Annotated in this window: 52 protein-coding genes and 4 pseudogenes (1 of these 56 only partly in view); 21 read left to right on the top strand and 35 right to left on the bottom strand. The window is 61.1% G+C overall.

The genetic code is table 11. From position 1 onward, the window contains the following. The 6 genes from GO014_RS15480 to GO014_RS15455 all read right to left on the bottom strand — a co-directional run. Nucleotides 1-39, bottom strand: partial view of an AbrB/MazE/SpoVT family DNA-binding domain-containing protein gene (locus GO014_RS15480; protein WP_116589354.1) — the 5' end (the start) only. The gene continues 177 nt to the left of window position 1, outside the view; the window shows 39 of its 216 coding nt (coding positions 1-39); its start codon is at nt 37-39; the stop codon falls past the left edge of the window. Between the two features lie 38 nt (nt 40-77). Beyond that, the gene (locus GO014_RS15475; RefSeq protein WP_157291200.1) at nt 78-1,136 is read right to left on the bottom strand and encodes an Mrp/NBP35 family ATP-binding protein; all 1,059 of its coding nucleotides are present in this window, start codon (nt 1,134-1,136) and stop codon (nt 78-80) included. A gap of 74 nt (nt 1,137-1,210) precedes the next feature. After that, on the bottom strand, nt 1,211-1,864 hold the full coding sequence (gene fsa / locus GO014_RS15470) for a fructose-6-phosphate aldolase (RefSeq protein ID WP_116589356.1): 654 nt from the start codon (nt 1,862-1,864) through the stop codon (nt 1,211-1,213). Nucleotides 1,865-1,945: 81 nt separating this feature from the next. Continuing rightward, complete coding sequence (locus GO014_RS15465) at nt 1,946-3,130, bottom strand: amino acid aminotransferase (protein WP_157291199.1); 1,185 nt, start codon at nt 3,128-3,130, stop codon at nt 1,946-1,948. 68 nt (nt 3,131-3,198) lie between these two features. Continuing rightward, complete coding sequence (locus tag GO014_RS15460; RefSeq protein ID WP_157291198.1) at nt 3,199-4,122, bottom strand: electron transfer flavoprotein subunit alpha/FixB family protein; 924 nt, start codon at nt 4,120-4,122, stop codon at nt 3,199-3,201. Next, nucleotides 4,122-4,880, bottom strand: coding sequence for an electron transfer flavoprotein subunit beta/FixA family protein (locus GO014_RS15455; protein ID WP_157291197.1), 759 nt, complete (start codon nt 4,878-4,880; stop codon nt 4,122-4,124). Before GO014_RS15455 ends, GO014_RS15460 begins: the two co-directional genes overlap by 1 nt. A gap of 211 nt (nt 4,881-5,091) precedes the next feature. On the opposite strand from GO014_RS15455, the gene GO014_RS15450 reads away from it, so the two are divergent. From GO014_RS15450 to GO014_RS15440, 3 genes are all read left to right on the top strand, one after another. Beyond that, on the top strand, nt 5,092-6,258 hold the full coding sequence (locus tag GO014_RS15450; RefSeq protein WP_157291196.1) for a M20 aminoacylase family protein: 1,167 nt from the start codon (nt 5,092-5,094) through the stop codon (nt 6,256-6,258). 68 nt (nt 6,259-6,326) lie between these two features. Beyond that, a complete protein-coding gene (locus GO014_RS15445) occupies nt 6,327-7,397 on the top strand; it encodes an AbrB family transcriptional regulator (protein WP_157291195.1) in 1,071 nt (356 codons plus the stop codon). Nucleotides 7,398-7,431: 34 nt separating this feature from the next. Then, entirely contained in the window at nt 7,432-7,731 is a 300-nt protein-coding gene (locus GO014_RS15440; protein WP_157291194.1) for a hypothetical protein, read from the top strand. A gap of 35 nt (nt 7,732-7,766) precedes the next feature. On the opposite strand, the gene GO014_RS15435 is transcribed toward GO014_RS15440, so the two are convergent. Then, a complete protein-coding gene (locus GO014_RS15435; protein WP_157291193.1) occupies nt 7,767-9,401 on the bottom strand; it encodes an alpha-glucosidase in 1,635 nt (544 codons plus the stop codon). A 251-nt stretch (nt 9,402-9,652) separates the two neighbouring features. Here GO014_RS15435 and GO014_RS15430 point away from each other — a divergent pair, with 251 nt between their 5' ends. Further along, nucleotides 9,653-9,892: a cupin domain-containing protein gene (locus tag GO014_RS15430; protein WP_425482089.1), complete on the top strand. Its 240-nt coding sequence runs from the start codon at nt 9,653-9,655 to the stop codon at nt 9,890-9,892. A gap of 55 nt (nt 9,893-9,947) precedes the next feature. Here the strand turns inward: GO014_RS15430 and GO014_RS15425 are convergent, their stop codons facing one another. Beyond that, complete coding sequence (locus tag GO014_RS15425) at nt 9,948-10,877, bottom strand: 2-hydroxyacid dehydrogenase (protein ID WP_157291192.1); 930 nt, start codon at nt 10,875-10,877, stop codon at nt 9,948-9,950. A gap of 219 nt (nt 10,878-11,096) precedes the next feature. On the opposite strand from GO014_RS15425, the pseudogene GO014_RS15420 reads away from it, so the two are divergent. The 3 genes and pseudogenes from GO014_RS15420 (at nt 11,097) to GO014_RS15410 (ending at nt 14,275) form a co-directional block, all read left to right on the top strand. Continuing rightward, nucleotides 11,097-12,518, top strand: a pseudogene (locus GO014_RS15420) (circularly permuted type 2 ATP-grasp protein). Nucleotides 12,519-12,520: 2 nt separating this feature from the next. After that, nucleotides 12,521-13,465 carry an alpha-E domain-containing protein gene (locus GO014_RS15415; RefSeq protein WP_157291191.1) on the top strand — a complete coding sequence of 315 codons (945 nt, stop codon included), beginning with the start codon at nt 12,521-12,523 and terminating at the stop codon, nt 13,463-13,465. 3 nt (nt 13,466-13,468) lie between these two features. Continuing rightward, nucleotides 13,469-14,275, top strand: a complete 807-nt coding sequence (locus tag GO014_RS15410; protein ID WP_157291190.1) for a transglutaminase domain-containing protein — start codon at nt 13,469-13,471, stop codon at nt 14,273-14,275. 24 nt (nt 14,276-14,299) lie between these two features. On the opposite strand, the gene GO014_RS15405 is transcribed toward GO014_RS15410, so the two are convergent. Then, complete coding sequence (locus GO014_RS15405) at nt 14,300-15,235, bottom strand: AEC family transporter (RefSeq protein WP_157291189.1); 936 nt, start codon at nt 15,233-15,235, stop codon at nt 14,300-14,302. A gap of 161 nt (nt 15,236-15,396) precedes the next feature. Between GO014_RS15405 and glpD the strand changes: the two genes are divergently transcribed. Together glpD and glpK are read left to right on the top strand one after the other, a co-directional pair. Further along, the gene (glpD, locus tag GO014_RS15400) at nt 15,397-16,887 is read left to right on the top strand and encodes a glycerol-3-phosphate dehydrogenase (protein ID WP_157291188.1); all 1,491 of its coding nucleotides are present in this window, start codon (nt 15,397-15,399) and stop codon (nt 16,885-16,887) included. Nucleotides 16,888-16,971: 84 nt separating this feature from the next. Further along, the gene (gene glpK, locus GO014_RS15395; protein WP_157291187.1) at nt 16,972-18,462 is read left to right on the top strand and encodes a glycerol kinase GlpK; all 1,491 of its coding nucleotides are present in this window, start codon (nt 16,972-16,974) and stop codon (nt 18,460-18,462) included. Between the two features lie 2 nt (nt 18,463-18,464). Here the strand turns inward: glpK and GO014_RS15390 are convergent, their stop codons facing one another. Next, complete coding sequence (locus GO014_RS15390; protein WP_157291186.1) at nt 18,465-19,295, bottom strand: DUF1499 domain-containing protein; 831 nt, start codon at nt 19,293-19,295, stop codon at nt 18,465-18,467. A 77-nt stretch (nt 19,296-19,372) separates the two neighbouring features. Continuing rightward, complete coding sequence (gene pdxH / locus GO014_RS15385; protein ID WP_157291185.1) at nt 19,373-20,002, bottom strand: pyridoxamine 5'-phosphate oxidase; 630 nt, start codon at nt 20,000-20,002, stop codon at nt 19,373-19,375. Between the two features lie 112 nt (nt 20,003-20,114). Between pdxH and GO014_RS15380 the strand changes: the two genes are divergently transcribed. After that, entirely contained in the window at nt 20,115-21,074 is a 960-nt protein-coding gene (locus GO014_RS15380; RefSeq protein WP_157291184.1) for a DnaJ C-terminal domain-containing protein, read from the top strand. On the opposite strand, the gene GO014_RS15375 is transcribed toward GO014_RS15380, so the two are convergent. Next, a complete protein-coding gene (locus tag GO014_RS15375) occupies nt 21,071-22,009 on the bottom strand; it encodes an L-threonylcarbamoyladenylate synthase (RefSeq protein WP_157291183.1) in 939 nt (312 codons plus the stop codon). The genes GO014_RS15380 and GO014_RS15375 overlap by 4 nt on opposite strands. A 62-nt stretch (nt 22,010-22,071) precedes the next feature. Here GO014_RS15375 and GO014_RS15370 point away from each other — a divergent pair, with 62 nt between their 5' ends. The 4 genes from GO014_RS15370 to GO014_RS15355 all read left to right on the top strand — a co-directional run bounded on the left by GO014_RS15370 (nt 22,072) and on the right by GO014_RS15355 (nt 24,699). After that, nucleotides 22,072-22,998: a histone deacetylase family protein gene (locus GO014_RS15370; RefSeq protein WP_343030987.1), complete on the top strand. Its 927-nt coding sequence runs from the start codon at nt 22,072-22,074 to the stop codon at nt 22,996-22,998. 30 nt (nt 22,999-23,028) lie between these two features. After that, complete coding sequence (locus GO014_RS15365; protein ID WP_116589375.1) at nt 23,029-23,280, top strand: exodeoxyribonuclease VII small subunit; 252 nt, start codon at nt 23,029-23,031, stop codon at nt 23,278-23,280. An 88-nt stretch (nt 23,281-23,368) separates the two neighbouring features. Then, a complete protein-coding gene (locus tag GO014_RS15360; RefSeq protein WP_157291181.1) occupies nt 23,369-23,968 on the top strand; it encodes an SCO family protein in 600 nt (199 codons plus the stop codon). Nucleotides 23,969-24,009: 41 nt separating this feature from the next. Beyond that, on the top strand, nt 24,010-24,699 hold the full coding sequence (locus GO014_RS15355) for a TlyA family RNA methyltransferase (RefSeq protein ID WP_157291259.1): 690 nt from the start codon (nt 24,010-24,012) through the stop codon (nt 24,697-24,699). A gap of 145 nt (nt 24,700-24,844) precedes the next feature. Here the strand turns inward: GO014_RS15355 and GO014_RS15350 are convergent, their stop codons facing one another. The 3 genes from GO014_RS15350 to uxaC form a co-directional block, all read right to left on the bottom strand. Continuing rightward, on the bottom strand, nt 24,845-25,351 hold the full coding sequence (locus tag GO014_RS15350; RefSeq protein ID WP_157291180.1) for a CAP domain-containing protein: 507 nt from the start codon (nt 25,349-25,351) through the stop codon (nt 24,845-24,847). Between the two features lie 4 nt (nt 25,352-25,355). Beyond that, nucleotides 25,356-26,165: an aminoglycoside phosphotransferase family protein gene (locus GO014_RS15345; RefSeq protein WP_157291179.1), complete on the bottom strand. Its 810-nt coding sequence runs from the start codon at nt 26,163-26,165 to the stop codon at nt 25,356-25,358. 322 nt (nt 26,166-26,487) lie between these two features. Continuing rightward, nucleotides 26,488-27,906 (bottom strand): glucuronate isomerase, encoded by a 1,419-nt coding sequence (uxaC, locus tag GO014_RS15340; protein ID WP_157291178.1) that lies wholly within the window; start codon nt 27,904-27,906, stop codon nt 26,488-26,490. A 223-nt stretch (nt 27,907-28,129) separates the two neighbouring features. On the opposite strand from uxaC, the gene GO014_RS15335 reads away from it, so the two are divergent. Further along, nucleotides 28,130-28,285, top strand: coding sequence for a hypothetical protein (locus GO014_RS15335; protein WP_157291177.1), 156 nt, complete (start codon nt 28,130-28,132; stop codon nt 28,283-28,285). On the opposite strand, the gene GO014_RS15330 is transcribed toward GO014_RS15335, so the two are convergent. From GO014_RS15330 to GO014_RS15310, 5 genes and pseudogenes are all read right to left on the bottom strand, one after another. Next, a complete protein-coding gene (locus GO014_RS15330; RefSeq protein WP_157291176.1) occupies nt 28,282-28,746 on the bottom strand; it encodes an EAL domain-containing protein in 465 nt (154 codons plus the stop codon). The two genes, GO014_RS15335 and GO014_RS15330, sit on opposite strands and share 4 nt — an antisense overlap. Then, a pseudogene (locus GO014_RS15325) lies at nt 28,736-29,257 on the bottom strand (ATP-binding protein); the annotation flags it as partial. The gene GO014_RS15330 and the pseudogene GO014_RS15325, both read right to left, overlap by 11 nt. After that, nucleotides 29,247-30,776: an IS21 family transposase gene (istA, locus tag GO014_RS15320; protein WP_157291175.1), complete on the bottom strand. Its 1,530-nt coding sequence runs from the start codon at nt 30,774-30,776 to the stop codon at nt 29,247-29,249. The gene istA and the pseudogene GO014_RS15325, both read right to left, overlap by 11 nt. Before the next feature lie 219 nt (nt 30,777-30,995). Continuing rightward, nucleotides 30,996-31,172 (bottom strand): hypothetical protein, encoded by a 177-nt coding sequence (locus GO014_RS15315; protein ID WP_157291174.1) that lies wholly within the window; start codon nt 31,170-31,172, stop codon nt 30,996-30,998. A gap of 122 nt (nt 31,173-31,294) precedes the next feature. Further along, nucleotides 31,295-32,077, bottom strand: coding sequence for a FadR/GntR family transcriptional regulator (locus GO014_RS15310; protein WP_157291173.1), 783 nt, complete (start codon nt 32,075-32,077; stop codon nt 31,295-31,297). A 114-nt stretch (nt 32,078-32,191) separates the two neighbouring features. Between GO014_RS15310 and GO014_RS15305 the strand changes: the two genes are divergently transcribed. The 4 genes from GO014_RS15305 to dgoD are packed head-to-tail and all read left to right on the top strand — an operon-like array spanning nt 32,192 to nt 36,231. After that, nucleotides 32,192-33,208, top strand: coding sequence for a TRAP transporter substrate-binding protein (locus GO014_RS15305; protein ID WP_207785204.1), 1,017 nt, complete (start codon nt 32,192-32,194; stop codon nt 33,206-33,208). Nucleotides 33,209-33,260: 52 nt separating this feature from the next. Beyond that, complete coding sequence (locus tag GO014_RS15300; RefSeq protein ID WP_157291172.1) at nt 33,261-33,770, top strand: TRAP transporter small permease; 510 nt, start codon at nt 33,261-33,263, stop codon at nt 33,768-33,770. Beyond that, complete coding sequence (locus GO014_RS15295; RefSeq protein WP_157291171.1) at nt 33,767-35,041, top strand: TRAP transporter large permease; 1,275 nt, start codon at nt 33,767-33,769, stop codon at nt 35,039-35,041. Before GO014_RS15300 ends, GO014_RS15295 begins: the two co-directional genes overlap by 4 nt. A gap of 11 nt (nt 35,042-35,052) precedes the next feature. After that, a complete protein-coding gene (dgoD, locus tag GO014_RS15290; protein ID WP_343030985.1) occupies nt 35,053-36,231 on the top strand; it encodes a galactonate dehydratase in 1,179 nt (392 codons plus the stop codon). A gap of 86 nt (nt 36,232-36,317) precedes the next feature. On the opposite strand, the gene GO014_RS15285 is transcribed toward dgoD, so the two are convergent. The 6 genes from GO014_RS15285 to GO014_RS15260 form a co-directional block, all read right to left on the bottom strand. After that, nucleotides 36,318-37,385, bottom strand: coding sequence for an ABC transporter ATP-binding protein (locus tag GO014_RS15285; RefSeq protein ID WP_157291170.1), 1,068 nt, complete (start codon nt 37,383-37,385; stop codon nt 36,318-36,320). Nucleotides 37,386-37,401: 16 nt separating this feature from the next. Further along, a complete protein-coding gene (locus GO014_RS15280) occupies nt 37,402-38,226 on the bottom strand; it encodes a carbohydrate ABC transporter permease (protein WP_157291169.1) in 825 nt (274 codons plus the stop codon). Next, nucleotides 38,223-39,074: a carbohydrate ABC transporter permease gene (locus GO014_RS15275; protein ID WP_104891719.1), complete on the bottom strand. Its 852-nt coding sequence runs from the start codon at nt 39,072-39,074 to the stop codon at nt 38,223-38,225. The genes GO014_RS15280 and GO014_RS15275 overlap by 4 nt, the downstream gene beginning before the upstream one ends. Before the next feature lie 123 nt (nt 39,075-39,197). Further along, complete coding sequence (locus GO014_RS15270) at nt 39,198-40,502, bottom strand: ABC transporter substrate-binding protein (protein ID WP_210252466.1); 1,305 nt, start codon at nt 40,500-40,502, stop codon at nt 39,198-39,200. A 109-nt stretch (nt 40,503-40,611) separates the two neighbouring features. Next, nucleotides 40,612-41,769 carry a serine hydrolase domain-containing protein gene (locus tag GO014_RS15265; protein ID WP_157291168.1) on the bottom strand — a complete coding sequence of 386 codons (1,158 nt, stop codon included), beginning with the start codon at nt 41,767-41,769 and terminating at the stop codon, nt 40,612-40,614. Further along, complete coding sequence (locus tag GO014_RS15260; RefSeq protein WP_179952986.1) at nt 41,766-42,722, bottom strand: glycoside hydrolase family protein; 957 nt, start codon at nt 42,720-42,722, stop codon at nt 41,766-41,768. The genes GO014_RS15265 and GO014_RS15260 overlap by 4 nt, the downstream gene beginning before the upstream one ends. 160 nt (nt 42,723-42,882) lie before the next feature. Between GO014_RS15260 and GO014_RS15255 the strand changes: the two genes are divergently transcribed. Beyond that, on the top strand, nt 42,883-43,908 hold the full coding sequence (locus GO014_RS15255) for a LacI family DNA-binding transcriptional regulator (RefSeq protein ID WP_157291167.1): 1,026 nt from the start codon (nt 42,883-42,885) through the stop codon (nt 43,906-43,908). Nucleotides 43,909-44,269: 361 nt separating this feature from the next. Then, nucleotides 44,270-44,428 (top strand): annotated as a pseudogene (locus GO014_RS19255) (glyoxalase superfamily protein); the annotation flags it as partial. Between the two features lie 945 nt (nt 44,429-45,373). On the opposite strand, the pseudogene GO014_RS15245 reads toward GO014_RS19255, so the two are convergent. The 9 genes and pseudogenes from GO014_RS15245 to GO014_RS15205 form a co-directional block, all read right to left on the bottom strand. Beyond that, a pseudogene (locus GO014_RS15245) lies at nt 45,374-45,850 on the bottom strand (aldo/keto reductase); the annotation flags it as partial. Between the two features lie 67 nt (nt 45,851-45,917). Beyond that, complete coding sequence (locus GO014_RS15240) at nt 45,918-46,940, bottom strand: zinc-binding alcohol dehydrogenase family protein (RefSeq protein ID WP_157291165.1); 1,023 nt, start codon at nt 46,938-46,940, stop codon at nt 45,918-45,920. Then, nucleotides 46,940-49,192, bottom strand: coding sequence for a glycoside hydrolase family 95 protein (locus tag GO014_RS19250; RefSeq protein WP_246204670.1), 2,253 nt, complete (start codon nt 49,190-49,192; stop codon nt 46,940-46,942). Before GO014_RS19250 ends, GO014_RS15240 begins: the two co-directional genes overlap by 1 nt. A gap of 10 nt (nt 49,193-49,202) precedes the next feature. Further along, complete coding sequence (locus tag GO014_RS15230) at nt 49,203-50,201, bottom strand: ABC transporter ATP-binding protein (protein WP_157291163.1); 999 nt, start codon at nt 50,199-50,201, stop codon at nt 49,203-49,205. A gap of 15 nt (nt 50,202-50,216) precedes the next feature. Continuing rightward, nucleotides 50,217-51,239 carry a substrate-binding domain-containing protein gene (locus tag GO014_RS15225; protein ID WP_179952985.1) on the bottom strand — a complete coding sequence of 341 codons (1,023 nt, stop codon included), beginning with the start codon at nt 51,237-51,239 and terminating at the stop codon, nt 50,217-50,219. Nucleotides 51,240-51,300: 61 nt separating this feature from the next. Next, entirely contained in the window at nt 51,301-53,319 is a 2,019-nt protein-coding gene (locus GO014_RS15220) for an alpha-amylase family protein (protein ID WP_157291161.1), read from the bottom strand. 2 nt (nt 53,320-53,321) lie between these two features. Then, nucleotides 53,322-54,143, bottom strand: a complete 822-nt coding sequence (locus GO014_RS15215; protein WP_157291160.1) for a carbohydrate ABC transporter permease — start codon at nt 54,141-54,143, stop codon at nt 53,322-53,324. Then, on the bottom strand, nt 54,140-55,105 hold the full coding sequence (locus tag GO014_RS15210) for a carbohydrate ABC transporter permease (protein WP_246204663.1): 966 nt from the start codon (nt 55,103-55,105) through the stop codon (nt 54,140-54,142). Before GO014_RS15210 ends, GO014_RS15215 begins: the two co-directional genes overlap by 4 nt. Then, the gene (locus GO014_RS15205) at nt 55,105-56,397 is read right to left on the bottom strand and encodes an ABC transporter substrate-binding protein (RefSeq protein ID WP_157291159.1); all 1,293 of its coding nucleotides are present in this window, start codon (nt 56,395-56,397) and stop codon (nt 55,105-55,107) included. The genes GO014_RS15210 and GO014_RS15205 overlap by 1 nt, the downstream gene beginning before the upstream one ends. Nucleotides 56,398-56,835 lie beyond the last annotated feature (438 nt).

Here is a 56,835-nt window from a genome sequence, read left to right as displayed (position 1 = left end):
GGTGGTCTGGGCCTTGCTGGTCAGTTTGCTGGTGATCATTGAGGACCTCCTGCGCACAGTGTAAGGAATTTCCTTGCCTACGCCAAGGTGGTGACCAGACGTCGGGCAATCGAGCGGTAGGCATTGGCCTCCGGGCCGTCGGGCGCGGTCACCAGAGGAGGAGTGCCGGCGTCGGAGCCCTCCCGGATCGACATGACCAGGGGGACAGGGCCAAGGAAGGGGATTTCCAGACGCTCGGCGGCCTTTTCGGCGCCGCCGGTGCCAAAAATGTCGTAGCGATTGCCGGTGTCCGGGGCGATGAAATAGCTCATGTTTTCAACCAGACCGAGCACCGGCACGGACATGCGGCGCAGCATGTCGATGGCCTTTTGCGCGTCGATCAGCGCCAAGTCCTGTGGGGTCGAGACGATGACCACGCCATCAACGATGGTCTGCTGGAACAGCGCAATATGGATGTCACCTGTGCCGGGGGGGAGATCGATGATGAGACAGTCGAGCCTGCCCCAATCGGTCTCGCGCAGGAGCTGGCGCAAGCCCGAGGTGGCCATGGGGCCGCGCCAGACCACGGCCTGACCGGGCACCAGCATAGAGCCAATGGACATGACCTTGAGCCCAAAGACATCGTGCGGAGTGAAGATGCCGTCGTCACGTATTGCCGGCTTGCCCTCAATGCCAAGCAGCTTGGGGATGGACGGTCCATAAAGATCGGCGTCGAGCACGCCGACTTTCAGGCCCTCGGCGGCGAGCGAGAGCGCGATATTGACTGCTGTCGTCGACTTGCCCACGCCACCCTTGCCGGAGCCGACAGCGATGATGCGCTTGACGCCATCGACACGCGTCTTGCCCTGCGGCTGGGCCGCACCGTGTCCGAACTTGGGCGCGTTGGATTTCTCGGCGGTCAGTGACACCATCACCTTGCGGGGGCCGCCCAGCGCCTGAGCGCGCTTTTGGGCCTCCTCCCGTGCCGGCCCGAAGGCAGCTTCCATGCCCGGGGCCACGGCGATTGCAAAGGCAATGGCGCCGGGCGTGACAATGATGTCGGACACGCCGCCATAGCTGGCAAGATCACCGCCGCCGGGGATTTCAACGTCGGCAAGTGCAGTCTTGATCTGGGCGGCGAGATCAGCGTCGGCCATGCGGAGTTCCCAAAAGAAAAGACCCCACCCCGAACTTGTCGAAGGGCGGGGTCTGAATGCGGAGCGAAAGCCCTTTACAGGATCGACTGGCCAGTGGCCTTCCAATCCTTGAGGAAGCCTTCGATGCCCTTGTCGGTCAGCGGGTGCAGAGCCAGCTTCTTGATGACGTCCGGCGGGATGGTGGCGACGTCAGCACCGGCAAGAGCCGCCTGGGTGACATGGTTGGCCGAACGGATCGAGGCAGCCAGAATCTGGGTCTCGAACTGGTAGTTGTCGTAGATGGTGCGGATGCTTTCGATCAGCTCCATGCCGTCGATATTGATGTCGTCGAGGCGGCCGATAAAGGGAGAGATATAGGTTGCGCCAGCCTTGGCAGCCAGCAGCGCCTGATTGGCAGCAAAGCAGAGCGTGACGTTGGTCTTGGTGCCCTTTTCCTTGAAGTACTTGGTAGCCTTGAGGCCATCCAAAGTCAGGGGCAGCTTGATGACAACGTTGGACGCGATCTTGGCCAGGGTTTCGCCCTCGGCAACCATGCCGTCATACTCGAGCGACGCGACTTCGGCCGAAACCGGGCCGGGGACGATGTCGCAAATCTCGGCAATCACTTCCTTGAAGTCGCGGCCAGATTTGGCAATCAGCGACGGGTTGGTGGTCACGCCGTCGAGCAGCCCGGTATCGTGAAGCTCCTTGATGGCGGCGGTATCTGCAGTGTCGACGAAGAACTTCATCGTTCCCTCCTAAAAACTCGAATTCTGTCTGGCGCTTAGACCAGATTTAGACATGGCCGCGGGTTGCCGCAAGCCACTGGATCAGCGAATGGCGGCCAAAACGGCTTCGGCCAGATCGCCAACGCGATCTTCCGGGATGCCGGCAACATTGATGCGACTATCCGAAGTCATATACACCCCATTTTCGGCCTTAAGATGATCAACCGCCTCGACCGGGAGGCCGAGCAGCGAAAACATGCCGCGGTGATCGGCGACGAAGTCAAAATCGCTTGAGTTCGAGCGCTCGCGAATGGCCGCGGCCAGCTTTTCGCGCAACACGATCATGCGATTGCGCATCTCGGCCAGCTCGGCCTCCCATTCAGCACGCAGGTCTGCGTCCTCGAGAATGGTGCGGATGATCTCGGCACCATGATCGGGCGGCTGTGAATAGGCGCCGCGAATGATGTTGAGGAGCTGGGAGTTGGTCACGTCGGCCTGCTCGCCATCGCGGGCGACGAGAATGGCGGCGCCAATGCGCTCACGATATAGACCGAAATTCTTCGAGCCGGAAAAGGCGATCAGCGCTTCGGGAACCGAGGCAAGTATCTTGCGGGTGCCATAGGCGTCGGGCTCGATACCATCGCCGAAGCCGAGATAGGCCAGATCGATGAAGGGCAGCGCGCCGGTGCGGGCGAGACTTGCGGCCACCTGGTCCCACTGTTCGTTGTTGAGATTGGCGCCGGTGGGGTTGTGGCAGCACCCATGCAGCAGAACGACATCGTCCGGACCAAGCTTGTCGAGCGCGGCCAGCATCTCGTCGAACTTCACCGCGCGGGTGGCGGGATCGAAATAAGGGTAGGTGGCTACCTTGAGGCCCGAGCCGATGGCGATGGGGTTGTGGTTGGCCCAGGTGGGATCGGAAACATGGACCGTGGCGCCGGGACGGGCGCGATTGACCAGTTGCATCAACACCCAGAGTGAACCGGTACCGCCGGGAGCCTGGGCGACGCGAACGCGGGCCCGATCCACGCTATCGGCCAACACAAGATCGAGCACGGCAGCGCCGAACCCCTTGTTGCCGGCGATGCCGAGATAGGATTTGGTCTTCTCATTCGAAAGCATAAGCTGTTCGGCCTTGCGGACCGAGGACATGACCGGCGTCACGCCTTTTTCGTCCTTATAGACGCCGACGCCGAGGTCGATCTTGGTGGGGCGGGAGTCGGCAGCGTATTCGCCCATGAGCGCCAGAATCTTGTCGCCAGGGGCCTTGGAGAGGGTTTCGAACATTTTTTCCGAAGATCCGGTGAGAAGGCGCGGCCTTTATAGGCCGCATGGGATAATTTGCAAATTAAGCGCTAGCGTTTGACGCCGGATTTCTCCAGCTCCGCTGTCAGTTGCGGCAGGATTTCGAAGAGATCGCCGATCAGGGCCACATCGGCGATCTTGACGAGGGGTGCCTCGGGATCGGTGTTGATGGCGATGATCTTCTTGGCGCCCTGAATGCCGGCGAGATGCTGCAGCGCCCCTGAAATGCCGACAGCGATATAGAGATCCGGCGCGATGATCTTGCCGGTCTGGCCAACCTGCCAGTCATTGGGGGCGTAGCCCGCATCGACGGCGGCGCGCGTGGCGCCGATAGCCGCACCCAGAGTCTTGCCGAGGGCTTCGACCAGCTTGAAACCTTCCGCAGACCCAACCGAGACGCCGCCACCGACCACGATCTGCGCGGTGGCGAGATCCGGGATATCGCTTTGGGTGCGATGGGCGGCGATGAAGCGGGCAGCAGCGGCGATATCGGTATCGAGCGTTTCAACCGGCGCCGCGTTGCCCGACGCCGCCGGGCGGAAGGCCGAGGCCCGGAAGGTCAGCACATGCGTCTGCTGTGGGTCGGTGACGGTTTCGAGCGCGTTGCCGGCATAGATGGGGCGGACAAAGCGATTGGCGCCCTCTATGGCGACGATGTCGGTGACCGGCTGGATATCGAGCTTCGCAGCAAGGCGCGGCATGACATCCTTGCCGGTGGTCGAAGCCGCGGCGGCGATGATGGTGTAGCCGTCGGCCAGTCCGGCGAGCAGATTGGCAAGGCCGTCGGCCAGCGGGGCCTCCTTGGCGTGGATGACCTTGGCGACGCCAGCGATTGCCGCGGCCTGGTCGGCAGCGGCGCGGGGACCGGGGACCAGCAGATCGACCGGACCGAGCTGGGCCGCAGCGGCCACGGTCCGCGCGGTGGAGGCCGAGAGGGCGCCATCGTCGAGCTCGGCGAGAAGCAGAACACCCATCAGATCGCCTCCATCTCGTTGACATCGGTGGCGATGATGGCGGCCAGTTCGGCCACCGAGTTCACCGTGACGCCAGCGGCCCGCTCGGGTGGGGGCGAGACCATTTCGACCGTGAGGCGCGGACTGAGATCGACGCCGAATTCAGCTGCAGGGCGAACGGCCAGCGGCTTGGACCGGGCCTTCATCACCATGGGCAGGGCGGCGTTCCGCGGCGTGTTGAGGCGCAGATCGGCAGTCACGATGGCGGGGAGCGGCAAGCCAATCGTTTCGCGGCCCGAATCCACTTCGCGGGTGACTTCGAGGGCATGGCCGTCGAGTTTGATTTCGGAGGCGAAGGTGGCCTGAGGCAGGGCGGTCAGGGCGGCCAGCATCTGGCCGACATGATTGCTGTCATCATCCACGGCCTGCTTGCCGAGCAGAACCAGATCGGGCTGCTCCTCCTCCACCACCTTGGCCAGGAGCTTGGCAATGACAAGGGTTTCGAGCGGCTGGTCGGTTTCGACCAGAATGCCGCGATGTGCGCCCATGGCCAGAGCCGTCAGGATGACGTCATTGGCGGGCTTGGGACCAATGGAAACAATGACGATCTCGTCTGCCGCCCCTGCCTCTGCCAGTTGCACGGCGGCTTCCACGGCGTGCTTGCAGAACGGGTTCATGGACATGCGAACGCCATTGGTCTCGACACCCGATCCATCGGGCCGGACCCGGATGCGGACATTGTGATCGACCACGCGTTTGACCGCGACGAGAATTTTCATAGCCAACCTTTTCTGGGCTATCCCCGGGAGTTGGCGGCTTTCTGACAAAAAGGCCCGAAAGGAGCAAGGCGCGGCGGGGGAATATCGGTTCGGTCTGGCGCGAAATGTTGGAAAGAGTGCCCACGCTCCCCGGCGCGACATGGTGTGGAGTTGACTGCCGAGGCCCGGACAGAGACATTGCGGCCTTCCTTCCCGAGTCCCGGATTGTTGCATGCCCGTTCTCAACCGCGTTGCCGAATTCCAGCCTGAAATTGCCGCCTGGCGGCATGATTTCCATGCCCATCCCGAACTGCTGTTCGATGTGCACCGGACGGCGGGCATCGTGGCGGACAAGCTCAAGGCATTCGGCTGTGACGAGGTGGTGACCGGCATCGGCGGCACGGGCGTTGTGGCCGTGATCAATGGCCGCGGCACGGGCGAGCGCATGATCGGGCTGCGCGCCGATATGGACGCACTGCCGATGACGGAAAAGACCGGCCTGCCGCATGCCTCGACCCATCAGGGCCGCATGCATGCCTGCGGTCATGACGGGCACACGGCCATGTTGCTGGGCGCGGCTAAGTATCTGACCGAAACACGCAATTTCGATGGGCGCGTGGCGCTGATCTTCCAGCCGGCCGAAGAGGGCGGTGGAGGCGGCAAGGTGATGCTGGATGACGGCCTGCTGGACAGGTTCGACATCGCCGAAGTCTATGGCATGCACAATTGGCCGGGCATGCCGGTGGGCACCTTCGGCATTCGCACGGGCGGCATCATGGCGGCCACCGACCGCTTCTATATCGACATTGTCGGCAAAGGCGGGCATGCGGCGCGGCCCCATGCCACCATCGACCCGATCATTGTCGCAGCCCAGATGGTGACGGCGCTGCAGACCATTGTGTCGCGCAATCTTGACCCCCTGCAGAGCGCCGTGCTCAGCGTCACCATGGTCGAGGCTGGCGAGGCCGACAATGTGATCTCGCGCACGGCCAAGATCACCGGCACGGTGCGGACGCTCGATGGCGGGGTGCAGGACTTCATCGAAGCGCGGCTGGCCGAGTTCGTCCCGCAATTTGCCCGCAGCTTTGGGGCCGAGGCCAGCGTGCGCTATGCGCGCGGCTATCCGGTGACGGTCAATGCGCCCGAACAGACCCAATTTGCCGCCTCCGTGGCGCGCGAGATCGTTGGAAGCGCGCAAGTCGACGCCGATGCAGAACCCTCCATGGGCGGGGAGGACTTCTCATTCATGCTCAACGAGCGTCCGGGCGCCTATATTTTCCTGGGCAATGGAGATTCGACCGAGTTGCATACCGACACCTATGACTTCAACGATGAAGCCATTCCGGTGGGCGTGAGCTATTGGGTTCGGCTGGTGGAAAAGGCGCTGCCCCTGGGGTGAGCGCGCCGGCTTGACCGGAAAGATCAAGCTTTTGCGCAAACGAGGGATCGTCTAAGGCTGGCAGCACCATGCCAGCCTTTTCCGTTTCTTCCCGCACCATCTTTTGTGTCCTCCTGACCCTCGCCGTTTCCGCAGCAGGCGGCGGTATCGCCATGCTGCTCGGCCTGCCCGCCGGATGGCTGATGGGCGGGGCGCTGGCGGTGACTATTGCGGCGATGGCAGGACTGCCCATGATCCTGCCCGACGGATTGCGCAATGTTGTCTTCGTGCTGATTGGCATGTCGATGGGGGCCAGTGTTGCCCCGGACAGTCTGCAATTGCTGGGCAGTTGGCCGATCTCGCTGGCGGCCCTGGCGATCGAACTGGTGATTATTGTCGCTATGACCGGCTGGATGCTGACCAAGGTGTTCAAGCTCGACCCCGGCACCGCCTATCTCAGTTCGTTTCCCGGCCATCTGTCCTTCGTCATGGGCATTGCCGCCACGGGGATCGGCAATGCCCGGCAGATCGTGATCATTCAGGTGATCCGCATTCTGATGCTGACCATTGCCGTACCGATTGGCGCAGTGTTCCTGCCAATCGACCATTTCGCGACTGAAATGGCCTCGGAATTTCTCAGCCCGCTGCAGCTGGTCCTGCTGGCTGCAGTCTGCATAGCGGCGGGGCTCGTCTTCATGCGGCTCAAGGTACCAGCCGGCATGGTGCTGGGCGCCATGGCGGCGGCCACCGCGGCCAAGCTGGGCGGGCTTTATACCGAGGCAATGCCGACCCTGCTGGTGGTTGCGACCTTTGTGCTGACAGGGGCGCTGATCGGGTCGCGTTTCGTGGGGATCACGCGCACGGAGTTCATGGCGGCGGCCAAGGGCGGGCTGATCGCAACCGCGATGACAGTCAGCATCGTCACCGTCATGGCGCTGGGTGTCGCGCAACTGGTGGACATGCCGTTCGGACAGATCTGGCTGGGATTATCGCCTGGCGCGCTTGAAGGCATGGGCGCGCTGGGGATCGCCTTGGGCTATGACACCGCCTTCATTGCCGCCCACCATGTGATCCGGCTGCTGCTGCTCAGTTTTGCCATTCCGGCGGTTGCAATAATGGTGCGGCGCATGGTGCCGCAGGCACAAGACGGCCACAATTGAGCGGCATGAAATGTGAGCAAAGGAGATTGCAGCGATGATCCGAATTGTTGCGGCAGTCCTTCTTGTCCTCGCCTTTTGCGGCTCGGCCCAGGCATCCACTGCGCAATGCCTGGCCAACCGGCCGGGCGTGAGCATTTCCTTCGGGGTGACCCTGGGAGACAAGTTCAGCGAAAGCGACCAGAACGAATTCAACCTGATGCGGCTGCGCCGCATGGGGGTGGATGCCACCCGCGCCGAAATGTGGGGCGGTTGCATCCGTGCATTCGTGCGCACGCCCAGCGGGGAGGAAATGCAGTTCTTCCACCCCCAGTCCTTCGAGCGCGTGTATATGTAGGCCCTGGCTGCCCCGATCGAAGCGGTTTACAACTCCTAGCTGGCTTTGTAGTTCACCCGGCCCTCCCCTACGGGTGCGGGCAGAATAGCGAAGCCATTGGGACCGAGTTGCAGCGACGCACCATCGAGCGTTGCGTTGTGACTGACAGGCTCCAAGGCCAATTCAACTTTTGACAGCTTTACCGTGCGCGGATCAGCCGAGAGGTTGAAGACGCAGATCAGATCCTTGCTATCGCCCGAGCGACGATAGGCGAGCACCGGCTCGTCGCATTTGAAAAAGGCGATGTTCCCGGTAATCAGCGCCGGGTACGTTTTGCGCCAGGCCAGCAGCTTCCGATAGGCATTGAGAGTGGAGTCCGGGTGGGCTTCCTGCACATCCACGCTCAGCGCGGATTGTGCTTGCTTGACGGGAAGCCAAGGCTTGCCGGTCGTAAAGCCGGCATGGGGCAGGTCATGTTGCCAGGGCATAGGCGTACGGCAGCCATCGCGTCCCTTGTCCTCGGGCCAGAAGCGAATCCCGCGCGGGTCGGTCAGTTCTTCATAGAGGATATCGGCTTCGGGCAGGCCCAGCTCCTCGCCCTGATAGAGGCCAACCGAGCCCTTGAGCGTCAGCACCAGCGCCGCAGCCTGCCGGGACAGATCGGCCGGTGACGCGCTATGTGGCCTCCAGCGCGTCATGTGACGGATGACGTCGTGATTGGAAAAGCTCCAGCAGGGCCATCCGGTTTCCCCATCAGCGAAAAAGCCTTCGACCTTGGAGCGGAAATGTTTGGCGGTAAATTTGGGGCCGAGGAAATCGAAGGAATAGCACTGGTGCAGCATCTTGGTGCCGGATGTGTATAGCTTCATCAGCTCCACGCCCCGTTCATCATCGCCCACTTCGCCCACGGTGGTGGTGCCGGGATACTGGTCGAGCAGCTTGCGGAGCTTTTTGAGCCAGGCCACATTCTCCGGCTGGCTCTTGGAGAATTTGTGGCTCTGCATGTCATAGGGGTTGGTCGCCGGCTTGCCCTTGAGGGATTTCAGCGGCGGATTGGAGCGCAGTCTGGGGTCGTGGAAGTAGTAGTTCACGGTGTCGAGGCGGAAGCCATCGAGCCCGCGATCGAGCCAGAAGCGCATGACGTCAAGCACCGCATCCTGCACTGCGGGATTATGGAAATTGAGGTCCGGCTGGGAGGTCAGGAAGTTGTGCAGGTAATATTGTTTGCGCGAGGTGTGCCATTCCCAGGCCGAGCCGCCAAACACCGAAAGCCAGTTGTTGGGCGGGGTGCCATCGGGCCTGGCATCGGCCCAGACATACCAATCGGCCCTGGCGTTTTCGCGCGAGACGCTGGATTCGGCGAACCATGGGTGCTCGTCGGAAGTGTGGCTGACGACCTGGTCCATGATGACCTTGAGACCCAGCGCATGGGCCCTCGCGATCAACTGGTCGAAATCCTCCAGCGAGCCGAACAAGGGATCGACCTGGGTGTAGTCGGACACGTCATAGCCCATATCGGCCTGGGGCGACTGGGTGATGGGCGAAAGCCAGATGCAATCAACGCCCAGGCTGGCAATGTGGTCGAGCCGGTCGATGATGCCCGGCAAATCGCCCACGCCATCGCCATTGCTGTCCTGAAACGAGCGTGGATAGACCTGATAGATCACTCCGCCGCGCCACCAATCACTCATCATCTTGCTCCCTTGGACCCTGGGTCCGATCTGTCGCGCGAAGCTATAGGGTTCCGGGCGCGCTGTTAATCGGGCAAAATGCAGGGCAGATTTTCGCCCACGCCGTCGATCTGCCCAAGGGCCGGTCGTCGTCTCCGATGATAGGAGATCCAGATGGCCCACATCATCCGTTATGCTGACCGGACGCCGCGCCAGAGCCGGACCAACAAGTTTGAGGGCGAGACCTATGGCACGCCGATTTCGTTTTTGCCGTGGACAATGATCCAGGGGAAGGTCCAGTGCTGCACATGCATCCCTACCCCGAGACCTGGGTGGTGCGGAGCGGACGGGCCGAATTTGTGATCGGGGACGAGCGGTTCGAGGTGGGGCCGGGCGATATCGGCGTGACCCCAGCCGGGGTGCCGCACAAGTTCGCCAATCTGGGCCCTGGGCGGCAGGACATCGTGTGCATCCATGCCACGGGGATGATGGAACAGGTGGATCTGGAGTAAGCCTGCCTCTAACCCTCCCCCATGTGGGGAGAGTCGGAAGCCTTCTACCCGGCGGCTAGACCACCGCTGAAATCAGCGGCTCGCCGGCAAAATGTCTTTCGAGATTGGCCACCAGCAGCGCGCCCATGGCGTCGCGGGTCTGGTGGGTAGCGCTGCCCTGGTGGGGAGAGAGCACGACATTGTCGAGCGTGAGCAGTTCGGCGGGGACCTGGGGTTCGTGCTCGAACACGTCGAGGGCAGCGCCGCCGAGGCCGCCGTTCTGCAGCAGTTCGACCATGGCGGGTTCGTCGATCAGCGTGCCGCGCGCGACATTGACGATGCGGCCTTCCGGGCCGAGGGCTTCGAGCACCTTGCGCGAAACGATGCCTTCAGTGCCCTTGCCGCCAGGAGCGATGACCACGAGCCAGTCACTGTCGCGGGCCATGTCTTCGAGATTGTCGTAGTAGATGTAGGGGACCGAGGGCTGGTGGTGGCGGCCATAATAGACGACGCGCATTTTCATGGCCTGGGCGCGGGTGGCGATCTCCTTGCCGATGCGGCCAAGACCCAGAATGCCGACGGTCTTGCCGGTCAATTCGGAGAAAAGACCGAAATTGGCGCCGGGCCACTTGCCCTGACGCACGAACTGGTCGGACTGGGGAATGCGGCGGGCGAGGGAAATCATCAGCCCGATGGTGAGTTCGGCGACAGCATCATTGAGCACGTCGGGCGTGTTGGTAACGCGGATATTGCGCGTCTTGGCGGCCGCGATGTCGATATTGTCGTAGCCAACGCCGAAGCTGGCGATGATCTCGAGATTGGGGAGCCTGTCCATCAGATCGGCCTGGACGCCCGAGCCGGCATGGGCCCGGATGCGAGGGCCGTTCTCGGTCAGCCAGGCATCCTTGTCGGTCATCTCATGCAGCTTGTGCACGGTGTAGCGGGCGGCAAGGGCATCCTCGCAGGAGGCGAGGAGCGAATGGGTCTGGAGGATTTCGATGGTCATGCAAATAGGTCCGACATGGGGTGCCGACGCCCCCACTCTGCTCGACTTTGGAAGGATGGCTTGGATTTCGCGCGAATGAGAGCATTTTCAACGCCGGTTGCGCAAGTCTGGCCTGCACGAAAAAGCAGCACCCGAACCGTTTGAGCGTCTGGACGGCAGGTTTCAAACGTGTAGCAATGCAGGGGCGATTGGGAAGCCGCATTTCAGAAGCGGAGCAGAATGGGCGAGAAAACGCCATTTGACGAAATGTACAACCCGGATGGGTCGGTCCGCGAACCCTATCGCGCGCTTGCCGAGTGGCTGGCCGAGCAACCGGACAAGGGCCTGGCCCTGATGCAGACGGACGCTGAGGCGATCTTCCGCAAGCTGGGCATCACCTTTGCCGTTTATGGCTCGGATGAGGGCAACGAGAAGGTCATTCCCTTTGACGTCATCCCCCGCATCATCGCAGCCAATGAATGGCGGCGGCTCTCCAAGGGGATCGAGCAGCGGGTCAAGGCGCTCAACGCCTTTCTCTATGACATCTACCACCGCCAGGAGATCCTGAAGGCAGGGCGGATCCCGGAATAGCTCATTCTCAACAACGAAGCATTCTGTCCGCAAATGATGGGGCTGGAGCCGGCCAAGGGTGTCTATGCCCATATCATCGGCGTCGACATCGTGCGGGTCGGACCCGACGAATTCTATGTGCTGGAAGACAATCTCCGGACTCCCTCGGGCGTCAGCTACATGCTGGAAGACCGCGAGGCCATGATGCTGCTGGCGCCGGACCTCTTTCATCGTTCCAAGGTTGCGCCGGTCGAAATCTATCCCGAAAATCTGCGGCGGACGCTCGAAAGCGTGGCGCCCGAGAGCGTGCGTGGCACGCCCAATATCGCGGTGCTCACACCGGGGATCTACAACTCCGCCTATTTCGAGCACTCGTTCCTGGCTGACCAGATGGGCGCCCAGCTTTGCGAAGGACCGGATCTCTTTGTGGATGGCGGCAAGGTCTACATGCGCACCACATGCGGCCCCGAACAGGTGGATGTGATCTATCGGCGCATCGACGACGACTATCTCGACCCGCTGACCTTCCGGCCCGATTCCATGCTCGGCGTACCGGGGCTGTTCGACGCCTATCGGGCCGGCAATGTGACCCTGGTCAATGCACCGGGGACCGGGATTGCCGACGACAAGGCGGTCTACACCTATGTGCCGGACATCATTGAGTTCTACCTCGGGGAGAAGGCGCTGCTCTCGAACGTGCCGACCTATAACTGTACCGATGAAGACCAGCGCGCCTGGGTGCTGGAGAACATTGCCGATCTCGTGGTCAAGGAGGTCCACGGTTCGGGCGGCTATGGAATGATGGTCGGTCCGACGTCGACCAAGGCCATGCATGCCGAGTTCAGGAAAAAGATCGAGGCGCGGCCGGACAATTACATCGTGCAGCCGACGCTGAACCTGAGCACCTGCCCCACCCATATCTCGGGCGATGTGGCGCCGCGCCATGTCGACCTCCGGCCCTATGTGCTGGTGGGCGACGAAGTGCGGATCACCCCGGGCGGGCTGACGCGCGTGGCGCTGAAGAAAGGTTCGCTGGTGGTGAATTCGTCCCAGGGTGGTGGGACGAAAGATACGTGGGTGCTGGAAGATTGAGAATGCTCGGACGTACCGCTGCCAATCTGTTCTGGCTTTCACGCTATGTGGAGCGGGCCGAGAACATGGCCCGTCTGCTCGAAGTGGGGTACCGCATGTCGCTGACCAGCCGCCGCGAAGGCGGGGCCAGCGAACATCTGGTTTCGATGATGCAAGCCGCCGAAGTCGATGAAGGTTTCGACGCCAAGCATGAGGTGGCCGATGTCGACACGGTTGCCCATTACATGATGTTCGACCCGGACAATTCTTCGTCGGTCTATTCTTGCCTGCTGGCCGCGCGGACCAATGCGCGCTCGGTGCGCACCGCGCTGACCGGGGACATGTGGGAAAGTATGAACGGGGCCTGGCTGGAATTTTCCCAGATCAAGCCGCGCGATGTGCGGGGCGCCAAGCTGTTGGGCCTGTTGCAATGGGTGAAGCAGCGCAGCCACGAATTCCGGGGCGCGCTGCTGGGCACCATTCTGCGCGATGATGGCTTCAACTTCCTGCAGGCGGGCAATTTTGTCGAGCGGGCGGACAATACCGCGCGCATTCTCGACATGAAATATTATGTGCTGCTGCCGCGCGCCACGCAGGTGGGTGGGGATCTCGACATTCAACAATGGACGCTGATCCTGCGGGCGGCCTCGGCGCATAGGGCCTATCGGCATGTCTATCACGACCGCTACAAGGCCCATAACATCGCCGACTTCCTGATCCTGCGGCCCGAAATGCCGCGTAGCCTGATCTATTGCGCCAATTTCGTGCAGCAGAATCTGGATAGCCTGGCCAAAATCTATGGTCGCAAGGAGAAATGCCAGGAAGCGGCGGACAGCTTGCTTGCCCTGGTAGAAGGCGCCAGCATGGAAGCCATCTTCACCGATGGCTTGCACGAGTTCCTCAACGAGTTCATAGCCCGCAATAACCGGGTGACCGACACGCTGTCGCAATCGTATAACTTCTATTGAACCATGCGCATCGAGATTGACCATTCCCTGACCTGTTCGCTGCCACCCGGTGCGGCGGCGCTGGTCATGCATCTGATGCTGACCCCGCTGAGCGGACCGTCGCAGACTGTCGAGAGCTGGAGCGTGGAAGCCGCCGGCATCGGCAATGCCGGGCGGTTTTGCGACGGCTATGGCAATGCGGTGCATCTGGTGAACCAGACGAGGGCCGAAGGCGAGATCACCATCGGCGCCCGCGGTACGGTTGTGACCCAGGACACCAATGGCGTGCTGGGCAAGCTTGCCGGTGAGCCGGTGCCGTCATTGTACAAGAGGGTGACGGCGCTGACCCGAGCACCAGTGACGCTTTATGGGAAATATCGCTCGGCAAAGGACAGCCGGCTGGATGTTTTGCATGGGTTAATGGCGCGTGTCGGCGAAACGCTGGGCCTGCCCGAGGAAGACGAGCCGATGACGCAGATGCAGGCGACGGGCGAACAGACGCAGGGCCAAGGCACAGAGCCGGAACCGGAGCTGCCGCCCACCGCCGATTATGTGCATCTGTTTATCGGCGCGGCGCGGGCACTCGATATTCCAGCCCGTTACGTTTGCGGTTATCTGGCGGCAGGCGAAGGGGGCCCCGGCGGGCTGCACGCCTGGGCGGAAGCCTATGACGACAAACTGGGCTGGATCGGTTTTGACGCGCAGAACCAGATCTGTCCTACCGAGCGCTATGTGCGCCTGGCCGTGGGTCTTGATGCGGAAAGCGCTTTGCCGCTGCGGACCGTGCCCGTGGGAGAAATCCAACAGCAGGCGGTGGTGAAGGCTGTTTGAGGTCCCACCTGGACCACGCCTTGGCTACAAACTCAACACATACAGCCAACCCGAAATCGTCAGGGCCGAGAGAACGGTGGCGATGAGGATGGTATTGGCGGCAACGCTGACGCCGCGATCGTAGAAGGTGGCAAAGACATAGATGTTGATGCCCGAGGGCATGGCCGAAAGCAGGATGCCATAGCGGGCGATCTCCATGGGCACATGGAACACCCAGATCATCAGGCCATAGGCAATGGCCGGATGGATGACCAGCTTGATGAACGAGGCTGCCAGAGCCTGTTGCCAATTGTCGGACAGCTTGAATTCGTTGAGCGCGCCACCAATGCCGAACAGGGCCGCCGGCACCACGGCCTGCGCCATCATTCGGAAGAAGGCCGCGATCGGTTCAGCCAGATCAATTCCGGAGATCGAGAGCGAAATGCCGCCGGCAATGCCCCAGATCAGAGGATTTGCAACGACGCGCCGCATGGCCAGCGCCAGGGTAGCGCCAAGAGGCTGGGCATCGCGACGGGTGAGCTCCATGGTGACCATCGCAAGGGTCAACAGGATTGCCCCATGCAGCCCGATGATCGACAGGGTGACCGGCAACGACTCATCGCCATAGGCCCGGCTCATGATCGGCAGGCCGACCAGGACGGTGTTGGTGAACATGGCTGAAAAACCGGCCGAAACCGCTTCGCCCGGCCGATTGCCGAAGAAACGGCGCGCCACCACAATGCCGAGGACGAAGCAGACGATCGCACCGAAATAATAGGGCCCGATAATGCCGATATTGAAGGCGGCGCGGAAATCGCTGGTGCCGATTGAGTAGAACAGCAGGCAGGGAGTGGCGAAATTGTTGACGAAGCCGATCAGCGCCTTCACCCCGTCAGCCGGATACAGCCCACGGTTTACGGCCAGGTAGCCCAGTGCGATGAGCGCAAAAATGGGCGCGATAACGGCAAGTATGGAAAGCATCGGCCAGCAGTCCGGGCCAGAGGGAGGATATGCAAGCCCTAGCCTTGGGCGGAACCAAGGTCAATCGCCCACTTGTATGGTAGATTAATACGAAAGCACTTGCCTTCCAAAACGAAAGAATATGCATTACATACGAACCAAAGAGATGATGGGGCGGCGGCATGCTGGATATTTTTATCATTGGCGGCGGGATCAACGGAGCCAGCGTGGCACGCGATGCGGTGGGACGCGGCTATAGCGTGGCCCTGGCCGAAATGAACGATCTGGCATCGGGGACCTCGTCAGCAGCGACAAAGCTGATCCATGGCGGGTTGCGCTATCTTGAACATTACGAATTCCGGCTGGTGCATGAAGCATTGGCCGAGCGCGAAGTGCTCTGGGCCTCGGCCCCGCATATCATCTGGCCCCTGCGCTTCGTGTTGCCGCATCACAAGGGGTTGCGGCCGGCTGCCGTGCTGCGGGCGGGGCTGGCGCTTTACGACTATATGGGCGGACGACGTCTGCTGCCGCCGACCAAGACGCTGGACCTGACGCGGGACGAGGCGGGCAAGCCGCTCAAGCCCGGCTACAAGCTCGCGTTCGAATATTCCGATTGCTGGGTCAACGATTCGCGGTTCGTAGTGCTCAATGCGCGTGACGCGGCGGATCGCGGCGCGAGCGTGCATGTGCGGACCAAGGTGGTTTCGGCGCGGCGCGAAGATGGCGGGTGGACCGTGGAACTGGACGGCGAGGCCGGCAAGCAGAGCGTTCGCGCGCGCATGCTGATCAACGCCTCCGGCCCCTGGGTGGATGATGTCATCAACCAGGCGATGGGCAGGAACGGGGCGCATAATGTGCGGCTGGTTCAGGGCAGCCACATCGTGGTCAGGAAACTCTATGACCACGACCGCTGCTATTTCTTCCAGAACAGCGATGGGCGCATTTTCTTTGCTATTCCCTATGAGGGCGAGTTCACGCTGATCGGCACGACCGACCGCGACTATCACGGCGACCCCAAGGATGTAGCGATCACCGAGGAAGAAACCGACTATCTGCTCAAGGCGACCAATGAGTATTTTGCCCAAAGCGTGGGGCGAGACGATATCGTGTGGAGCTATTCGGGGGTGCGGCCGCTGTATGACGATGGCGCCAGCGCCGCCCAGGAAGCGACGCGCGACTATGTGCTCAAGCTCGATGGGGATGCGGGAAACGGGGCGGTGGTCAATGTGTTCGGCGGCAAACTGACCACCTCGCGGCGGCTGGCCGAGTCGGTGCTGGAAAAGATCGAAGAGGTGCTGGGCAAGAAGGGGCCGGCCTGGACCAAATCAGCCACACTGCCCGGTGGAGACTTTGGCCCCAAGAGTTTTGACGCAGAACTGCGCCGGTTGGGCATGGACTATCCGCAAATGAATGCTGGCCTGCTCCGGCGCATGATGCGGCTCTATGGCACCAGGACAAAGGCAGTGCTCGGCGAGGCCAGGTCCGAGGCCGATTTGGGGGCGCATTTCGGGGCTGACCTGTATGCGGCGGAAGTAGATTATCTGGTTGCCAATGAATGGGCACGGACGGCACAAGATGTGTTGTGGCGGCGTACCAAGCTGGGATTGAAGGTCAGCGCTGAAAATGTGGCGCGGCTTGAGGATTACCTCGCCAATGCCGGGCTCGCCAGCTAGCGTCGAACAGAGCTGCCCGCAGAGAGCGGAAACCAGGGCAAACTGAAAATTGAGCGGGAAGTGAATTCCCCGGGGGAGTTGGGCATGACCAAATTCATTCTGGCGATTGATCAGGGCACCACATCGAGCCGGGCGATCGTGTTCGATGGGGACCGCAAAATTGCAGGCGTGGGCCAGAAGGAGTTCACCCAGCACTTCCCTCAGGATGGTTGGGTAGAGCACGATCCGGAGGAAATCTGGGAAAGCGTGGTTTGGTCGGTCAAGACAGCGTTGTCGGACGCCAACGTCTCGGCCGGCGATATCGCGGCAATCGGCATTACCAACCAACGCGAAACGGTCGTGATCTGGGACAGGGCGACGGGCAAACCAATCCACAATGCCATCGTCTGGCAGGATCGGCGTACTGCGGGGTATTGCGCGGAACTGAAAAAGGCCGGGCACGAGGCGATGGTGACCCAGCGCACCGGCCTGCTGCTCGACCCCTATTTCTCCGGCACCAAGGTGAAGTGGCTGCTCGATACGGTGGAGGGTGCGCGGACACGCGCCGAGAATGGCGAACTGGCATTCGGTACCATAGACAGTTTCCTTATCTGGCGGCTAACCGGAGGCAAGGTGCATGCGACGGACGCAACCAATGCCGGCCGGACCTTGCTGTTTGATATCGGAAAGAACCAGTGGGACGCAGAGCTCTGCGCGCTGCTCGATGTACCCATGGCGAGCCTGCCCGAGGTCAAGGATTGTGCCGATGATTTCGGGACGGCGGAGGCCGAACTGTTCGGGGCAGCGATCCCAATTCTCGGGGTGGCTGGCGATCAGCACGCGGCAACCATCGGGCAGGCCTGTTTTGAACCCGGCATGGTAAAATCGACCTATGGCACTGGCTGCTTTGCTCTGCTCAACACCGGCACCGACATGGTACCCTCTCAGAACCGGCTGCTAACGACCATCGCCTATCGGATCGACGGCCAATCGACTTATGCGCTGGAGGGATCGATCTTCATCGCCGGAGCCGCCGTGCAATGGATCCGCGACGGCCTGAAACTGGTGAGCCACGCCAGCGAAACCGGCCCGCTGGCGCGGACCGCAGACCCCAGCCAGAACGTCTATATGGTGCCGGCCTTTGTAGGGCTCGGGGCACCGTGGTGGGATGCCGATGCCCGCGGGGCCATTTATGGCATTACCCGCAATACCGGCCCGGCGGAAATCGCCAAGGCAGCACTGGAAGCGGTCAGCTATCAGACACGCGACCTGCTTGAAGCCATGCGCAAGGACTGGACGAGCGGCAGCACGGAAACGGTGCTTCGGGTCGATGGGGGCATGGTGGCGTCGGACTGGACCATGCAGTTCCTGGCCGACATTCTCGACGCACCGGTGGACCGGCCGCAGATTCTCGAAACCACGGCCCTGGGAGCGGCCTGGCTGGCAGGCATGAAGGCCGGGGTATGGCCCGGCATGAGCGAATTTGCGGCTGGCTGGGCCCGCGACCGGCGCTTTGAACCAGAAATGGACGCCGCTACCCGGAAGGCCAAGATCGCCGGCTGGAACGATGCGGTGCGCCGGACGCTGACCCAATAGGGTCAGCCGCGCCCGTTGTCCTCAACTTCGGCTGCCGGCTCTTCGGGTTCGGCAGGCGCTGGCTGATTGATATTGGGATTGTCGCGCAGGAAGGCGGTCACCTCGCTATCGAGCGTGACGAGGAAATCGCTGATACGTTGACCGTTGGAGCCCAGGTCATGCAGCGCGCCTATCGAGGCCGAGCGCATGTCGACCTCGGCGCCCCGGCCCGAGGCGGCGACACGCAGCACCGCCTCTTCGCGCCAGCCCAGCAGCGTGAGAACACGTGCATTGAGCTGGCCAGGCGTGCCGGCAATGCCCGGCTCACGGCGCTGGCGGATATCCCAGCCCTGCACCTGCACAATATGCTCGACGATGGCAAAAAGCTGTAGCGGGTCGAGCGGATAGGTGCGGGTGGTGGCGTTTGGGAAAAATCGCTGTTGCTCTTCTGCAGTGAGCAGGCGCGGCGTGGGCATACTGGCCGTGTCGGGCTCAAAGATCAGCGGCAGCTCGCTGCGTGGAGCGGTGGCGATGTCGGTGACGATGGGGTAGCGCAGCGCCTGGGCGCCGTAATAGGCGAATGGCGCAAGGCAAATCAGCCCCAGGAACAGCCCGGACAGAGCCTTGCTCCAGCCCTGATCACCTGTGTGCCAGAGCCGCACCAGGCCAATGCACGCGGCCAGAACGGCCAGCGCCGCGACGAATGCGGCAAACAGAGCCGCAACAAGGAACACGCTTGAATCGAGGAAGCGCTCGCGATGCATGAGCACCGGAACGATGGTCAGCGGTACGGCAAGACTGCCCAGCCGCCGCGCCAACACAGCCCACTTCGAGGTTCTGATCAGTATCCGCACGAAGGCCTGTTCCCCAATCCGGCGCGCAGAATAGCGGCAAGGTCTTTCGCTTGTTTGAACAAATATTCCGCGACCACCTACGGATAAAGGCGCGTGCTGGTCCAGGCGGCGCCGGGCAGGTCGCGGGCGAAGCGAACACGATCGTGCAGGCGATACTCGCCGTCTTTCCAGAATTCGATGGCCGTGGGGATCAGACGGTAACCGGACCAGTGTGGGGGCCGGTTCATCTCGCCGTCCCCGATCATGGCGGTCAGGGCCGCCACTTCGTCCATCATCTGCTGCCGATTGGCCAGCGGCCTGGACTGTTTGGAAGTGGCCGAGGCGATGCGGCTGCCCCTGGAGCGGGTGGCAAAGTATTCGTCCGCTTCGGTCTCGGTCACCTGCTCCACCGGGCCGCGCATGCGCACCTGGCGCCTGAGGCTCTTCCAGTGCATGACCATGGCGGCCTGCGGATTGGCCTGCAACTGATTGCCCTTGGCGCTTTCGAAATTGGTGAAAAAGCAGAATCCCCGGGCGTCGCGGCGGTTGAGCAGCACCATGCGCACATCGGGCAGGCCGGATGTATCAGCGGTCGCCAACGCCATGGCATGCGGGTCATTGGGCTCGCTGTCCTGGGCCATGGCGAACCACTCCTCAAAGATGGCGAAGGGATCGAGGTCGGTGCGGTCGGTATCGTCGAACAAGCGTTCGGTCAGGGTCTGCAACATAGCGATATTTCCTGCGCGTTGCCCGTGCCACAACTGGACAAGGGCTGGGGGCGTGGCCATATAGGACTTCAATTAAGGGGCGAACAATGCCCCAAGACAAAGATTGGACCCAATGCGCGATCCTTACACCGTACTTGGGGTGTCGCGGTCCGCAAGCGAGAAGGACATAAAGTCCGCCTATCGCAAGCTGGCCAAGAAGTACCACCCCGACCAAAATCCTGGCGACCCGACGGCGCACGGCAAGTTTGCCGAGGCGACGCATGCCTATGACCTGCTTAACGACAGCGAAAAGAGGGGACAATTTGACCGCGGCGAAATCGACGCTGACGGCAATCCGCGCTTTGCCGGCTTCGGCAATGGCGGCTTTGGCGGTGCGCGCGGGGGTGCCCGGCCCGGTGCCGGTGCCGGTGCGGGTGGCTTTTCCGCCGAGGATATTCTCAAGGAGTTCATGAGCGGTTTTGGCGGACAGCCTCGCGGCGGCGCAGGTGCGCGCGGCGCTGCGGGCGGCGCACAGTGGGACCCGTTTACCGGCACTGCCACCGGCGGCGCTGGCGGCCGCATGGGCAAGGGCGACGACGTGGTCGTCAATGTCACCATATCGCTCGAAGACGCGCACAAGGCGGCCTCCGTACCGGTGCGCATGCCGAGCGGCAAGGTGCTCTCGGTCAAGCTGCCTGAAAAGGTCGAGGAAGGTCAGCAGATTCGCCTCAAGGGCCAGGGCTCGCCAAGCCCCTATGGGGAACCGGGCGACGCGCTGGTGACAGTGCGTTTCGAAAAGTCGAAGACTTTCCGCAAGGATGGGCATGACGTGCGCACCGATGTGCCGGTAACGCTTTACGAAGCGGTGCTGGGCGCCAAGGTGCGCGTGCCGACGCTGGATGGTTCGGTGGAGCTCACCCTGCCCCCGGGCATGGACACTTCAAAGGCCCTGCGCCTCAAGGGCAAGGGGCTCTATGGTGATGGCGATCTCTATGTGAATATTCGCGTGGTGCTGCCGCCGGGCGGCGATGCGGATCTGGAAGCGCTGGCGCGTTTCATGCGCGATCAGAATCCGTACAAGGTGCGCGACTAGGTACGCGGCGCTGCGGCCCGCCTCAAACGATCGTTGATCGCCTCGCCCAGACCCGTTTCGGGGATGGGCGCGACGGCGATCATCTGGGCGCCCATGGCATCGAGTTCGTGCAGCATGGAAAAGAGGTTGCGGGCGGCCTCGTGCAGGTCTTCACCTTCTGAGAGGTTGCGCACAAGACTATTATGCGGGGCCAGGGGACCGAAGGCCAGATAGGCCTCGCCCGGCATCGGGGTGGTGTTGAGGCGAATGCCCGCATTGGGCGCATAGTGGCTGAGCAGCATGCCGGGCGCCGATATCGCTGCGCCCGCTTCGACCTGTTCCACCTGCCGGCCGATGGCGTCCTCGATCTCCTGACGAGAAAGCGCGCCAGCGCGGAGCTGAACCAGCCTGTCTGCGTCCACCGCAAGAATTGTGGATTCAACGCCCGCCTTGCAGGGGCCGCCATCGAGCACGGGGACTTTGCCGGCAAAGCCCTTGTGGACCTGTTCGGCCGCCGTGGGTGAGAGCTTGCCCGAGGGATTGGCGGATGGTGCGGCAAGAGGCCGGTCTGCGGCGCGCAAAAGTTCAAGCGCCAGGGGGTGGTCGGGCACACGCAAGGCAACCGTATCCAGGCCGGCCGTGACAATGTCAGTAAGCCCGTGTCCCGGGCGAAGCGGCAGGACGATGCTGAGCGGTCCGGGCCAGAAGGCTTCTGCCAGTAGACGCGCCAGGGGCGAGAACTCCGCAAAGCGCTCTGCCATGGTCAGATCGGCGCAATGCACGATCAACGGGTTGAAGCGCGGCCGGCCCTTGGTCTCATAGATGGCCAGCACGGCATCGGGATTGGTGGCATCGGCGCCAAGCCCATAAACCGTCTCGGTGGGGAAAGCGCAGAGCTGCCCGGCGCGCAGCAGCATGGCGGCTTGTTCAACGGTCGTGGGGAACGGGTCTGACATGCGCGGTGTTTGACAACAGGGAATGCCCGCGTCAAGACGAGATGGAACATGCGGAGAGCCAAGTGACGACGCTTCTGGTCAGCCAGCCCAATTTTGCCGATCACCTGACACCGCAAGGGCACCCCGAACGCGCTGATCGGATCCGGGCGGTGGAAGAGGCGCTGGCCGGGGCCCAGTTTGCCGCGCTCAAGCGCCGCAATGCGCCCTTTGGCGACATCACGCTGGCCGAGCTGGTGCATGACGGAACTTATCTCGCGCGCCTGCGTGACGCACGTCCAGCCGAAGGCATTGGGCAATTGGATGCCGACACCTTTATTTCGGATGGATCGATGGGTGTGGCGGCCACCGGTTTAGGCGGCGCGCTGGCGGGGCTCGACGCGGTGCTGCTGGGGGAGGTGGACAATGCGTTTTGCGCCATTCGCCCGCCCGGGCACCACGCTGAAATCGCTCTGCCCATGGGCTTTTGCCTGATCAACACTGTTGCCATCGTGGCGCGGGAGGCACAGCGAAAATATGGTGCCGAGCGCGTGGCGATTGTCGATTTCGATGTGCATCACGGCAATGGCACGCAGGACATTTTCAAGGACGATCCGAGCGTGTTCTACGCGTCGAGCCACCAGATGCCGCTGTTTCCCGGCACCGGCAGCCCTTCGGAAACCGGAGTAGGCAATATCGTCAATGTGGCCCTTCCTGCCCATTCGGGTGGGGAAGCGATGCGGGAGGCCTACACCGATATCATATTGCCAGCACTGGAGAACTTTGCGCCGGACCTGCTGCTGATCTCCGCCGGATTCGACGCGCATATCCGCGACCCGCTGGCCCAGCTTGAGTGGGTGGACGGAGATTTTGGCTGGGTCACGGCAAAGTTGATGGAGGTGGCGCAAAGGCGCTGCAGCAATCGCATTGTGTCACTGCTCGAAGGTGGCTATGACCTCAAGGGACTTGCAGGGGGCGTGCGAAGCCATGTTTCGACCCTCCTGGACCTGTAAGATGAACGAATTTTAAGCGAGCGGACGAGAATGGCTGACACGGCACATGACGATGTGAAATCGCTGAGCTTTGAAGCGGCGCTGGAACAGCTCGAGCAGATCGTGGCCAAGCTCGAAAGCGGCAAGGCTCCGCTGGCGGAGTCGATCGCCATCTATGAGCGCGGGGAGGCCCTCAAGGCCCATTGCGAAGCGCTGCTCAAGACTGCCGAAGCGCGGATCGAGAAAATTACGCTCAATCGCGAAGGCAAGGCCGTGGGGACCGAACCACTGGACGCGGGCTGAGGGCTTTTCGCGGATACCCCCACCCAACCTCCTCCTGATAGGGGAAGGAGCGCAATAGTGTCTGCCGAGACATCGAGATTTTAGGCCCATGACGACCAACAACACCCTTCGCAATTTCCGTATCGTGCTCTGGGTGCTGGTGGCTGTGGCGGCGATCGGGGCGACGGCGCTTTATGCTTTTCGCCCGCCGCAGCGGCCGCTGGGCGTGACAGGGCAGGAGTTTGCGCTGGCCTCCACTCAGGGCGGCAGCTTCACCCAGAACGATCTGCGTGGCACGCCGAGCCTGATCTTTTTTGGCTATACGTTCTGCCCCGACGTGTGCCCGACGACGCTGGCGGAAACCACGGCCTGGCGCGCCCAGCTCGGGCTGGCACCAGAAGAACTGCGGATCATCTTCGTGACGGTCGATCCCGAGCGGGACACACCGGAAATGGTCAAGGCCTATGTCGAAGGATTCGATCCCAGCGTGATCGGGCTGGTGGGCAGTGTCGAGGAAACCGAAAGGGCCAAGGCCGCCTTTGGCGTGTTCTCGGAAAAATCGGGCGATGTGGACAGCGAATTCTATCTTGTCGATCACACCGCGCTGACGTTCCTGATCGACGCGGATGGTACCTTTCAAGGCACGATTGCCTATGAGGAGGCCAGCGACACCGCGCTTGGCAAGATCGAGCGCATGGTAAAGGGGTGAGCCGCATACGGCTTGACCTGGCGCTGGAACAACGAGGGTTGATGCCCAGCCGGGCGCGTGCCCGCGATGCCATTTTGCGTGGCACGGTCTCAGTCAATGGCGCAGCGGCGAAAAAGCCCAACCAGATGGTGGGGCCAGATGATGTGCTGGCCCTGGATGATCCGGCGGCAGGCTATGTGTCCCGCGCTGCTTTGAAGCTGCTCGCAGGGCTCCATGCCGGAAAAATCGATGTTGGCGGCAAGACCTGCCTTGATGTCGGTTCATCCACAGGTGGATTTACACAAGTGCTGCTCGAGCGCGGCGCGGCCAAGGTCTTTGCCGTCGATGTCGGGCATGACCAATTGCACCAGAGCCTGCGCGATGATGCGCGCGTGGTGAGCCTGGAAGGCACCAATGCTCGTGATCTCGACCAAGAGAACATTGCCGACCCAATTGACCTTCTGGTTTCAGATGTCAGCTTTGTGTCGCTGACCAAGGTTCTGGCGGCGCCGCTGGCCCTGTGTGGACCGGCGGCCGATGCGGTCATTCTGTTCAAGCCGCAATTCGAGGTGGGCCGAGAATTTGTCGGCAAGGGCGGGATTGTCAGCGACGCTGCGGCGACCGAGAGGGCGATGGCCGAGGTAGTGGCATTTGTGACCGATGCTGGGTTTGCATTGCGGACGCGGGTGGTTTCGCCGATTGCCGGCGGCGACGGGAATGTCGAGACGGTGCTGGTGTTCGGCCGGGGGTGAACAGGCGATCAAGACACCCCCACCCTACCTTCGCCAGGAGGAGGGAGACGATGAACAATTGGTTCCCTGACCGTTGCCCCCGCCATTCGAGCTTAGCTCACATGACCTTTTCGCCTAAAATCGCTCCGCCGGAGTCGGCGAGGCACTAAGCCTGAACCCACGCCTCATAGGGGCCACCCGCGATCAGGGCCCAATACAGCTTGCCCGAATTGGTGCGGGCAAAGGCCAGGCCGAATTCGGTGAAGCGATTGGACAGCAAGGTGTTGCGGTGGCCCTGCGAAGCGAGCCAGCCTTCGATAGCGGTAGGGAGGGTCTTGTAGCCCTTTGCTACGTTTTCGCCCACGGCGAGAACATAGCCGGCTTCCGAGACGCGCTGGCGCAGGGTAACGCCGAGGTCATGGCTGAGCGTGTCTTTGCTGGCCATCAGCCGTGCCTGGGAGCGTGCGGCCGCTTCCAGTTGCGGGTTATAGCGCCAATTGCCAGCGCCATTGGCGCGGCGGACGGCGTTGACCGTGGCCACGATCTGGTCGCGCGTGAGGTCTTCTGGCCGGTCGGATACCTTGGCGGGCAAGGGTGGGATGGTTGAAGCGCAGGCCGAGAGCAGGGACGCGGAGGCCAGGACCAGGGCGGCACGGCGGGTATAGCGAGTCATGGGGTCAGGCCTGATCGTATGCGCTCAAGAGATTGGGCAGAATGGCAAGATCGGTGGTGACGGGTTTGCCATCGGCCAGATCCCAGCAGACCGAAAGGCCCGAATGGGCGGCGGCAAAGCCGAGCACGCGCTTGCGATTGAACCCCAGCCGAGCAGCGAAAGCATCGGCCATGGCGTTGATACGCTTGGGATCAGCCGCCAGCTTGGTGGCGCCGGACGGGTTGCGGAACGCGTTGGCGACTTCATAATGCGGATCGCCAACCAGACCTTTTGGGTCGATGGCCAGCCAGCCTCGATCAGACGAGATGATATTGTCGTGGTGCAGGTCGCCATGCAGCGGAATCTCCGGCATGGGCTTGTCGAAAAGTTTCAGCGCAATGCCGGCGGAGCGCGCGTAAAGATCGCGGGCGGTATGGGGCCAGGCGCGCACATCGGTGTCGAACAGGGCCTGGAAGCGTTGCCGCAGCGGCAGCAGATCGGCCGGCGCATCGGCGCGATGGCGGTGGAGATTGGACGCAACGGTGGCGAGGGCCGTGGTGGCCTCGGCGTCGCGGCCATTGCGGGCCGCCTCGCCCAGGGTGCCGCCGTCGAGCCATTCCATGAAGATAGTATCGCCATGCATGTCGAAGACCGTGGCGGCGCCATCGCCTCCATACCAGGACAGTAGCCGCGCGCCCCTGCCCTCCTCTTCAGACACAGCGCGCTTGAGAATTTTAAGGGCAGCGAAGTTGCGCCCATTCTGTTCGACGCGGAAAATCCAACTGCGCGGCGTCTCCGCCACAGGCGTGGACTTGGTCAGGGACCAACGGATCATGGCACGGCTCAACGCCGTTTCGACGGGGGACTGATTCACCATTGCGCCATTAGAGCAGAAGCGTGAAGACGATTCGACGGTTCTGTGCACGTGACGCGAGAAGGTGATGGAAGTGAGGCGGAATGTGTTTGTCGGGTGCCCCAACTGGCGCTGCTGAGGTGAGGACTGAAGGCGGTCACCCCACCCTACCTTCGCTACGACCCTGTGGGCCTAGCGCCGCTACCCTCCCCATCAAGGGGAGGGAGGGATGAACACTAGCGCCTCAGCCGAGGCGCCCCTCCTCTGAAGGCGAGAGCATGAGGTGACGTGACCGCGCCGTATCCTACTTTATTCTGTAGGCGTCTTTCGCTGCCTGATAGCTCAGATGCCTGGCGATTTCTGTGGCCGAGGATTTGCTGAGGCGGTTTTCGGCGACCCAGTTGGCCAGGAACCCGCTGACTTCGCGGCGCCAGACATCGTGCCGGGCGGGAATGGAGAGCAGAGCGCGGGTGTCGTCGTTGAAACCAGCGAGATTGTAGAAGCCAGCGGTTTCGACGACCTGGTCGAGATAGCGGCGGATGCCCTGCGGGCTGTCGTGGAACCACCAGGGCGGACCGATCATCAGCGAGGGCCAGTAGCCGGCCATGGGAGCCAGTTCGCGGGCATAGGTGGTCTCATCAAGAACGAACATGATGATCTGCAGGTTCGGCTCATTGCCACACCGACTCAGCAGCGCCTTGAGACCGCCGACATAGTCGGTCGGCCCCGGGATATCGGCGCCCAGATCGGCGCCGCGCTCGTCAAACAGCAGCGGATCGGTGTTGCGGCGCGAACCGGCGTGGATCTGCATGACCATGCCATCTTCGACCGAGAGAAGCGCCATTTCGGTCAACATCTGGGCGCGGAACAGCTCTGCGTCACTGGCGTCGTGGCGGCCAGCCAGCACCTTGTCGAGCAAGGCCTGCTTTTCATTGAGCGGCAGATCGGCGGTGTTGGCCGTGGGCACGCCATGATCGGTGGCGACAGCGCCAAATTTGCGGAAATATTCGCGGCGCTTGCGATGGGCGTTGATCAGCCCGTCCCATTTGCGGATGTCTTCGCCGGTGAGCTCACCGAATTTGTGCAGGTTTTCGACAATGGCGGCGCGGCTCGGGTCGGTGACGTCGTCCGGGCGATAGGTGGTGCGGACCTGGCCGATCAAGCCCTGTTCGGCCATTGACTGGTGATGGGCCAGCGGATCGAGCGCGAATTCGGTGGTGGCGATGACCTCGACCTTGAAGCGATCGAGAATCGCGCGCGGCAGCAGATCGGGGGACGCCAGCTTGGCGTCGATGGCATCGTAGATGCTGTCGGCGGTTGCGCCGGACAGTTCCTCGGTGATGCCTAAGACCGCATGCAGGGAATGGTCGATCCAGGTTTTCGACGGCGTGCCGGCGAACAAATAGTAGTTCTCGGCGAACAGCCGCCAGGCCTTGCGGCCATCGGTTTGGATGGCCTTGCCATCCTTGCGGGGGATGCCCAGCGCATCATAGCTGATGCCGCGGCTCTTGAGCATGCGCAGCACATAATGGTCCGGCGTCAGGAACAGCGCGGTGGGGCTGGCAAAGCGGCCGTTCTGCGCGAACCAGGATGGATCGGTGTGGCCGTGCGGACTGATCAGCGGCAGGTCGCTGACGGCGCCATAGAGTTCGCGCGCAATGGCACGCGCCGGCTCCGAGGCGGGAAACAAACGGTCGGGATGGAGATGGCTTGGCTGGGTCATGGGGGAGGTTGTGCCACGTTAATCAGGTAGTTTCAATATCTTCCATACAAGATGGGATCGCTGGGGATTTGAAACAAATTAACCGCAAAGGGAGAACGCGCTTGGATGGTGGGAGGCTCGCGGTATCCTCGATGCCATCAAGGGTAAGAAACGGCCCAGCAAGGCGGCTGCCCGGCAAACACATTGCGTTCCCTTTGGAATGGCGTGTTGCGGAGGCGGCAAGATGACCCATCTCGATCTCGACCAGTCCGGCTCGGACCTGACCCGACTGCGGCGCGGCGTTCCGGCGCAGCGCCGGCGGCTGATGGTGCTATCGGGCTTTGCGTGTGCCTTTGCCATGGTTGGCGTGGCCGCGGCAGTGCTGAGCGCCCTGCTCTAGCCCGAGGCGCTGGCAGAAACGCGCCAGGGCAAGTCGGGCTTCTGGCCAAAAAGCTGCAACATGGGGGTCACGTCCTGGGCCGGGACGGGGCGTGAATACAGATAGCCCTGCCCCATATGGCACCCATACCGTGCCAGAATGTCGGCCCGCTGCCCGGTTTCGATGCCTTCGGCAACCACCCGCATGTCGAGCTGGCGGGCGATATCGAGAATGGCACGCGTTACCACGCCGCTGGGCTCGTCAACGCCCAGCCTTTCGACAAAGGAACGGTCGATCTTGATGATATCGACCGGAAAGCTGAGGAGATGGGTGAGCGAGGCATGGCCGGTGCCGAAATCATCCAGCGCGACGAGAAGCCCCTGTTCGCGCAGGGCCTCGACGGCCCGCGGCACGGTCTGGTCGCTATCGCCCATGAAGACGGATTCATTGACTTCAAGCACGACATAGCTATCCCAGCTCATCAAGGATAACGAGGTCGGCATAAGCGAGCCGGCCGGCAATCTGACCGGCCCGCCCCTGCATTTTCTCCTGCTCAAGCGCATTGACCAATTCCACGGTTGAGAAGAAGCGGACGCGCTTGTGGTGATGCTCGATAGCCTGGATCCCGATGGCTGTGGCGATATGGGTTTTGCCGGTGCCTGGACCGCCGACCAGAACGATATTGTTGGCGTCCTGGAGGAAGTCGCAGCGATGGAGCTGGCGCACCAATGCCTCGTTGACGCCACTGCTGGAGAAGTCGAAGCCATTGAGGTCGCGATAGGCTGGAAAGCGGGCTGTCTTGAGCTGATAGGCCGTCGAGCGCACTTCCCGCTCTGCCGTCTCGGCCTTGAGCAGCTGAGACAGGATTGGGATGGCAGCCTCGAAGGCGGGTGCGCCCTGTTCAGTCAACTCGCCGACCGCCTGGGCCATGCCATGCATCTTGAGGCTCTTGAGCATGATGACGATCGCACCAGCGGCAGGATTATGACGCATGGCGGGCCTCCGAAGCTGTGCGCAGGGCGTCGTAGCGCTCGACATTGGCCTTGGGCTCATTGGTCAGAGCCAGTGCTTGCGGGGCATTGATGGTTGGCGGCGTGATGGTCTTGCCGTCCACCAGACGGTGCAGCAGGTTCAATACATGGGTTTTGGTGGGGACGCCTGCCTCGAGCGCCATCTCGACGGCCAGGAGCACGGCATCCTCATCGTGCTGCAGGACCAGGGCGAGAATCTCGACCATCTCCCTATCACCGCCCGGCTTCTTCAGCAGATGCTGCTGCAGCGTTTTGAATGCCGGAGGCAGTTCGGCAAAAGGTGCCCCATTGCGCAGCGCACCGGGTTTGCGCTGCACGACAGCCAGATAGTGGCGCCAGTCATAGACGGTCCGGCCCGGCTGATTATGAGATCGGTCAATGATCCGATGGTGCTCGCAGATGATACCGCCTTCTGCAGCAACCACGATCCGGTCAGGATAAACCCTGAGGCTGACGGGTCGATTGGCAAAGGAGGCGGGCACGCTGTAGCGATTGCGGTCCAGATGCACCAGGCAGGTCGGCGTGACCCGCTTGGTGGATTCGACAAAGCCGTCGAACGGGCGTGGTGCCGGCATCAGGGTTGGGGCTTCTTCCATCCAGAGATCGGCAATGGTGCCGCCCATCCGGCCATGAGCGGTCTGGGACCATAGCTCCTCGCAGCGGTTCTCCAGCCAGTCGTTCAACTCATCCAGGGTTGGGAAGCGTGGAATGGGCTGCCAAAGCCGATGCCGGGCATCCTGCACATTCTTCTCGACCTGACCTTTCTCCCAGCCTGAAGCTGGATTGCAGAACTCGGGCTCGAACAAATAGTGGCTGGCCATGGCCAGGAACCGGGCATTGACGTCCCGCTCCTTGCCGCGACCAACCCTGTCGATGGCGGTGCGCATATTGTCGTAGATGCCGCGCTGCGGGATGCCACCGAACACCCGGAAGGCGTGGGTGTGGGCATCAAACAGCATCTCGTGCGTCTGCAGCAGATAGGCTCGGACAAGAAAGGCCCGGCTATAGCTGAGCTTGATATGCGCCACCTGCAGCTTGGTTCGCTCATTGCCGATGATGGCCCAATCTTCGGACCAGTCGAACTGGAACGCCTCACCCGGCGCAAAGCTCAGGGGCACAAAGGTGCCGCGACCTGTGGTCTGCATCTCGCGCTGCCGATCCGCCCGCCATTCCCGGGCAAAGGCCGCGACCCGATTGTAGGACCCGTCAAACCCCAGGCTGACCAGATCCGCATGCAGCTGTTTGAGGGTCCGCTTCTGCTTGCGGGGTCTGTTCGCCTCCGTCTTCAACCAGGCAGCCAGCCGGTCCGCAAACGGATCAAGCTTGCTCGGTCGATCGGGAACTTTGAACTGCGGCTCAATCCCGCCAGAGCGCAGATACTTGCGGATAGTGTTCCGGGACAGGCCGGTCCTGCGACCAATCTCCCGGATCGATAGATGCTCTCGAAAATGCCAGCGTCGGATAACGCTCAGTAACGCCATGTCGATCACTCCAAAGCCCCCGCTGCAACAGCCTGGGCAAGGTTCAAACATGGGTCAAATCTCGGTGGAAATATCCCAGCCTACTGGGTCACTTCTCAGTGGCAATCAACAGGCTGTGGACTTGGCGGTCATGCGTGAGCCCGATGCGTTGAAGGAAGCCATCCGCCTCGCGCAATCGCGGCACGTGCGGGTGGTCGCAGACGAACCGGTGCCGCAGTTTTATTTCGGCCCGGACGGACTGCCCACCGCGACAAAACCGGGACCATCAAGTGGTGGATGCGCAATCCGGAAAACGAGCGTTGGGCGACGCAGTTGATCCTGCCAAGTGGCAAGCGCTTCTTCCCGAATTTCGTCGTCGGCGTAGCCGGACGCGAACACGAGAACGCGGTCGTTCATATTTGGCCAACATCGGCCAATGGGGCGAACGATTGTGGCAGGAGCTTCCTCATCCAGCAACGTGCCGTGTCACGACAACAGTTAACTCTCCAGCGCCGCGAGGTTTGCAAAAGGTCGAATTCCTAGAATCCGACAGACCCCGCATTTTCAAGACCTGCGGTCCTGCGGTTGAATTCCAGCATCTGGGCCATTTCTCTTTCCGCGCCCATGGAATCCCTCGCTCGGATTGCCTCGGCCACCTTGATGTGGCCCTCGCGCGTTACCGGCTCAGGGCTCTTGGCCAACACGCCATACTCATATGAAATCCACAGCATGGTGAGGATGATGGGGCGTAGTTGTCTCATCATTAAATTGCCGGTGGCTTCCAGAATCGTAGCGTGAAAGGTGCAATCTGCGTCGAAAAGGTCCTCGACCGACCCAGAGGTCGGATGCATTGCATAGGCCGCATCCGAGATAGTCGCTACCTGCGCTTCGGTAGCTCGAACCGCAGCCAGTGCTGCTGCCTGTGGCTCGATAATGCTTCGGAGCTCGGTCGTTTCGGCGAACATGGATTGCAGCCTCGGATGGCTCGGCTCGTGCCACGCCACAACCTGAGCATCAAGAAGGCTCCATTCTTCTACCGGTCGCACCCGGGTGCCGTAGCGGCGTGCCGTTCGCACCATGCCCTTCCCCGACAGAACCTTGATCGCGTCGCGTACTGTGGTCCGGCTGACCCCCAATGAAGCCGCAAGTTCAGGCTCTGTCGGCATGATCTCGCCCGGGCGATAAACCTCATTCGCAATCCGTCGTCCCAGGTCGTCGACGGCGATCTTTGTAGCGCCAGTTGGAAGCGCCGATCCGATCACGGCGTAGAGAAGATCAGGCATTTTCGGACGCATCGCCACCTGCGCATCATCGTCTTCCATTACTCACCTTTACATATGATCTAAAGAATTGCATGATCGTTGGTGATGGTGCTCCGGAAGCCACCAAACCGCCAACTTGGCCATAAGGCCGTTCTAGGGAGGACAACTATGTTTATGACCCGCTCCGCAATCGGCGCCCTGATGGGGGTGCTTTCTCTTTCTTCGGTCAGTATGGCTGACGAAATCAAGTTCGGCATCGGTGTGGCCGAGGGTGACTACCCCGAATACAACGCTGTGCTCCGCTTCAAGGAGTATGTCGAGTTCAAGACCAATGGCGACATCACCGTCCGCCTTTTCCCAGGCAATCAGCTCGGCGGCGAGCGCGAAATGCTCGAGCAGGTCCAGCAGGGCAGCCTCGAACTGACCTTGCCGGCCGACGGCGCCATGGCCGGCTTTTATCCACCCATGCAGGTCTGGTCGGTGCCCTACATCTTTGAGAGCGCCCCAATCGCCTGGGAAGTCATGAATGGCCCGTTTGGCGATGCCATGCGTGAGGACATTCTGGAGCAGACCGGCATGCGCGCTTTGGCCTTCTCGCAGAATGGCTTCCGCTCGTTCACAAATAATGTGCGGCCGATCGTCAATCCCGACGACATGGCAGGGCTCAAGATCCGCACCATGGAAAGCCCGGTCTATATGGAAATGGTCAAATCGCTGGGTGCCACGGCCGTTCCGATCAGCGGTGCTGAAGTGGTCATGGCCCTGCGTCAGGGCGTGGTCGATGGGCAGGAAAATCCGCCCGCGGTGGTCTACAGCGGTGGCGCCGGCGAAGTGCAGAAGTACTACACTTTGAACGAACACACCTTCGGCCTCCACGTCGTGATCGCCAACAACGATTGGTTTGAATCGCTCTCTCCTGGCCACCAGCAGATCATTCAGGACGCCGCCAAGCTGGCCGCCTGGACCGAGAACCTGCAGAAGACCGAGGGCGACTGGCTCTACAGCCGCCAGTTGGAGGAAGAACTGGGGATGGAAATCCACGTCTCCACCCCCGAAGAAAAGGCCGCCTTCCGGGACGTGGTGCAAGAACCGGTGCTGCAGTTTATTCGCAGCAATGTTGGCGATGAACTGGTCGATGAACTTCTGAACGAAGTGGAGACTGTGAAGTCCCGCATGTACGGTTCCCAATAAGCGATCCCATCCGCCGCGGGCCATCGGCCCGCGGCTTTCAAGGAAACTTGCAATGCAGGCTTTCGCGAAGCGCGCTGCCTTCCTGCTCGCCCGTACCACCGAAATTCTGGCGACGCTGCTTTTGATCACCGTCACCGCGCTCAATCTCACGCAGGTCGTGGGCCGCTATGCCTTCAGCATCGGCTTTAGCTGGACCGAAGAATTGATGCGCTACCTGATGATCTGGCTGATGATGCTGGGCTCCGTGGCCGCCATCTATCGGATCGAACACATGGGGGTTGAGACCCTCGAATCCATGGTAGCACCGCGCTATGCCGCTCTGGTGCGTTCGGCCCTTTATTCGCTTGGCGCAATATTCTGCCTAGTGGTGCTGATTTATGGCTGGCCGCTCGCGCTACGCAACGCAGGTCAGGTCGCACCAGCCTCGGGCATTCCCATGATCTATCCCTATTTGGCCCTTCCTGTCGGATCGGCTCTACTGCTCATCCAGATCGGACTGTCCTGGTTCGGCGGCTGGGACGAGCACCGCAAATCGCCTGCGGCGGACGGAGAAGTGACATGATCTGGGTTGCTCTTTCCGGACTAGTTCTATTGCTGATCGGGGTGCCGGTCGCGTTTTCTTTGGGGCTGGCAGGACTGGTGGGCGTATTGCTCGCCGACATTCCGCTGTCCATCGTGACAACGCGTTTGTTCACGGGCGTGGACAGCTTCGTTTTCCTGGCGGTTCCTTTCTACATTCTGGCCGCTGAAATCATGAGCCAGGGCGGCATCACCACCAGGCTCATTGCCATTGCTTCCAATGCCACACGAAAAATGCGCGGCGGAACCGCCTACGCCAATATTGGCACATCCGTCCTGTTCGCAGGCATATCCGGTTCTGCCGTGGCCGACGCGGCTGCGTTGGGGAGGGTCTTCATGCAGGAGATGCCAAAGGAAGGCTACTCGCGCCCCTATGCGGCTGCGGTCACGGTCGCCTCCTCGATCATTGGCCCCATCATCCCACCATCGGGTCTGGCCATTCTGATTGGCGCGGTCACGGGCGTATCCATCATTGATCTGTTCCTGGCGGGCGTGGGACCAGGCATCCTGCTGGGCTCTGCCTGCGCGGCCATCGTTTTCTTTGATGCCGTCCGGGGACGCCTGCCGCGCCCGCGTGTCGCCGACCATCATGGGCCCCGCTGGCGCATGCTCGTCGAGGGCGTCGCCGTTGCCACTCTCCCGCTGATCATTGTCGGGGGTATGGTCATGGGCGCCTACACGGCCACCGAAGGTGGTGGCATCGCCGTAGCCTACGCAATTTTCCTGTCGGTGGTCGTCTTCAGAAAGATGGACATGGCCGGTCTTTGGCAAGCCTTTATGCGTGCCGCTCGCACCTCCGCAACGATCTATCTGTTGGTCGCCGCGGCCACCATCCTGTCTTATGCGCTCAATCTGCTGGGCATCTCCGGTTTTGTGCGCGAGGCGGCGCTCATTTTTCAGGATCAGCCACTGTTCTTCCTGCTTGCGCTGTCCGTGCTGATGCTCATTTTGGGCACGTTTCTCGATATCGGGGCGGCGATCCTGATATTCATGCCGCTGGTCATGCCCGCGGTCATCACGCTTGGCATCGACCCACTCCAAGCCAGCATGATCGTCATGGTTACACTGGCAATCGGTCTGGTGACGCCCCCAGTGGGCGTTGTGCTGTTCGTCATCATGCGTGTGGGCAGCATTGGCATGATCCCGCTTCTGCGAGCTCTGCTGCCCTTTCTGATCGCTCAACTCGTAGCCGTCGTAATCCTCTGCCTCGTCCCTGAAATTTCGACCTGGCTACCACAAACTCTCAATCCCTGAATGAGGCCGAAGTGAAGATAACTGCCGTTCAGACGGTGGTCGTGAACGCGATCCATCGCAATTGGATATTCGTCAAAGTACTGACGGACCAACCTGGCCTCTACGGGTGGGGCGAAGCCACGCTCGAGTGGAAAACACGCGCGGTGTGTGCCACGATCGAGGACCTTGAGCCCTTCGTGATCGGTGAGGACCCCACCCGCATCGAGCATGTCGTGCGCCGTATGACCGGGTTCAGCTTTTGGCCGCTCGGCGCTATCGGACTGAGTGCAGTCTCGGGAATTGAACACGCCCTCTGGGATATCAAGGGCAAGGCGCTTGGCGTTCCCGTTCATGACCTGCTTGGCGGGCGCGTACGTGACAATGTGGCTGTGTACACCCACCTGCGCCGCGCCAAGATCGGCGCCCAGGTTCCCACCAGCGACGTCAACGCGTTCTGCGACGCGGTGCAGGAAACCGTCGAGATGGGCTACAACGCCATCAAGCTCGGCTTCGTCCCCTACACAGGATATACAGCTCCCCTTCCCGAAATTCGCCACGTGGAAAAACTCGCGCATGCGGTCCGCGAACGCGTAGGCGACGGCGTTGAGATCATGACCGATTTTCATGGCCGTCCGGATAGCGTGGAAGCAGCGCGCGCCTATATCGATGCTATCACCCCTATCAAGCCGCTATTTGTGGAAGAGGCGATTCAGCCTGGCGATGTCGGCGCAATGGCCGAGCTGGCGCGCCAGGTGGCATGCCCTTTGGCAACCGGCGAGCGCCTCTTCACGCCGCGAGAATTCGCTGATCTCGCTGAAAAGCGGGCTGTGGCCTATATCCAACCCGATCTGGCCCATTGTGGTGGGCTGACCGGTGGTCGAAAGATAGCCGCCATTGCTGAAGCCGCCCATATGGGGATCGCGCCGCACAACCCGATGGGGCCGGTGGCGGGCGCCGTCGCATTGCATTTCGATCTCGCCACGCCCAATTTCGTCATCCAGGAAGAAGCCGTTGGTCTGGTGCCATGGTTCCGCGATATCTGCACTCAGACCTATCCGCTCGACATGCAAAATGGGGTATGGGGCGTGCCCGACGCGCCCGGCCTGGGTATCGAGATCGATGAGGCTGAGGCGGCACGACATCCGTTCGCGCAGGAAGAAATCCCCGCTCTCGAAGCCATTTTGCCCGACGGGCGCATCGCCAACTGGTGAATTCGCCAATCGGATTAGACTGTGAGGGCGGCAGTGGACTTGTCGGTCCACGCCCTCTCGCGGACGTCCTCCCGATGTAGCGCTTCTCAACCGGGGGATGGAAGACGCCTGCCATTCTCGTCAAACACGAGAGCGCTGGAAGGCTTGAAGTCGAACGCAACTGTCTGGCCGATGGCAAATTCGTCCTGACCCGGCAAGACCGCCGTAATCTCGGTCGTGTCAGCAAGCGAAACCCGCAGGATCGTCTCGTTGCCGAGCCGTTCCACCAGGCGCACTTGTCCATTCAAGGGCCCGTTTGGCGCCACTCTCAGATCATGCGGGCGGAGACCAAGTGTCAAGCTGGTGCCCGCCAAAGCACCTCGGTTGAGAGCCAGTCCTGCTGAAAGTTCTGCCGAAGAGACGTTGCCTTCTGGACGGGATGTTAGCTCCAGCAAGTTCATCTTGGGCGAGCCAATAAAGCCGGCCACGAAAAGATTGGCGGGATTATTGTAAAGCTCAAGGGGCGAGCCGACCTGCTGAACCACGCCACCATCGAGGACGACGATCTTGTCGGCCAGGGTCATGGCTTCGATTTGGTCGTGGGTCACGTAGATCATGGTGGCGCCCAGATCGTTATGGAGCCGGGCCAGTTCCATCCGCATGTCGCCGCGCAAGGCAGCGTCGAGATTGGAAAGCGGTTCGTCGAACAGGAACACATCGGGTTCGCGCACAATGGCCCGCCCAATGGCGACGCGCTGGCGCTGACCACCTGAGAGCTGCGCCGGCCGACGATCCAAGAGGTGTTCCATCTGAAGCACTTTGGCAGCATCGCGAATCTTGGCGTCACGGACTGCCTTTGGCGTGCCCGCCAGTTTCAACCCAAACCCGACATTGTCGTAAACGCTCATATGTGGGTAGAGAGCGTATGACTGGAACACCATCGCCACGCCGCGATCACGCGGCTCGATTTCGTTGACCACGCGGTCGCCGATTGAGACTTCACCGCTGGTGATATCTTCAAGCCCGGCAATCATGCGCAGAAGCGTGGATTTACCGCAGCCCGAGGGACCGACAAAGACCACAAATTCTCCATGGGCGATATCGAGATCGACGCCCTTGATGACCGGCACATCGCCGTAGTTCTTGCGGACAGACCGCAGAGTTAGACCTGACATATTTGGTGGACTCCTATTAGCCCTTCACCGCGCCCTGCATCAGGGCAGCGACGAACTGGCGCTGGAAGACGAGGAACAACGCCACGGTCGGCGCCAGAATGAGAAGCGAGCCGGCGCAGAGCAGCGGTATATCTGTGCCCCACTGGCCCTGGAAGGCGCCGAGAGCACCGGCCATGGTGCGCTGCATGGGGTCCTGCACCAACACAACTGGCAGGAGGAACTGGTTCCAAGTCCAGAGGAACAGGAGGATGGTCAGCGACATGATGGCCGGACGCGCCAGGGGCACCTGCACGAGCCAGAATTCCTTCCAGCGGGTCGCGCCATCAAGCTGGGCGGCTTCGGTCAGGTCATGGGGCACATTGAGGAAGTGGGCGCGCATCCAATAGACCGAGAAGGGCATATAGAGCCCGATCAGCGGCAGGATGATTGCAAAACGCGTATTGAGCAGGCCGAGCGCCCGCACCTCGTAGTACAGCGGGGTGATGACGGCCTCGAAGGGCAGCGTCAGACCGAACACAAAAACGAGATACAGCCATTTGTATTTGTTGCTCGTGAGCTTGGCCAGACCGTAGCCGGCCATGGTGGCGATCAGCACGGACAATGGCACGACGCCCATCACGATCAACGTGCTCGACAGCAGCAACTGATCCATCCTGGCCACTTCGAAAGCGCGGACGAAATTGCTCCATTGCGGGTCGCTCGGCCATTGCAGGCCGTTGGGATAGGTTCCCTGCGGCGCCAAAGCGGCCGAGAGCATGGATAGGAACGGCAGGAGCGTGATGATCATCAGGACGATGATCAAACCGCGAGCGATCAGGGAATTGGGGGATGCGGTCTTCATTTCTTGTCCCGCGTGAACCACTGCACAGGAGCGATGGAGATCAGCACCAGGACCATCAGCACGATGGCCAGCGCCGAGGCGAGGCCGACTTGCCGGTGGGCAAAGGCCAGACGGTAGATTTCAAGGCCCGGCACGGTGGTGGTGATCCCCGGCCCGCCCTGGGTGGAGATATAGACGATGTCGAAGCTGGCGAGCGCGGCGATGACGGTCACGGTGATGCAGACGCCGATTTCCTGGCGCAGGCCCGGCAGGGTGATGTAGCGGAACTCATGCCAGGGGCGCGCGCCATCGAGCCGGGCGGCTTCATAAAGGCTGGGATCGATCTTGGTGATGCCGGTGACCAGCAGCATGGTGCACAGTCCCAGCAGGACCCAGGCGCCGATAATGCCGACGGCGGGCAGTGCCCAGACGAAGTCGCCGAGCCAGCCGCGTGCCCAGCTCGACAGGCCAATGGCTTTCAGGGTCTGGTTGACCAGGCCAGTGGAGGCGAACATCCAGCTCCAGGCGATACCGGCCGCAACCAGCGGAATGACTTGGGGCAGGAACAGAACAGTGCGCGTGATGGTGCCGAAGCGCCCCGCCATGTGACTGCGGATGGCAGCGGCCACGGCCAGTCCAAGCAGCACCGGGATCAGCGTGAAATAGAGGACGAGCTGAAAGGCGTTGCCGATGATCTGCAGCAGATCGCTATCAGTCAACACAGTCACGTAGTTGCTCAGCCCGTAGAACTGGGCTTCGCCGATGCCGTCCCAGCGCAGGAGCGAATAGTAGATGCTCATGCAGAGCGGAGCGAGCACGAAAGCCGCATAGGCAATGAAGGCCGGCGCAACGAAGAGCCATGCCGCCATTCTGGTCTTGCGGCTCCCCCGCGAGGGGGGGAGCCGCACTCGTTCTGGCTGAGCGTCCGGAAGGGACGTCGTGATATCAGTCATGTTTCATTCCGGCCCGCTCAGGGGCGTTGGGATCCAGGCTTAGCGGGAAAGCTGGGTCTCGTATTCTTCCTGAACGGCTTCAAGCAGGCCCTCGGGGGTCTGCTGTCCACCCACCATCTTCTGCAATTCAGGGGTCCAGCCCGCAGCGAAGATGGCACCGGTCGCATTGGCGATAAAGTCCATTGCACCATTGTCCTCGGCTAGGGTCTGGCCAGCGGCCAGCGAGGCTTCGGTCACCGAGCCGGGTTTGACGGCAGGCATGGGCAGATCGGTCGGACCACCAGGGTTGGAACCACCGACGGCAACATTGATCTTGCGGGCTTCTTCATTGGTGGCAACCCAATCGAGGAAGAAGGCAGCGCAATCTGGGTTGGCAGCGTTGGCGGCAATGCCGAAGGTTAGCGGGGCGGACATGGTGGCGTGACGACCATCTTCTTCAACGCTCGGCATGATGAAGAAGCCGAACTTGCCGGCGGCATTGGCGTCGAGATTGCCAGACTCCCAGTCGCCGTTGAACATGAACAGACCCTCACCGCCGATATAGCGGCTCATCATCTGAAAATATTCGATGGCGTTGGCGTCGGAGGGAAAATAGCCTGCCTTGATCCAGGCATCGAGGTGCTGCGCCGCTTCGAGATTGTCGGGCGTGTTGATGGTCGCGCTTTCCTTCTGGAAAATCCAGTCATTGATCGGCTCGGGCGCGCCATAGGCCCCCATCAGGTTCTGCAAGGGGAAGGCCAGACCTGCGGTGCCCTTGTTCCACTGCATGATCGGCTGAATGCCGGCTTCCTTGGCGGCGGCCATCAGGGCGTCCAGTTCGGCCAGGGTCTGAGGCGGCTCGGTCATACCGAGCTGGTCGGCCAGCTCCTTGTTATAGAAGACGCCGGTCATGGAATAGTTGAGGCCCATGGCGTAGAGCGAACCGGTGCCGCGGGGGCGGCCACCCTCTTCGACACGCAACTGCACCAACTGACCCGCAGGGAATGCGTCCCAGCCGAATTCGTCGAAATAGCCATCCAGATTAAGCAGCAGGTCGTTGGCTACCAGGTCGGTCAGCGAGGGCAGACGGATCAGGTCCGGCGCATTGGCCTCGGACAGGATGCGCGGCGAGTTCTCCATCATATTGGCGAACTGGTCTTCCTTGATGTCGAAGGTGACATTGGGGAATTGCCTGGTGAACTCTTCGGCCAGCTGCCTTGGCAGCAGGAAGCCGGTTTCGAAATAGGAATTTAGCACGACCGGGTCAGTGCCGCAGCTCGGTGCGGCCAGGGCCGTTCCGGCCGTTGCGGCAACGCTGAGGCTCAGGGCGGCAATACGAAGTGCGTGGCGGGTTGTGTTTCTCACGACTACCTCCTCCAGGGTAAGATCTGCAGTGGATGTTTCCGTCTGCTAAATGGATTTAGCGCATGGGCACAAAGCTGAGTCAATATGCGCTTTGTGCCCGGCGCGACGACTAGATAACCTGACGCAGGGCCGAGATGATCCCGGTCGCACGCTGGTCTTCCGGCCCCATCATCCAATTGGTGACAAAGCCGAAACCGATCTGGCGCGCGGGATCGGCGAAACCAACCTGTCCCCCTGCACCATCATGCCCGAAACAGCCGTCGCCGAGATAGCGCCGCGCTTCGGAATCAAGCTGGAAGCCATATCCCCAGCGGGAAAATGGCGGATCACCGCCGAACACCGAGATGCCCTCGCTTTGCGTGCGGGTGGCGGTATCAATGACAGAATCATCGATCAGGCGGATACCCTTTGTGGGGACCACGGTAGCCGACCAAATTGTCGCCAATGCCTTGGCCGTTGCAACGCCCCCCGCGCCGGGAATCTCGGCGGAACGAATGCGCTGGCAATTGAAGCCGCCCTCATTCGTGACCAGATCGGCCGGCAATGCGTCGCCGAGAGTCATGGCCTTATAAGGCCAGTTTGGCGCTGGCTTTTTAGCCTCCTCTGCCCAGAGCGTAGATAGTGGCGCACTGACTTGTAGATGGGCGGCACGGTCTGCCTGGGCGTCGGGAAGCCCGATCCAGGCTTCGGCTTTTAGAGGATCCACGATCAGCTCGCGAAAATATGTGCCAGCAGACTTGCCGGTGACCCGGCGGACCAGTTCTCCGGTCAACCAGCCATGGGTCAGCGCGTGATAGGCGTAGCCCGTCCCGACAGGCCAGAGCGGCTCCTGCGCGGCCATCACCGCCGACATGCGGTTCCAATCGACGATGTCATCCTCGGTCAAATCTTCACGCGGGGCGGAGAGCCCCGCCTGATGCGCCAGCGCCTGTCCGACCGTGATATCAGCCTTCCCCGCCTGCGCGAATTCAGGCCAGTACCGGACGACGGGGACTTCGTAGTCAAGCTTTCCATCCTGCACGAGGCGGGCAATCAGGATCGACATCAGCCCCTTGGTGCAGGAGAACACGACCGAGGGCGTGTCCCGTTCCCAGGGTCGGCCAATGCGCTCATCGGCGATACCGGCCCAGAGATCGACAATGCTCTGCCCGCCAATGATGACGTGCAAGGCACCGCCCATTGTGGGGCGAGCAGCGAAAGCGGACGCAAAGGCGTCTGCCACAGGTTCGAAACCGGGCTCAACCGCGCCATGTACTTCAATCGTCATCGCGGGCTGACCTCAAGAAAACCGTCTGCACCGGTGGTGATGGGCAAGGGATCGCAAATGCCGCCTTCGAAGGCGCCATCCGCGGTGACATTATTGAATGCCAGGAGCCAGAGCTTCCCCTGCCGGTCCTGGGCGATCCTGCCGGCGTAAAGACGCTCGTCTACCAAGAGTCGCGCGGCGGCAAAATCGACCTGCCCCGGCATGTCGCCGACCGGCAGGCACCAGATGCCGCCCATGCCCCCTGCCCTGTGACCGCACAGCTTGGCGGCGTCGCAGCAAAAGACAATGTGATTTTGGCCGCCGAGCTTGATGACCTGGAAGACCTCGAGATGGGCAAAGCCTGATCCGGATGCGCTCAGCGGCGGCTCGACCGCCCAGTGCACGAGATCGGTTGACGTCGCATGGGCCATGACCCCGCGATCGGGTTCCGAACCGTCCTTGCCTCGGGCGGTGAGCAGCATATGCCAGCGCTGATCCGCCTGGCGCCAGAATACCCAGGGGTCGCGCCATGCCTCTTCGGGCCAGGACGAGGTACCCAGGGTTTCGTAGTAACGGTCATCAGCGACGCAAATGGCGCCGGGATGCTTGGTCCAGTCGAACAGGTCGGGCGATGTGGCCACGCCGATGGACTCGATATTGGCGCTGCTCTCGGGGGAGAGAAAGCGCGAGCCGGTATAGAACATGCGCCAGAGCCCGTCCGGGCCGCGCACTACGCTTCCGGTCCAGGTGGCGCTGCCATCGAAGCTGCCTGGCGCGCCAGCGTCGAACACCTGGCCGTGATTGGTCCAGTTGCGCAGATCGCTCGAGCTGGCGTGACCGATGCGGGCATTGCGGTGCCGCAGGTCTGGATTACCAAGCGATTTGGGCGCATGCAGATAGAACATGTGGTGGCGCTCGCCATCGTCAGCGAGCCAGAAATCCCACACCCAATGATCCGGCAGATGAAACGCCAATCCTCAAGCCCCTTTCCGAGGTCTTCGCAAAATGCGCAGCAATTGCCGCTTTGCTAAATCCATTTAGCACATGCTATGATGTGCATCGCTTGTCAAGCGGGGGGCGCATGGCTATCCAGTCGAAAAGCGATAACCCGGCCGTTGAGGGGACCAGAAGCCTTTGGGAAAGAAGCGTGTAACACTGGCGGACGTGGCGCGTCTGGCCGGTCTGTCAACAACGGCGGCCTCGATGATCCTGACCGGCCGGCCGGACACGCGCCTGTCGCCCGAGGCCCACAAGAAGGTGCACGACGCGGCGGCGAGCCTGGGCTATCGGCCCAATGTGGCGGCGCGCGCGCTGCGCACAGACAAGTCGCGCTCCATCGCCTTCATCTCGGACTATGTGGCGACAACCCGTTTCGCCAGCGGCCTTATTCGCGGCGCTCTGTCGGCGGCAGAACAGGCCAAGCATGTCATGCTGGTGCTCGAAACCGGAGGCGAACCGGCGCGCGAAATCCAGGCGGTGGAAACCGCCCTCGACCGGCAGGTGGACGGCCTGATCTTCGCCGCCATGCGGGCGCGAGAAGTGTTTGTCCCCGACCTGGCAATCAATGTGCCGGTGGTGATGCTCAACGGTACGAGTGCGCGGTTTCCCATTTCGGTGCTGCCGGCAGAATATGAGGGCGGACGCAGGGCCGTGGAACTGTTGGTGAGTAGCGGCATCACGAAGGACATTGTCCTCCTGGGTCATAATGCGAAGCAGGAAGAGGGCTTGTTCCGGTCCGAGACGATCTCGCGTCGGTTTATGGGCATTCGCGACGCGATGGCCGATGCCGGCCTGACCTTTGCGGCCGAGTTGAGCTGCTGGAACTGGGAACCGAATTTTGGCTACGACCTGACCCGGAAACTGCTCAAGACGCAGCGTCCCCGCGCGTTGTTGTGCCTCAACGACCGTCTGGCCTTCGGTGCCTACCAGGCGCTTGGCGAGGCCGGCATCCGCACTCCGGAAGACGTTGCGCTGGTTTCGTTCGATAATGACGAGTTGGCCTCGTATTTGCGTCCGGGCCTGACAACGATAGGCTTGCCACACGAGGAAATGGGTAGTCGCGCCGTGGAACTGCTGCTCGCGCCCTCCCGGATCCCGCAGGCCAACCTAATCGACATGCCCGTTGTGATGCGAGGTTCACTGCCCCGCAATTGCTCATAGACGAGTGTCGCTCTTCGTCGCCGTCGACCAGACCGGTGATCCCGAATGCCCGCTAACGGGCAGACGTCTCAACACCCTAAATGATGGGAATGAGGGCGCGTCGCTGCCAGGAGGCATCCGCTCCCATTTTAGCCGTAGATGCTCGGCTGTAGAGTTGCAGATAGCAGACGGCCACAAGGGCAGGCGCTGTTGACAATTCTCAACAGCGGCCTAACCTCGCTGGTGGCATGTGCAGCCAGCCGCTCGCGCCCATATGGGAAGGGTGAATGCACGAGTTTTGGTTTGACCCGCGACTCCTGGGCAGGCCGTCAGCAATGCGAGCACTGATCTTTTCTACTGCCCCGCGAGAAGGATCGAACCCATGCATAGCTTCATGGATGCCAAGCTCATGGCGAAACTGCTTCGGCAGGCTCTCGCCGAACGACGAATCGAAATTACCCATAGTGATAGCCTTGAACTGGTGTCGCGCCAGTTTGGCGTGGCCAATTGGAACATGCTGAGTGCCAGGATCGAACGGGCAAATCCGCCTGATGGCACTCTGCCCGGCGGCTGGTTCAAGGCGGGCAAGAGCCCGCAGCTCTATGACGCGCGCATCGACCGTGAGAATGGATCAAATGTTCTGATCGCGGCACGGCACGAAATGCTGCACGAAATCCGGGGCGACGATTTCTGCACGGTCATGCAGAGCGTAGAGGCAGGTCCATTCAAAGGCCGGCGCATCCGGCTCGCTGGCGAGCTGCGCACGAAGGATGCGGGCAGCGGCGCAACCATCTGGTTCCGGGTTGATGGCGCCAAGGGAACGCTTCTATTCGACAATCTCGAACTGCAGCGACCCGATGGGCCATTGGTTGGCACGCAGGGCTGGCAGGAGCGAACCATTGTCTTCGATATCCCTGAGGATGCGGTCAGCCTGCACTACGGCTTTATTCTCAAGGGCACAGGCAAATGCTGGTCTCGCATATTCAGCCTGAAAGAGGTCGATGGAGGTGTTCCGACCAGTGCCGGTCATGGGCCTGTTCTTCCTCGCCCGACAAACCTTGATTTCGGACAACGGGCCGCGAACTAGCAGCCTAAGCGGCGGAACAAAATCCGCCGCTTCACTCATATTCCCCTTTGTGGAGCGAACGCGTAACCTCTGCTTCGGCGGGACTGTCGCCAGAGGCCGACTGTCTGCAAACCGCCCCGTTGCGGGCGCCAGGGCGGCGCAAGTTGGGAGGTCAGAGCCAGTCGGTCAGCAGCCGACCCCATTCCTGACGATCGACGGGGTGTCATCGTTGTCCAAGGACGGCCATTTGGAATTCGCTCGTCCTTTCAATAATCGGCACTATCGCACACGAGCGCCGCACCTGGTCTGTTCGCTGGCGATTTCCCGTCCAATGCCGAGACCCGCGCCTGTGATTACGGCGACCGTGCCCGCAAGGGGCCGCTCCTCATTCTGGTCGTGGTCAGTCGTGAATGGGTCCACTCACGGTACAGTGTGGCCGGCGGCACGGAATAGGCTGTACCAATCCTCGCGGCTGAGCTGAACGTCGGAGCCCGCTGCGCATTCGCGCACACGGTCGGGCTTGGTCGTCCCCAGGACAACTTGGATATTGGCTGGATGACGGGTGATCCAGGCGACCGCTATGCCCGTGGGTGTGACACCATAGTTGGCCGCGACGCGATCCAACTCGTCATTCAATTCGGCATAGTTCTCGCGGTCGCCGATGAAGACCCCGTCAAAAAAACCTTTCTGAAAGGGCGACCATGCTTGCAGCATCATGCCTTTGAGGCGCGAATAATCGAGCAGACCGACGTCGCGCGAGATCGACTGGTCGTGGCCGTTCATGTTGGCCGCAATACCCTGCGCAAATAGGTTGGCATGGGTGATGCTCAGTTGCACCTGATTGAACAGCAGGGGTTGCCTGACGGCGGTCTTGAGAAGCTCGATTTGCCCCGGCGTCTGGTTGGAGACGGGGTGACCGGTTCAGGAAATGTACGAGCGGGAAGTTGGCCGCCGTACGGGACTTTCATGCGCGCGGCGCCATCGCGATCATGATCTTGGTGTAGTCGCCCGGCGCTTTGTCCCAACGTTCCAGGGCGGCCGGGGCCTCCTCCAGCGGCAGGGTGGCGCTGACGATCAGATCGCCGGCCTCCGGACGCGCTTCCAGCCATTCGACAACATCCTCGAAATCCGTACGCAACGCATTTCGCGAACCGCGGACGTCGATCTCCTTAGTGATGAACTGCTTGGTATCGTAGGCGATCGGCTGCTTGGCGTAGCCGATGTAAACGACTCTGCCGCACTGTCCAACGATGTCCACCGCCAGAAGGAACGTTGCGGGCGCGCCCACTGCCTCGATGACGACGTCGGGGCCATCGGGGACCAGTTCGGCAATCCGCGCGGCGACGTCATCGTTTCCGCCACGAACGACATGACTGGCGCCGAGCCTTGCGGCAATATCGAGCTTTTGAGGGCTGAGATCGACAGCGATCACCGTCGCGCCCTTGCGCACGGCGCCCATCAGGGCACCAAGCCCGATCATCCCGCATCCCAGGACGACAACGGTCTCCCCGCGCACCACTTCCGCGCGTCCCACGGCATGGAACCCCACCGAGCAGGGTTCCACCAAAGCGGCATCTCGCAGGGAGAGATTCGGGGTCGGAATGACCTTCTGGCGCGGTACGACGACGCAACCGGTCATGGCGCCTTCGCGCTGGACTCCCATGGTCTGGTTATTGACACAGGCATTCGGCCGACCGCCACGGCAGGCTCGACAGTGACCGCAATTGAAATAAGGCAATACCGTCACCCGTGCCCCGATACTCAGGTCGTCAACCCCGGCACCGAGCGCCGAAACTGTGCCCGCGATCTCGTGACCTGGCACCCGGGGATAGCTCACCAGCGGATTGAGCCCCCGGAACGAGGTGAGGTCCGAACCACAGAAGCCAACATGGGAAATATCAATGGCCACCTCGCCGGTCCCGGGTTTCGGTATGTCGATCTCGACAACTGATACCGAGCCCGGCTCGGTGATGCAGACCGCTTTCATCAATGCAGGCCTCCCAGAATAGTGGTCGTACCGGCCGCCAAACCTGATTGCAGAACCTTGTCCGAAACGCGAATTTTCCCGGCATAGCCCTCTGGTGCAGTAGCAGTCAGGGCCGTTAGGCGACCAGCGCGCCATTCAAAATCGAGAGTAACGCCCCCACGCGCTCGAACACCCTTGAGTCTGCCATCCGGCCAAGCCAAGGGTAGCGCTGGCAGGATAGTAATGGTCTCGGTACCGGACTGGACCAGCATTTCCAGAATGCCCGCCGCGCCGCCGAAATTGCCATCGATCTGGAACGGGGGGTGGGCATCGAAGAGATTTGGGTAGCTGCGATCAGGGTGCAGCAGCAGTTCCAGCACATCGTGGGCATGGTCGCCTTCACCGAGGCGCGCCCACAGATTGATGCGCCAGCCAATGCCCCATCCGGTTGCATCGTCACCCCTTATTTCAAGGGACCTTCGGGCGGCGGACAAAAGCTCCGGAGTATCCGCGCCGATCTGCAAGCTGGGATAGAGGCCATAAAGATGGGAGACGTGCCGATGGTGAATTTCTGGGACATTCAGATCCCAGTCCTCTTTCCACTCCTGCAATTGTCCCGCCTTTCCGACTTGGTCGGGCATCAGGCGCGCACGCGTAGACCGCGCTTGTTGTCTCAGATCGTGGTCTCCCCCAATCTGTTCGCTGGCAGCGACATAGGCGTCCAACAAGTCACGCAGAATCTGATTATCCATGGTGGGGCCGGCGCACAATGCGGCTCCCAAAGGATGTTCGTTCTCTGGCGAAATCGACGGAACGGTGACCAGATAGTCCGTACCGGGCAGCGGCTGCAAGATATCGATGAAGAACTGTACGGCGCCTTCAAGTAAAGGCAAAAGACGACGAACCAAAGGTTCGGGGCATCCAGCGAAGACCGCATGGTCCCACATTTGCGCGCACAGCCACGCCCCTCCCGTCGGCCAGAGGCCCCACTGTGCACCATCAACCGGCCCAGTCGCACGCCAGATATCAGTATTGTGGTGCAACACCCAACCGCGCGCACCGTAGTGGCGCCGGGCCATTTCGGAGCCGGTCTCTGCCAGATCCTCGACCAGGCTGATCAAGGGCTCGAAATTTTCGACGAGGTTGGCCGGATCAGGCAGCCAGTAGTTCATTTCGAGGTTGATATTGGCGGTGTATTTGCTGCCCCAGGGAGGCCTCACCTCCTTGTTCCAGATGCCTTGCAAGTTCGCCGCCTGCCCGCCAGGCCGACTGGAAGACAGCATAAGGTAACGCCCATACTGCACGTATAGGGCCGCCAGGGCAGCGTCGCCACCTTCAGAAAAGCGAGCAATCCGCTCATCCGTGGGCAAGTCTGTGCGACCCTCGCCCAGATCCAACGACAGCCGGTCGAACTTGCTCTGGTGTTCAGCGATGTGATTGGCTTTAAGCGCCGCATATGTCTTTTGGGCGATGGTCCCTCGCCGCTTGTCCAACAGGGCCTGAGGGTCGCCGGATACATCGTCAAAGCGCCGAAACGATGTAGCGATGTCGACAATGATGGTCGCACTGTCGGCGTTCTCGACCACAATGCGTCGCCCACGGCGGGACATTACGCCGCCTTGGGCTCGCACCTGAGCATCAATGCCGAATGTCAGGCGACCTTTGATCCCCTCCAGGTCGGCATTCCTGCCGAAATAACTCAGGCGATCTGGTTCAGTCTTTTGCCATTCACCATCCTGGGGGCTGTCGATCCAGACTTCGAAAGTCAACGCGCCTGGGCGATTGGCTGACAGTTGCGTGACAAAGACATCATCTGCCGCCGATACGAAACTCTCCCGGCGAACCGAGGCAATATCGTCGTCGATGCCCGAGCCCAGCAAGCCGTAACCCGTGCTGGCAATTGCCGTCGCAAGGTCGAGGGACCGGCGATAGGTATCGGGCGCTGCCTCGTGCCGAAACTCGATGAACAGATTGCCCGCCGGCTGGTAGGTCATCTGTGTCAGTGGCTTTGCCATCATCGTCTGGTTCGCTAGGGCCTGCGCCTCGACAAACTGCTCGGCAAAGATCAATTCCCTCACTCTGGCAAGGTTGGACAGGGCCTGGTCATTGACTGGCTGATATGGACCACCAGCCCACAAGGTGGCTTCGTTGAGCTGGAACTCCTCTCGGTCGATGCCTCCGAACACCATCGCACCCAACCGGCCATTGCCCAGTGGCAAAGCTTCGGTCCACGCCGTCGCCGGCGCCCGATACCACAACTCCAAATTCTGCATGAAGCTTACCCTACTGACGGACCCGCTGACCGTCTGTCTGAAATTTGTAGACCCGCTGGAGCGGCACGCTAACCTCAACGACATCGCGGGCCTTGATACCAGCGGCCTCCCTGGCCTCGACCACCAGCGCATCCCCGTCGCTCGTGGTGCCATAGAGATAGCGGGTGCCTCCCAAATTCTCGACCACGTCGACCGTTAGCGTGAAATTCATATCGCCTCGTCCGAGTTGGAAATGTTCCGGCCGGACGCCGAGAGTCAAGGAGGTGTCACCCTCGCGCCCCGATATGAAATTCATTCGCGGCGAACCAATGAAGCCTGCGACAAACTGATTGTCGGGGTTCTCGTACAACTCTTCAGGTGTGCCAGCCTGCTCAATCCTGCCATCGCGCATCACCACGATCTTGTCGGCCAGTGTCATCGCTTCGGTCTGGTCATGGGTCACGTAAATCATCGTCGATCCGAGCTGGCTGTGCAGCTTGGCAATCTCGACGCGCATGGAGACTCGCAGTTCGGCATCCAGATTGGACAGCGGCTCGTCAAACAGGAAGACTTCGGGATCGCGGACAATGGCCCGCCCGATTGCGACGCGCTGGCGCTGACCACCTGAGAGTTGGGATGGCTTGCGCTTGAGCAGTTGTTCGATCTGCAGCGTCTTTGCAGCGAGGGCTACACGTTCTGCGATCTCCTGCTTGGATAGCCCGGCCATACGGAGCGAGAAACCGATATTCTGTTCAACGCTCATGTGCGGATAGAGCGCATAATTCTGGAACACCATCGCCACCCCGCGTTCAATCGGGTCAGCATCATTCATGTGGGCGCCGTCGATCAGCAGGCTGCCGCTGGTGATTGGCTCAAGCCCGGCAATCATCCGCAACAAGGTCGACTTGCCACAACCCGATGGACCAACGAATACGGTGAACGCGCCGTCATCGATGGTCAGACTTAGATTGTCGATGACCTCGGCTGCGCCATAGGACTTGCTGACATTGTCAAGCGAAACGGTGGCCATGCTTGTGCTCCTGACCTAAAGGGTGGGGTTGCGGGCAGAGCCCCTGAGGATGATATTGGCGTCGATACGCAATGTCCGGCGACCAGATTGCGGACCATGGTCGAGACGCTCAAGCAGCACTGAGGCGATTGCGTCGGCCAACTTCTCGCTGGACTGACCCACGGCCGTAATGCCGGCAGGATGGATCGACCAAGCAGGCACATCGTCAAAACTGACCAGCGAAAGATCACGCGGCACCTCGACGTTGTGTTCGCGCAACCAGCGCAATGCTCCCATGGTCATGTTGTAGTTGGCGCTGAAAATGGCTGTGGGCGGCTCCGGCAATGCCAGGAGATCGCGAACGGCGGCATAGCCCCCCTCTTCATTCCAGAAGCCGGCACCGTAGTAGTCCTGGCGCAACTCTAGTCCGTGAGCCCGCAAGGCGTCTTCATATCCTTCGATGCGCTCTAGACCGGCTGAGTCTTCCCGACGTCCTGCGATCATGGCGATGCGGGTGTGCCCGAGCTCGGCAAGGTGCCGAACCAGCCGCTCGCTTGACCTGCGGTTGGTGGTAAAGACGCGATCCGCCGACAATCCCGGAATATCATTGTCATAGAGGACCACTGAAAGACCGTCATTGACGTGCCGTTCGAGTGTTCTTCCCGCGATGACCAGACCATCCATCACCACCGCATCAACGCGGTGCGAGGCAAAGAATTCGAGCCCCTCCTCGATGGAGCGCGCTTCCAGATCGTGACAATAGCTCAATACGGCGCGACCTGTGGGACGGAGGCGACGGGTTAGCTGGTCCAGCAATCCGGCGTGAAACTCGCTCAGTGCAGGGACCATCATGCCCACGATATGCGTTGTCTGCCGCTTCATGGACACCGCAACCAGGTTTCGGCGGTAGCCCAGGTCGCTGATGGCCTGTTCGATCGGCTGCCGCTTGGCATTGCGGATAGGCAGACCATTCAGATATCGCGAGACAGTCCCGACAGCGACACCTGCTACCTGGGCGACATCGGTTATGGTTGCTTGCTTCCTGCTCGTCTCTGACACTGTGTCCCGCCTTTGAGTTAGACTGTTCTGGTCGTCGCCAACGCCCTTCAAGGCCAATTGACTAGCCATACTCAAGAACGACTGCTGCGTGGATATGCAAGCGATCCAAAGTGATGCGATAGGCATCATCATCTAGCGCAACCAGTTCCAGCTCTGCCCCGGATATCGCGTCGTACACCCTGGTGGGGCGAACTGGCAGCACGACATCCGCGGAGATCGGGCCTATGGGCGGAATGTCTTCGATCATCTCCATGACACGCGTGCCCTCGCCGTGTGGCACGGACTTCCCACGCACCTGAGGTGGGCCGTAGAGCATGTGCAGGATGTAGCGGCTCCGGTCAGGTTGATGAGCGAGGCTGGCTCGGCCAGATGTTGGCAAGGTGGTACGTAGCACTTGTCTTGTCAGCAACCGGTCCAATACCGCCTCGACAAGTTTGCGATAGAGCGGCTGGCCGACACGGTGGTAGATTTCAAAGATCGGAAAGGCGATGTAGCCGATGCGATTGTGGAGGGTCACCGCTGGCCCGATAGCGGGAGCGTCCGGATTGTCCGGAGCATGCTGGTGCGAACTGAAGTGCGCGTAGGTCCGGTTGAAATAGGGTGGCACGCACTCAGCCAAAACCTCGGCGCCTGTGGTTTCGACACGCAGTGCGCGGCCATAGACCACAAAAGGCGTTTGCGTTAATGACGCGCCCAATCCTGGCATGGTCTGAATATATGAGGGCTCGAACACCGTATCGCCAGCAATCTGCACGCCTGCTGGCAAACTCAACTGCCCGTCCGCGTCCTGACCGGAGTTCCCGGACAGAAGCAGCGCGCCACCGTTCGCCAGGAACCGCTCGAGCCGCATCTTGAGATCCCCGTCCACAGGGATGTCGTCCGGCAAAATGACAAGGTCGTAGGACGAAAAATCGGCCATACCGTCGATGACGTCGAAGGGAAGCTGCATTTCAAGCAGCATTTGCGCGGCGCCATCGTCCGGCGCGACGTTGCGATCGCCCTCCGAATTGAAAAATTCCGACGAGAGAATGGCAATCTGAGAAACCTGGCGAGCCCCTTCTAGATAGGGCTCCAGCCTGGCAATGCGAGCATAGGCCGGCGCGATCGAGGCGTAAGTATCGGGGTTGATGGTCCCATTGGGGTGGAGCTGATCGCCAACCAGACATTTCGAGCCCAGCGCGACCATCTGAGCGGTCTCATACTCAAGGGCATGCGGGTGCTTGAAGCCACCAAACTCACCCCAGGAGGTATGAAATTTGCCCGTATGGGCGACATAGTCGAGCCCCAAAGTGGCTGCGTAGCGGGCGGAGGAGGGAAAGTGGTCATACCCCCAGCCCCCGGTTGGAAGGCTCTCTAGTTCGAGATGGCCGTACGGCGCGAAACGCTTGCGGCCCTGCTTGTGAATGTGGCCACAATTGTAGAAGACGCGCAGCCCGGGAAATTCTGCATCCAATGCAGCGCTCATCTCGGTGCGGAACAACTCGTTCACACGCTCGTCATTGATGAGCCTGTGTTCAGGCTTTTCCGGGTCAAGCCCAGCCGAGGCCATCGTGTCCATGCAGGCCTGGCAGACGCAGTCTGTCGCCAGAACGATATCGAAGAACAGCCCCGGAGGCTCATAGGCACGCGCAACCTCGCGCGCCTGTTCCAGCAATTCCTCCCGATACGCCTTGTGGTTAAGGCACAGCGTATGCCAACCCGCCTGCAATTGGTGAGGATCAAGCCGAGACTTCGCTCCAGATCGAACGCGCCATTCCGGATGCAGCCGCGCATTGCGCTCATCCCACTGCACCGAAATGTAAACCGGGCACTCTATGTCGGCGGCCTTGAGCGCTGTCGTCATGTCACCGAGAAGGTCGGGACGGGACAGATTTGGGTGCGGAGCTCCGACCTTGGTAGGATAGTACGACCAGCCGTGATGGCATTTGGCGAAGACCGTAACGCTGTCCACGTTCGCTGCCTTGAAGGTCTCGACAAAGTCGTCGGCATCAAATGCCGATCCGACCCCCGGAATGTGCTCAGAGGTGTGGAAGTCGAGATGGATCTGCCGATAGCGCAGCGGCTTGTTGGTATTAGGCATGTCTATTCCTTGGCCCCGGTCCGTGTCTCGGAACCGACGGCAAACTGACGCTGGAAAATCAGGAAGACCAGAAGCGGTACTATAGTGGTGACAATGGCAGCCACCGAACGCAGGTCCCAATTGAGTTCATATGTCCCTGAAACCCGCGTTAGCAGAACCGGCAGCGGCACATCGGTTCTCAAATAGAGCATGGGCAGCAGCAATGCGTTCCAGGTCCAGAGAAACTGCAGAATTGCCACTGCAAAGATCGGCGACAGACTGTTGGGCAGCACAATGTGCCAGAATATACGCAGGGGCCCACAGCCATCTATACGACCAGCTTCCACCAGCTCTTTTGGAAAGTCCTCAAGGAAATTTTTGACCAGAAAGATCGACCACGCAAAGCTGAGACCAACATAAGGGATCAGCACAGACGCAAAGTTGTCGAGCAAGCCCAGGTCGCGCCAAAGCTGGAACAGCGGGATGATGACCACCTGTTGCGGCAAGACAAACGCATTGATGATAATGATCAGCATCAGGCGCCGGAATGGAAACTTCAGGAAATGGAAGGCGTATGCTGCCGCTGGAGTCAGCAACATTGTGGATATGGTGGCGATGAACGCGAGTTGAGCCGTGGTCACAAAGGCCGACGCGAGCGGATACTCACTCCAGACCCGGAACCAAGCATCAAGGGTGAAGCGGATCGTATCGAGACGCCACCAGCCCAAGGTCACATCCTGCGGTGGCCTCACTGAAGTGACGATGATGCCGAGGATCGGAATAATCCAGATAAAGGCGATAACGCCCACAATTGCTATCGTCCAGCGCGGTGTCTTACCGATCATTTCGCACCTGCTGTACGCTGTATGATGGCGGGGATCGAGATGACCAGCACCGCAATGAGCAAGACCACCGTGGCCGCGGCCCCGTAACCAAGTTTGAACTGGGTCATGGATTCCCGATACATGAAGTAGCCGACGGTTTCGGTCGCCCGCACAGGGCCGCCACCCGTCATCACGAATATTATGTCGAACGCCCTCAGCGCGCCGAGCAGATTGATGAACACCGCGACTCGCACGCCTGGCAACGAGAGCGGCATCAAGATGTGGCGCATGACAGCAAAGGGCTTGGCACCGTCCATATAAGCGGCTTCCAGCACTGTCCTTGGGATCGATTGCACGGCTGCGAAACACAGCATCAGCGGAAGACCGACACCGCCCCAGGCCGCAGAGGCAACGATAGCCCACAGGGCGGTGTCCGGATCACCAAGCCAGGGGTGGGCAAAACCAGGCAGGCCGAAAAGTGAAATGAAGCTATTGAGCAAGCCCGCAGCGTCAGGCCGGAAAATGCTGATCCACATATAGCCGACAACGGCTTCCGACACGCCAAATGCCGTAAAGATCATTAGTCGGAAAATTGTCGTCTGGCGCGGGGCAAAATTACACAGCATTGCCACTGCCCAACCGATCGACACCGAAATCACGGTCGTCGACAAAGTGAAGACAAGGGTCGTAACCAGGGTGTTGCGGAACGCCGGGTCTGTAAACAGGCGCACATAGTTACCAAGGCCAATGAAGATCGGTTTGCCGAGACCCTTGATGTCGTAGAAGCTCAGCCGGACCGTATCGATCAACGGGTAAATAACCGAGACACCAAACAGGATCAGCACGGGTAACAGCAAGATCACGGCTGCAGCGACGTCACTCAGACGCCGCCGGCGGGGAACGGGCGGCCTATGCCGCCCGCCCGTCGACAGGGCGCGTTCTGAGCCCGGCACCGCCGCTGCTGAAGCGACGGGCATAGCCATCAGTAGACTTCCATAGCCTTGGCTTCGATCGCCGCCGTGACGGACTCAATCGTTTCCTCGGACGGATCTTGCAGGAAGCGCTGCAATTGTACTCGATATTCATCAACAAGATCGCCCGGGAGCAAGTCTCCAAGGACGAAATGGACCTTAGAATCGGCAACAGCAGCCGTCGCCACCTGCTGCACCGGACCAAGCAAGCTGATATCGGCATTATTGCTGGGCGAAGCATAGCCATATTGCGCCAAAATCTCAGTGGCTTCAGGGCTTAGCAGGTAGTCCATGAAGGCCACCGCGGCTTCCGGGTTCGCGCTGTTTGCAGTCAGCACCACCTCTTTGGCATCAACACTTGCGGTGTCATCATGCCCCATTCCCAATGCGGGGAACTGGAACAGCGAATAGTCAACACCCTCTTCCAGGCCGTATTCGTTAATGGCCCGACCGTTCATCCACATACCGATGAGCAGGAAGTTGGCGCTGTCGGCCGTGAAGATCTGATCCGCAGCATAATCCCAGTCGCCTGCGAACATCTGCTCTGGCGTGCCGCAACAGCCGGCATTGAGCATCTCAGCGAACTTGCCAAGAGTTTCCTTGACGACATCGTCGGTCCAGAGAATTTCGCGTGATGCCAGCTTGCTGGCAGCCTCTACACCGCCAACGCGTAGCAACAGATTCTCGAACCATTCGCCATGTGCCCAGTACTTGGCTGGCATTGCGACAGGCGTCGCATATCCCTCAGCCTTCAACGCTTCAATCGCTGAGAGAAATTCCTCCCAGGTCTGCGGCGGTTCTATTCCGGCTTCCTCGAGATGACTGGTCTTGTACCAAATACCCGAGCGATCACCATAGGTGTATGTCACGCCATAGGTCACACCGTCGGTTTGGCTCAGGGCCTTCCAGGATTCTCCCAAATCCTCATCCCAACCCTGCTCGGCCCAGATGTCATCGATGGGTGTGATGATACCGGCATCGGCGAGTTCGGCGCGAAAAGCCGGCCAGGTGTTGATAATCAGGTCAACGCGCTCACCGCCGAGAAGCGCCGTGCGCATGGGGCCACGGGCATCACCCTGAACGGTCAACCCGACTTCGCGGACGCTCACCTCGGGATTTCGTTCGGAGAAGTCTTCTCCGAGACGGGTCCACATCTCTCCTTCGCTGCCACCCAGCCACTGCAAGATCACGAGCTCGCCACTGGCATCCTGGGCCCAAGCAGCACCACCCACGCTCATAAGCGCCGACACGGCAACGCCGGATAGAATTGCGCGGCGCACGCTGGCGCCTGGTCGTTTGATCATTTTGGTCTCCTCCTCCACTTGACGCTGCATTTGCCGCATGTCGTCAAGTTAGATGACAACGTTATCATCTATCTTGATCATTGCAAGAGTTTGGTTGACGTTCTTCTCCATCGCAATGCCGCGACCCCGCTAGGTTGGGGCGCTCATCTCGATCTGGAGATTTTGTCATTTGCAATTGACGGCGAACCACAAGAAGTTCGGCATAGAGATAAAGCATCCTTCACTGCCCCGTTCTATCGGGACATCCCCCTCGCGGCGTCGCCAAGAGCTGAGCGGACCGGCCGCTCTTAGGAAATCTTGAGAGCCTCTGGATGACCGAAATGGGCGCGTTGCCGATTGGCAGAAACGCAACCCCATTGCGGCCGCGACGATTTGGTGATCACCCGAAACCTGCCGTTCCGCAACCAAATCGTAAGTCCGTTTGGACAGAGTGCAGGC

Source organism: Devosia marina (assembly GCF_009758415.1).
GTDB lineage: Bacteria > Pseudomonadota > Alphaproteobacteria > Rhizobiales > Devosiaceae > Devosia > Devosia marina.
This window is presented reverse-complemented; position numbering and strand designations above follow the sequence as displayed.

Coding starts and splice junctions, on each gene's coding strand:
- GO014_RS15450 (WP_157291196.1), top strand. CDS start 5,092: ATGCCCGTTCTCAACCGCGTTGCCGAATTCCAGCCTGAAATTGCCGCC.
- GO014_RS15335 (WP_157291177.1), top strand. CDS start 28,130: ATGACCCATCTCGATCTCGACCAGTCCGGCTCGGACCTGACCCGACTG.
- GO014_RS15315 (WP_157291174.1), bottom strand. CDS start 31,172: ATGAACGACCGCGTTCTCGTGTTCGCGTCCGGCTACGCCGACGACGAA.
- GO014_RS15415 (WP_157291191.1), top strand. CDS start 12,521: ATGCTCGGACGTACCGCTGCCAATCTGTTCTGGCTTTCACGCTATGTG.
- GO014_RS15475 (WP_157291200.1), bottom strand. CDS start 1,136: ATGGCCGACGCTGATCTCGCCGCCCAGATCAAGACTGCACTTGCCGAC.
- GO014_RS15380 (WP_157291184.1), top strand. CDS start 20,115: ATGCGCGATCCTTACACCGTACTTGGGGTGTCGCGGTCCGCAAGCGAG.
- GO014_RS15205 (WP_157291159.1), bottom strand. CDS start 56,397: ATGATCAAACGACCAGGCGCCAGCGTGCGCCGCGCAATTCTATCCGGC.
- GO014_RS19250 (WP_246204670.1), bottom strand. CDS start 49,192: ATGCAGAATTTGGAGTTGTGGTATCGGGCGCCGGCGACGGCGTGGACC.
- GO014_RS15295 (WP_157291171.1), top strand. CDS start 33,767: ATGATCTGGGTTGCTCTTTCCGGACTAGTTCTATTGCTGATCGGGGTG.
- GO014_RS15405 (WP_157291189.1), bottom strand. CDS start 15,235: ATGCTTTCCATACTTGCCGTTATCGCGCCCATTTTTGCGCTCATCGCA.
- GO014_RS15355 (WP_157291259.1), top strand. CDS start 24,010: ATGCCCAGCCGGGCGCGTGCCCGCGATGCCATTTTGCGTGGCACGGTC.
- GO014_RS15330 (WP_157291176.1), bottom strand. CDS start 28,746: ATGAGCTGGGATAGCTATGTCGTGCTTGAAGTCAATGAATCCGTCTTC.
- GO014_RS15445 (WP_157291195.1), top strand. CDS start 6,327: ATGCCAGCCTTTTCCGTTTCTTCCCGCACCATCTTTTGTGTCCTCCTG.
- GO014_RS15240 (WP_157291165.1), bottom strand. CDS start 46,940: ATGAAAGCGGTCTGCATCACCGAGCCGGGCTCGGTATCAGTTGTCGAG.
- GO014_RS15350 (WP_157291180.1), bottom strand. CDS start 25,351: ATGACTCGCTATACCCGCCGTGCCGCCCTGGTCCTGGCCTCCGCGTCC.
- GO014_RS15435 (WP_157291193.1), bottom strand. CDS start 9,401: ATGAGTGATTGGTGGCGCGGCGGAGTGATCTATCAGGTCTATCCACGC.
- GO014_RS15440 (WP_157291194.1), top strand. CDS start 7,432: ATGATCCGAATTGTTGCGGCAGTCCTTCTTGTCCTCGCCTTTTGCGGC.
- uxaC (WP_157291178.1), bottom strand. CDS start 27,906: ATGACCCAGCCAAGCCATCTCCATCCCGACCGTTTGTTTCCCGCCTCG.
- GO014_RS15220 (WP_157291161.1), bottom strand. CDS start 53,319: ATGCCTAATACCAACAAGCCGCTGCGCTATCGGCAGATCCATCTCGAC.
- GO014_RS15360 (WP_157291181.1), top strand. CDS start 23,369: ATGACGACCAACAACACCCTTCGCAATTTCCGTATCGTGCTCTGGGTG.
- GO014_RS15375 (WP_157291183.1), bottom strand. CDS start 22,009: ATGTCAGACCCGTTCCCCACGACCGTTGAACAAGCCGCCATGCTGCTG.
- GO014_RS15275 (WP_104891719.1), bottom strand. CDS start 39,074: ATGGCGGCATGGCTCTTCGTTGCGCCGGCCTTCATTGCCTATGCGGCT.
- istA (WP_157291175.1), bottom strand. CDS start 30,776: ATGGCGTTACTGAGCGTTATCCGACGCTGGCATTTTCGAGAGCATCTA.
- GO014_RS15425 (WP_157291192.1), bottom strand. CDS start 10,877: ATGACCATCGAAATCCTCCAGACCCATTCGCTCCTCGCCTCCTGCGAG.
- glpD (WP_157291188.1), top strand. CDS start 15,397: ATGCTGGATATTTTTATCATTGGCGGCGGGATCAACGGAGCCAGCGTG.
- glpK (WP_157291187.1), top strand. CDS start 16,972: ATGACCAAATTCATTCTGGCGATTGATCAGGGCACCACATCGAGCCGG.
- GO014_RS15230 (WP_157291163.1), bottom strand. CDS start 50,201: ATGGCCACCGTTTCGCTTGACAATGTCAGCAAGTCCTATGGCGCAGCC.
- GO014_RS15215 (WP_157291160.1), bottom strand. CDS start 54,143: ATGATCGGTAAGACACCGCGCTGGACGATAGCAATTGTGGGCGTTATC.
- GO014_RS15410 (WP_157291190.1), top strand. CDS start 13,469: ATGCGCATCGAGATTGACCATTCCCTGACCTGTTCGCTGCCACCCGGT.
- GO014_RS15210 (WP_246204663.1), bottom strand. CDS start 55,105: ATGGCTATGCCCGTCGCTTCAGCAGCGGCGGTGCCGGGCTCAGAACGC.
- GO014_RS15285 (WP_157291170.1), bottom strand. CDS start 37,385: ATGTCAGGTCTAACTCTGCGGTCTGTCCGCAAGAACTACGGCGATGTG.
- GO014_RS15460 (WP_157291198.1), bottom strand. CDS start 4,122: ATGGGTGTTCTGCTTCTCGCCGAGCTCGACGATGGCGCCCTCTCGGCC.
- GO014_RS15300 (WP_157291172.1), top strand. CDS start 33,261: ATGCAGGCTTTCGCGAAGCGCGCTGCCTTCCTGCTCGCCCGTACCACC.
- GO014_RS15310 (WP_157291173.1), bottom strand. CDS start 32,077: ATGGAAGACGATGATGCGCAGGTGGCGATGCGTCCGAAAATGCCTGAT.
- GO014_RS15280 (WP_157291169.1), bottom strand. CDS start 38,226: ATGAAGACCGCATCCCCCAATTCCCTGATCGCTCGCGGTTTGATCATC.
- GO014_RS15265 (WP_157291168.1), bottom strand. CDS start 41,769: ATGACGATTGAAGTACATGGCGCGGTTGAGCCCGGTTTCGAACCTGTG.
- GO014_RS15365 (WP_116589375.1), top strand. CDS start 23,029: ATGGCTGACACGGCACATGACGATGTGAAATCGCTGAGCTTTGAAGCG.
- pdxH (WP_157291185.1), bottom strand. CDS start 20,002: ATGTTGCAGACCCTGACCGAACGCTTGTTCGACGATACCGACCGCACC.
- fsa (WP_116589356.1), bottom strand. CDS start 1,864: ATGAAGTTCTTCGTCGACACTGCAGATACCGCCGCCATCAAGGAGCTT.
- GO014_RS15455 (WP_157291197.1), bottom strand. CDS start 4,880: ATGAAAATTCTCGTCGCGGTCAAACGCGTGGTCGATCACAATGTCCGC.
- GO014_RS15465 (WP_157291199.1), bottom strand. CDS start 3,130: ATGTTCGAAACCCTCTCCAAGGCCCCTGGCGACAAGATTCTGGCGCTC.
- GO014_RS15305 (WP_207785204.1), top strand. CDS start 32,192: ATGACCCGCTCCGCAATCGGCGCCCTGATGGGGGTGCTTTCTCTTTCT.
- GO014_RS15345 (WP_157291179.1), bottom strand. CDS start 26,165: ATGATCCGTTGGTCCCTGACCAAGTCCACGCCTGTGGCGGAGACGCCG.